The following is a 57,481-nucleotide window of genomic DNA, read 5'->3' on the forward strand; positions in this document are numbered from 1 at the left end:
ACCCGCACAAGGCATTAGGGTATCAGTCGCCGCGTGAGTTCTTGAACCGTCAAACAGAAATCTGATCCTGTCCGGTTTTTATGGGGCAACTCCATGGCGGGCGTTGTAGAGATTGGTAAGTGTGCGCTGTTTCAATATTGCTTCGGAATTGGAATCCTTTGGCAAGATACGGTCGGGATAACCCGGAACAACCACTGGCATGCGAACCACCGGATCGGTCGGGTTGAGCCAATTTTCACGTAATTCATTCAACCGAACCGCAGCGTTCGCGACTTTGATTGCGCGTGGATCGCTAGCGTAGTCGGAGGCGGAAATAATTGGCGTCAGCCCGTTAGGAAATGGGAATGTACCGAAAACGCTACCAGCGTTATAAACCGGACGTTATCCTCCACCAGCTGCATATTCTGACCTCTTGAGAATGCCGATGCACGGTTTACCACTTTGGTTCCGGCTGATACGCCATTTGCGCGATTACTTTCGTAACCTCACCGCGTCGCTGGTATTTGCCAACTAAAGCGCCCTTTTCATTGTCTAAAGGCGAATTGATGCGATAGAGATTCCACATTTTGTCGTTAGTGGGCGTTAGGCGGTAAGTGCGGCCATTGACGCGAGAATACCAATGCGGCGATTTCGCCAGTTGGGTCCATTTGCAGTCAGCGCCGGATAGGAGACGCTGCTCCCGCGCCAATCTATCTTCTTCACGTAAGCGCCCGTACCTTTCATGCTGTTCGACACGCAAGCGTTCTTCCTCGCGCTCTACGTAATCTCGAAGAAGACCTATGATAGCTGGTAGCTCTGTACCTTCAGCCTTTTCCTTTTCATATATGGCCAAGCAGCCTTCCTGAAGCTCATCCTTTGGGTATGAATAATAGTCCTCGTCCTCGAATGCTCTAAGGCGCTGGGAAACGTCCGTCGTCGTAAGCGCTGGTCCAGGCATGCCATTGAGAAAGTCACGCAATTCCTCAACGGGTATCCAGCAATTCATAGCAGACTTGAGCAAAATCTCACGTTGACCATCCCATTTCCTCCAGATGGAATTACCGCGGTCTATTTTCTTGACAATTTCCCGCGCCAACTTGATTACCGAATGAGGGTCACGGATATGGCGCAGAGAAGGGCTTTTCACATAGTCGAATAGGACCTCCTTGACGGCCCAAATGCGTTCATCTTCCCTCATGGTGAATTTCCTAGTTAACAGGGCAAAAGCGGGACCATTTTCGCCTGTCCACCACACGAAGCAAGTATTCGGCCGCAGTTTTTTAAGTCATTCGGCATGTTCCATAGGCAAGAAAAAACCCACCATGGAAGAGCGGCGGGTAAGACAGTGTCACCAGCCCACTGGCAGTACCGCTCGTCGCGTCCGCTCGGGTCCGCCAGCGGGCGACGCCAAAGGCAAGTAGCTTCAGCCATCACTGAAAGAAGCGGCTTCGATTGGTGCGGCTTTCGCGTTGTGGAACGGAAGCTTCGCTTCTGTAAATCAGGGCTTCCACGAACTACCGATTGAGGCGGCTTCGTCGATGCCGTGCGGCAAGTTCGTGAAACGATCCATCCAGAACGAATGTCTCAGGACCGTAGAGGCGGCTTGGTTAAATGAAGTCTCAATCTTTGGCCGGCTGCCAGTTGGGGGTATCGGCAGGCCAATCATGCTGCATCTCGACGCTCAGTGTAAAGCTCAGTCTGGCCGTGCGGCGTATAGTGCCGATCAAACAGCGGATCGCATTCGAGGCCGAAAATCCAGAAATCTGCAGTTTCGTCAAAGTCACGGCCTGCCACCAAATCTTTCGAAGATTTGGCGATCATACATGTTTTGCGGCAATCAATGATACGTGGCCCATTGTCGATCCAAAACAGCTTCACGATGAGCCGCAATCGACGCAATGATCTGAAAGTCGCGCGCGCCTCCATCGAAGAGGTTCATTATGATGCGTGCCAGGCGATCCGCATTTTCGTAGGACACGGGGTCTTCGCCGAGAAGCTCACACGCCTTAAGGTGGGCGTCCTGCATAATGTACCAGTCGTCTTCGCTGTAGGTGAGTTTTTCAAAAAGATGCAGAGACATGACAGACTCCTCCAACATCAATGGCTGGAGCGCGTACGGCTCTCAATCGCTAGTGCGCCGTTGACAGACCAAGCGACCTAGATATTAAGAAACTCAAATGGGCTGACGTCAATAGTTTGCGGAATTGGGACGTAACCCATGGCCAATGATGCGTATTCGAGTTCCTTCATCAGGAAACTGCGTTCCGACAGAAGAACCGTGATCGCGGCCTGGACATCGCCATTGTGCTCGGCAATCAGTCGTTCGACATCATCATCATGTTTCCGCGCCGTTTCATTCATTGGCTCTCTCCTCTCCGGACAAATCTATCCGTCCCCATGTCAGACAGAGGGTGTCCAGTTCAAATTGTCGCTTAAACGGCCGCCGCTACCGTGTTTGTTCTATATTTGCTCTGATAGCGAAAAGAGTCGCTCTGGAATCGTAATGGTGTGGCAGAGCGGCCGGAAGTCGAACAGATTAATCGCGCGATTAATTCGACTCTTGGCTTTGCTCAGCTTGGAGGTGCAAAGTGCTTCTTTGCAATGTTAAAGAGTATCTCATCACCGTGTATGATATCGAGCATCGCTCGTCGACAATCCTCTATCTCGGCCTCTAATCCCGCGGGTGGCACTCTTTCGGGATCGTCGTATTGCTCATGTTCATAGGCAAATAGTTCGCTTTGTAGGAACTGTAATTGCGTATCAAGGTCCAATACCTTCTGAAACCAAGTCTCTACAGCCCTATCACCAAGGTTAAAAGCCAAGCTTGCCGCTTCTTCAAATAGCCTTCTTAAATCTTCAGTCAGCCCTTCTTGAACAAAAGGGTCATAGGTCACCTCGCGCTGAGCCCTTCTTATGATTGCTGATAGTTTCAGCCACCGATCCATGACGCTGAGCCGATATGAAGTCTGTATACTCTTAAGGGTCGCTTCATTTGCCGCTGCCATGTGCAGGGTTTGATCTTCGAATTCTTCGGCCTGACGGATCGCCACACCACGGCTGACTGCCAACTCATCCCGCGTGATCTGCAGTTCATTGCGTTGCAGGAATACAGTAGCCAAAAACCATATGAAGGCTAGCGGCGCGAATGCACCAGCGGCAGTGTCCCCAACCTCATTCATCCTGAGACACGAGATATGAGTATCCCACCAGGTACGCGGCGCAAACAAGCTCCAGAGTGTACTGTCGTCACACCTGTTGCTATGAAATGAAACGACGATAAATAGTCCGAGCCATATGATGCTTAGCACTACGGCACCAGCTACGGCAAAGGACCGAGCCTCAATTTTGGTCTTTTCCGGCATGGTAGTTCTCTAGGTTGGATACAGAGCACACCAATAGCGAGCAAGAATTGACAACTAGTCAAACGTGCGCGTGAAATTTCGACGCCTCGAGTTTTTCTTGGTCCATTGGTTTGGACGCTTGGCGCGAAGTTATGTTCCGGAGGGATTCCGACTTCTAAACTAAGTGTGAAGACAGCTGAAGGATCGCTTGCCTCCCATCTCCCACAACATGCGGCTACATGCTACATGCCACTTAAACACATCACTTGTGTGGGCGTGGACATGAATGGTTGTTCCAGTCCACCAAGCCAAGCGCACCCCGCTGCAATCGCAATTTCAATTATCGTTTTGGACGGCCTATTAGGTCTGGATCACGTTCCGATGTAACTGCCAAACCTACAGGACCTAAAGTGTTGGAGGTTGCAAGCCCAGTCCAGATTCTTCAGATTGTTCTTTGAGTCGCGATGATCACGCATTGTGTTTCAATGAAATAAAAGTTTCATTAAGCACTTCACAAAGGATTCAATATTCAAATATTGAGTGCGAATCCTACAAACGAATTTTGCAAATCTATCCTAACTAATTGAAATTGTAATATAATATTTTACGCGAATTTTTCTAACGATTTTTGGAGGGCTCGTGAACGGGTGTACTTGATCGTTAGCAAAAAGTGTCGTGTGTGGGAGAGGGACGTCGACTGGGGACGCAGGTCAGGAGTGAGTAGCAAGTGCAAAATTCTACGGAAACGGACCTACCGCTGTATTTGTGGGAGAGCGTTGGGCAAGGCGGTATAGGAACAAACCATCACACTAACGGGTTGGCCACGTCGGATCACATGTTCTCAAGTCGCCGACTTCAAAAAGCCCTGCCTCGTCTTGGATTTGCTATTCCGACGCATCACACCATTGTAAATATGCGGCACCCCACGGTGCCAGGATTAACAATCCCGGTCCCGTTTTTAGGCAAGCCAGGCGAGCCACCCAGACCACTCGCAACGTTTGTTGACTACTGTGTTTCGAATTCTGCTGTTTCTTGCACAAACCACCGACGCGTTGCGAAAGCTTTGGGTCTCTTATACGATCACCAGGTACAAACGGCCCACCTATTAGACAAACCAGACTCCGCGTCGATAATTCCCCCGGCCAGATTACGGTTGAATTTGTTTTGCAACCATTTGAAAATGGGAACGATTATTCCGACACCTTCGGGTCTCTACGATGAAACAGGCCTATACTGGAGCCCGTGCCCTTCACTAGATTTATTAAAAAGTCTTGGGTTTTCCTTAGAGAAATTTCTGGATTACTTGAGGATAAACGACCGCATCGGCGATCCCGCCAATCTCTACGATATTATGCCTTCCGATGGGCCCGATTATCTGGAATCGACTTTTGCTGCGATTAAAGTCAGCGGCTTTAGCTTCCTGAAGCATTTGAACAATGACGATCCCGCACAAAAACAAACTAGGATGTTTTCGAGGATCATTGGAAAGGAAGATAGGACCTATACACCCTCTCCCACAAAAAGATTTCCAGTCCAACTGTTGATACCATTTTTGAGTGAAGGTTTTGATACTGGGAATTTAGACTCGATCACTCAAACCACCTTTGATGAGACAGGTCGCATGCTCGCAATATTATTGCTAGGTGGCTCGCGGCGATCGGAACCGCTCCATCTGTGGACCAATGATCTGCATGTGGTAGATGACAGATTAGTTGTCTTTTTAAGACATCCCCAACAGTTTTGTGATGGTGGAGGCACTGAAAACAGGCAGTCAACTCTAATTCGGAAATACAATATGCTTCCGCGTAATATTCGCGCCGACAAGTGTAAGGCGGGCTGGAAGAACTTATTGCTTGACAATGACTTTAGCTGTCAGATGCATTTTCTTCCTTGGCCAGGTGCTAGGGAATTTCTCGTTCGATCTTACTACCATTATATCAAAAATGTACGCAACCCAGTTATGCGGATACGAAAACATCGGGGCTTGCCCGACCATCCTTTCTTTTTGATTAACACCCGAGCGATTCCTAGCCAAGGAACCGAGATCGGCGATCCCTATACCGTAGCAGCCTCGATAGGAAGTTGGCGTAGAGCTTTCGCGCGTACTATCGCGAAAAATCCCAGCGTGACGCTCCATGTCAGCAAATATCACGGCACAACACCGCATGGCCTGAGGCATTTGTACGGCCATACATTGGCCAGCTTAGGCCATAATGAGATAGCCATCCAAAAAATGATGCACCACAAAAGCCCTCTGAGCTCAAGAGTTTACACGCTATCGACTGATTCAGAAATAAATAGAATCTTTCAGGAAGTCGAAGCGCGACTAGCGGATTCTGAATTCGCTCCGAAGTTCCCGGCGTTCCGGTCGGTCAGTTCGTTGTTGGATGATTTCGTAAGAATAGCGATTGGGTGATCCAAGTGACAGTGGAGCTAAACCTCACGCAGTGGGATTACATTCGGAAATCCGATCGGGCGGATTTCATCGCGTCTGCGATAACCGAAGTAACTTCAATACCCCCTAGCGTCCGGCAAAAACTAACGGAATCTACTATTAAATATAATACCCTCATCCGGGAGATAGTGGGTTGGACTAACCAGTTGCTTCAGTCTCGCGAGATGGGGGAGGTTCGGATGAGCCTTATGCATTTCACAGGACGAGAGGATACGATTACGGGTCCTTCTGCAGCCTTGATAGTGCAAAACTCAAAGCTCGGTCGGGACCTAGAAGCGAAATTGAGCGAGTGGGGAGTTCCCGAGAAAATATATGGCCGCATGGTTCCTGACAATCAGCAAGGCTACCAAAGGTATTTAACACTGATTATTTCCGGATTGTGTATGGCTTCGACAGGAGCCGACTCGCTTGACGATCTCGGCAGTGAAACGGTTAGAGCTTTTTTTGGGTTTTACTATGATAGCGCGCGCCAAAAGTTTCGCACAGAGGAAATCTGGGGCAAGAGAGGTAACATCGCTGGAAAGTGTCTTCGGAAATTAGCGACGGCATTTGGAACTTACTTTGGCGATCCGCAGATCATCGCCATGGGTCGAGCGTCGCGCTCAGCAGTGCCCGGGTCGGTTAATTCGGCTGATTTAATCAATAATATTCCCCGTCATCTCACCGCTTGGATGGAGGGTTGGAACGATTGGCGCGGTACTGTTCGGGCAACAACAACGGGTGCGGTAGCGGCTCTTCAGAAGCTCGCGGCCTATCTCAATCACTTGAATGAAACAGGGACAGATGTTTCAAGTCCGGAATTTTTTTTACAACGTCAGCATAAGCCCTCTTTGATAGAGTTTCTCAACGAACGTCGCTCATCGCGAGGGCTTGACGCCATTTCGTTGTCCGTTGTCGCCGATCTTTCAAAAATTCGCCAGTTTTCCAACCATATGGCAGAATTGCTGCAATTGAAGGTACTGGGCAAGCCATACTACGATTTGATTCCGGAACGCCAACGTCTCAAATTGGTCAACGACCTGCGGCGAAGTGGCAAAGGCCAACCTTTGGGAAGCGCTGCGTCAAAAGCCTTACCGATGCGATATTATAGGTTGCTCCAGGAGATTCTCGAGGAGGGTGCTGACGGCTGGCCGGGAAAACACCCATATTGCCAAGCACTTATAGCGGGACAAAGAAGATATGTTCCGGTCCTTCCTACGTTATTTTTACTTCCATACGAAATACCTGAGCGTATAGCGCAGTTCGTCCGATTGGACAGCGGAGAAGGCGATCCAGAACTCTTCAACCCTACGACTGAGAAGTGGGAAGAAAATACAGGTCCCTTAGCAGGGTACTGGTCGACATCCGATCCAGCGGATCCTTACCGTGGCTGCATAAGGCGAACCAATGATCCAAGAGTTGCAGGACTTTGGATCAATACAAACAAAACAGGGAAGCCCTTCCTTGTGCCTTGGCACAACAGGCGAATTCATAAGTTGGTAACAGATCTGCGGATCTGGCAACAGACATGGAATCCCACTAATCGCGCGATTACCGGAAAGGAATACGTCGACGGCGCGAACAAGGCAGATGAAGGAGGACTGGATAGTTATCCTGACATTATCCCTCTAATGCGCATCCCTGACATTGGCATCCCCAAAGCCACCATGCGTAATAGGTTCTGGCTCGATGCATTATTTGAAGTACAAAACCGCTGGAATGAGACTTGCGAACCGGAGGACGTCGACCATTTTGTAGGATTAGACCAGTATGGGCGACCCAAAAAATCCAAATACGGCGCACATGGAATGCGTGTAGCCGGAATAACGCTTCTGATCCAAGCTGGAGTGCCGCTTGAGGTTGTTAGCGAGTTTATCGCAGGTCATAAGTCGTTGTTGATGACTATTTACTACCATCAATTGAGCCCGGCACAAATAACCAGATCGCTTGATGAAGGCGCAATGAAATTAGTCGCTACAATGACAAGCGCGGCCCTTACGGAGTTCAAAACTCTTTCCTTCGAACAGGTTAAGCGCCGGACAGTGTCCACTCATCCAGATGCCCTTAAGAATGCGATGCCCGAAAACGGCGGCGACAGAATACTTTGGACGAATCGAGCGCTTGGGATTTGTCCTTGGGAAGGAACGCGATGCCATGACGGTGGGGTATGTATTCGGCGCGAAGTAAAAAATGGACGTGACAACTCGACATACGGCCCGGTTGAAGGCGGTCCTGACAGTTGTGTGCTGTGTCGGCATTTCCTTACAGGACCGGAATGGGAGGATCCTCTCGTGGGATACGGCTCTCTCCTTTCCCGAAGACTAACCATAACTAGTAGGGAGATAAACGACGCAGTGGACGAGTCACACGAGATACGTGTGAGGCTACTAACGACCCAAAAGGGATCAAGCGACTTTGAAAAACTTAAGTGGGAGCTTAAGGAGTGCACCCAACTGATTAACGATTTTAATGCCAAGCAATCGCTTTTGGCCAAGTGCATGATCGAAACGAAAAATCTACTTACGCAAATTTCCACCATGGTCCGAGAAGGAATGGCCGAGGATGAAGATGGCAGAAAGTCATTGATCTCTCAAGCCGATAACACCGTGGTTGAATGGCTTCATGTTTCAGAGTTTGAACAAGTGGCCTTCGTGCAAAAGTATGGACGGGTCTACAGAGGGTACAGAGACAAAGAATCACTTGATACATGCCGCCGCATGATCGATGAGGTGGCTATCAAGAGCAGATTTCAGCCCATATCAGCGGGGCGTCGAACAGCGGCGGAGACGGTACGTGCATATGAAGCGGCTGCCCAATACCTTCTCGAGAATGTTTCGAGAGAGGATTTGCACGCAATGAGCCATAATGCACTCAGCCTGGATGATCTCGGACTCCAGTCCGACGAGGCAAAGAAATTCTTTATGGCACCATTTGACCCGCAGTTTCTCAAACTTCCCACGTCAATTTCTTCTCTTAGGGAAATCGCATGACAAGGCGCAGAGGTGGTCGCTCGTTATTTCCTTTGTCTGAAGCGGCGCGCTTAGTTGAAGCAGCGCGCGTACGTTCAAAAGATTTAGTTGCCAAAACTGATCCCTCACAAACGTTGAGGAGGGACAACCTAGATAAGATCGCTCATATTTGCGCTACACTAGTTGGCGCGCAGCCCCCGATCGATCCAGTGGCAGAACTAGTGTCGGAGAAGGGCATTCTGCTGCATGGAACGAAATTTCCCAAACGCTCGACGTTGTTGAATGATAAGGAGGGTTACGCAACATTACTTCGGATTTGGCGTGGATCTTTCGACGAAATAATGACGTTATTATCTCGAAATCTGTCGCAGCAATCTTCTGTACAGAAAAAGACTCTGGACCAATCTGACCCATCAGAGGTCTCGGAGATCGAGTTCTACCGCACTGTGATTAGACGCCAGAAAAGCGAGATGGATAAGTTACGTCACATTATAAGCCAAAACATTCCAGCGCCTACATTGAATCTCGATATAACGCATCATCCAGCTGAGTCTGAAAAACGAGATGTCGTTGATCTTCAGCTTCTACGGGATTGGGTCCTTCAAGTGGAGCGAGGAGAGTTCGGTGTAGAGTTTGTTGAGACTGGGCTTCAGATCGGTGATCAGGGTCGTCCGCGAATGATCGTCATGGAATATGATGTGATGGAACTGCTTCGGTCACTCTGATTCCACAGCGAGTCGAGGAGACGATTCCGGCCTTGCCAAGTCTACTACAGTTTCACTCGGGAATACTCGCGTGAGCCCAAAACCTTTGGTGGTTGGCGGGCGAACCAAGAATGGTGTCCACGAGAGGATTCGAACCTCCGACCCCAGGATTCATACCACTTCGACTTTCGCCGCCGCCCATCGGACGTTCGTGGTCTGGACTGTCCCTTCACCGTTGGCCAAAAACCTTTAGGTGCTGCCCATCCAGTCTCTACACCTTCCCCGCAAGGGGCTTGGCTCGGGATTGGCATGCTGAAAGACAGCGAAGCGTTCCCCGACTTTGAGCAGATCCGTTATGAAGTTTCCAAACATAACGCCCAATTTAAAAGGAATCCTGTGCTCTATCCTACTGAGCTACGTGGACACTAACGTTCGTTACTTAACCCAGCGCCGTATTCCAATCAACTGACTTTGTGGCTTAACAAGCTGTTTAAATTTGCGAATATTAAGACAAGGCACCCGGTCGGCCATCTTCGATGGAGCGACTGCAGCGTATCTTCCATTCGGGCGACGACTAGCCCTTTGTAGGCGACAGGAAAGTAAGTAGATTGCTCCCCCCAAATTCCCTTATGGGTTCGCGGCACAATTTTATTTTAAGAAAGGGGTCCGGATGCAGCGATGGCCGCTTGGCCGTGAGGCGGGGAAACCGGGTTCCACCTTGATAGGGATAAAGCACTTTTGACGCCAGTCAACATCCGCGCATGCAAAAACTTGTCGTGGAAGACCAGAGACGCCCTCAACAATTCTGTAAAGAAAGAGGATAGCGTTTCCACAGGATAAATACTCCAGCAGAACAATGCGTAAGCACTAAGTGGGAACTTTGTTGGTACTAAAAATCCTCTATCCTACTGGGCTGCGTGGACGCGACTGGTGACTATCCGCAAGCCCTGCGCTTGTAACAATCCAGCGGTTTTATTGACGTTAAGCCAGACATCAAAAAACTTTCAATATGGTAACGTTACCAGTCCAAAAGCCCTTATATATCATAGCGTTCGTTCGATCGGTAACACCAGTATGCTTTTAAAGACACTCTATCCTACTGAGCTACGGGACCAACTGACCTGACATACTGTTTTTCGCGGCGGTCGCCAAGTCTCAAGATGAGTGGAAATTTCCAGTAGTCCGGTGCCAATCAGGATGACGGGGGGAGAGCACTTTCAGCCAATTGCACCCAGTAACTGATGCCGTGCGGGATTGCGTCGTCGTTGAAATCATAGGACGGATTGTGCAGCGAGGCGCTTTCACCGTTGCCTATGAAAATAAACGCTCCTGGACGTGCTTCCAGCATGTAGGAGAAATCCTCCCCGGCCATCATGGGCGCGACTTCCTCGTTGACCGCATCAATTCCAGCGACGCTACGAGCCGTTTTGGCCGCGAAGTCGGTTTCTCGAGCATGGTTGAACGTTACTGGATAGTTGCGGGCATAATTGACAGTTGCGGTTGCGCCCAAAGCTCCGGCAACGCCTTTAGCGACCTCGATCAGGCGCTTTTCGGCAAAGTCGCGCATTTCTGGGCGCAAGGTGCGAACGGTGCCAGCGAGTTCGGCCCGTTGAGGAATAATGTTATGGGCATCGCCGGCATGAAACTTGGTGACGGACAGAACGACAGAATCAAGTGGGTCTGTACCGCGCGAGACGATGGTTTGCAGGGCATTGACCAATTGAGCGCCGATGACGACGGGGTCAATCGTCCGGTGCGGCTGCGCTGCATGGCCGCCGTGACCTTCGACAATGATGGTGAACTCATCCGTTGCTGCCATTATCGGACCCTTGCGAATGGCAAACTGACCAATGGGAAGTCCGGGAATATTGTGCATGCCATAGACTTCCGATATGGCGAAGCGCTCCATCAAGCCGTCCTTGACCATTTCACGGCCACCGCCACCGCCTTCTTCCGCGGGCTGGAAGATAACCGCGATTGAACCACCAAAGTTACGGGTCTCGGCCAGATATTGCGCGGCACCCAAGAGCATTGCGGTGTGGCCATCATGTCCGCAGGCGTGCATTTTGCCGTCCGCACGGGATGCCCAGGGCTTTCCGGTAATTTCAGTGAGTGGCAGCGCATCCATGTCGGAGCGCAAGCCCACAGTCGGACCTTCGCCATGACGCCCGCGAATGATTCCGACGACACCGGTACGCCCAATGCCGGTTTCCACCTCGTCGCAACCGAATTGGCGCAGCTTTTCTGCAACGAACCGCGCTGTCTCGTGCACGTCGAACATTATTTCTGGGTTCTCATGCAGATGGTGCCTCCACGCGGAAACCTCGTCCTGCATTTCGATCGCGCGATTGAGCAAAGGCATTCGAGGGCAACTCCAAAATCCAGGTCTGACATTTCAGTGAACAGAACAAAGGTGTTTTGCCTTTTGCCTGCCACATAAGATAGATAAGGGCATTGCTGCCCGGTGTGAAGCGCGGCTTAATGCCTTTCCAGGTTGTTTACATAGACAGGTCGGATTTTCAGGAATGCGGAAAACTGTAGCACTCTTTCTTTCGGGTTGCGTGATATCGATGACCGCTGCATCGGCGGCCCTTGCTGGTGCGAACATTACAGTCGATGCCGGCAGTGGCGAAATCCTCTCGCAAGAGGATGCTTTCCAACGCTGGTATCCAGCGTCTTTGACCAAATTGATGACCGTTTACGTGGTATTCCGGATGATTGAGTCAGGCCAGGTTACCCTGGATACGCCAATCAAGATCACGGCGCTTGCCGCCAAACAGCCTCCGAGCAAGATGGGCTACAAAGTTGGTTCCGAACTGACATTGGACAATGCGCTCAAGATCATGATGGTCAAGTCCGCCAATGATATCGCCATGGCGGTGGGTGAGACGTTGGGCGGTTCTTCCGACAAGTTTGCTGTGCTCATGAACGCCGAAGCCAAACGTCTCGGCATGACAGGTTCGCATTTCGTTAATCCAAACGGTCTTCACTCGGATGACCATTATACGACTGCGCGGGATCTCGCGATCCTGACACTGCAGCTCCGCCGAGAGTTTCCGCAGTACGCGCATTATTTCGATATTGAAGCCATCGACTATGGTGGCAAGAAACTTCAGCCCAATCTGAACGCGCTTATCGGCCGGTTTCAGGGTGCGGATGGCATGAAGACCGGATTTGTTTGCCCCTCAGGCTACAATCTGATCGGCTCTGCAACTCGCAACGGCAGGACGATCATCACGGTGGTGCTGGGCGAATTAAAACTGACAACGCGGGCGACGAAAGCAGCCGAACTCCTTGCTAAGGGTTTCGAGACTAAGGGCAGTGGCACGACAATCGATACATTACAGCCCTATGGTGCACCCACACGCGACGTGGCGGTCAATATGCGGCCGAGTGTTTGTTCGAAGGAGGCGTCGGGTTCCGATACCTGGGACGGCAAGGACCTCGAAGCGCATATCATTCAGGGATCACCTTACATGAATAGGATGGAACATGAACCGGCAGTGGAAAAAGTTGCACTGCTGCCGGCGAAAATCAATTCATTGGGGATGGAATTGAGTCGGGTTCCGGTTCCGATGCCGCGGCCAGATCGTTCGTCGCTGACGGATGCAAGCGAGGCCTTGAAGGCAGTGAACTAATGGCAGACGCTCCCATACCGGTCTCGGTACTAACTGGCTTTCTAGGGTCAGGAAAGACGACGTTGCTCAACCGGCTGCTGAAGGATCCGGCTCTCTCCGATACGGCAGTGATTATCAATGAATTCGGTGATGTGGGCATTGATCATCTACTTGTCGAGAAAGCCAGCGACGGCATTATCGAGCTTTCCGATGGTTGCCTCTGCTGCACCGTGCGCGGAGAGCTGATTGATACGCTTTCGGATCTCATCGACCGATTGCAGACGGGCAAATTGCAGCGATTGAAACGGGTCATCATCGAGACGACAGGGCTTGCCGATCCCGCACCGGTTCTGCATGCCGTCATGGGACATCCGGTGTTGTTGCAGGCCTTTCGTGTTGATGGCGTGATCGCCACCGTCGACGCGATCAATGGCATGGCAACGCTCGACGCGCACGAGGAAGCGACAAAGCAGGCTGCTGTTGCTGATCGCATCGTTATAACCAAGACAGATTTGCCGGAAGCCCAAAAAGGACTTCCGGCGCTGCGCGCAAGGCTTGTTGCGTTAAATCCAGGGGCCGACCTGATCGACGTAGCCGACTCGCGCACGGGATACGCGGCGTTGTTCGAATGCGGCGTCTATAATCCAGAAACCAAGACCGTCGATGTTCAGCGTTGGCTAAAGGCGGAAGCCTACCGTGATCGCGAGCATGAACACGCCAAGATCGATCATGGGCACCACCATCATCACGGCGAGGATCATCATCACGACGTCAACAGGCACGACGCGAAGATCCGGTCATTCTCGCTGAAACACGATGCCCCGATACCGCTGGCCAGCTTCGACATGTTCCTTGACCTGTTGCGTTCTGCCCACGGTGAAAAATTGCTGCGCGTAAAGGGTATCGTACAGTTGGAGGACGATCCGGAGCGGCCTCTCGTCATACATGGGGTGCAGCAGATTTTTCACCCGCCGGCACGGCTGGCAACGTGGCCGGATGGCGTTCGCGAAACGCGCCTGGTGATGATCGTCAAGGATTTGCCGGAGAGCTATGTCAGCCAGCTGTTCAACGCATTTCTTGATCGGCCACAGATTGATATGCCGGATCGTGCTGCGCTCTTTGACAACCCGCTGGCAATTTCCGGTGTGAAGCTAGGCTAATCAACCGCATTCGATGTGGAATCGGTGGCCACCGTCGATGCTGAGCGTTTCGATCAGCCTATGACCCTCGGTCAGGCAAAAGTTAGGCATGTCGATGACAGCTAGCGGGTCGCTTGTTTCGACCCATATACGGCTGCCAGCGACCATATCCGCAAGCTTCCTGCGGGTTTTGAGCACCGGCAAAGGGCAATTCAAGCCGCGAAGATCGTATATCTCGGCATTCATGATTTGCCTTTCCGGCATGCTTACTTTCCGGGATGCTAATTTCCGATAATCTTCCACCAGGCCTTCTTCGCCGGCGCCGGCTGCTCAACGGCGGCAGCAGGAGCTTCCCGTGCGATAGCGGCGGTGGTTTGCGGGGCAGGTGCGGATTGTTGCGGGGCTGCCGGAGCTGACGAAGCTGTTGGCGGTGCGAGGGTTATGGGTGCTGGCGCAGCCGAGGCCATGCTCTTTCCCATACGCGTTCTTTTAGAGGCGTCGCGCTCCTCCCGTGCCTTGTCCGCTGCGACGGCGGAAGCCAGGCGAACCATGACTTGTGGCTTCGTTGCGGCGTCCTTGTCCTGCGGTGAAAGAGACGGCGGTTCCTGCGTTACGCGCTCACCGCGAGCACGGCGAGCACTCCAGTCAGCAATAATCTTGGCTTCTGCGATGCCCTGGATGGAGCGGCTGGGCGGGGTAATCTTGCCTTTGCCGACCATTGTAGAGAAAGCTGTCTCGTAGCTGGTTTGATACGACTGATACGCCATTTTTAGCGATTCTGGCTGATCGGAAGGCGGACAGGTTGCGGTCGCTGCAATCGGCGCATTAGGATCGGACGTGTGGTTGAAGACATATTTCTTCTCGCAGACATCCACCTTCGGGGGCACCTTGGTAATTTCGAAGTGGTCGTAACCTTCTTTCAGGTTTTTCCAGAAGGCGTAATTCGGATCATCCTTGTAGCGCGCCATATTGGCTGCGGTCATGCGGAAAGGGTAGGCCTGAAGCTGAATGGATTCCTGACCGCCCTTAAACGCATCCCTGGCAAAAGCATAAATCTGTGCGACCTGTGCATCGGTCATTGAATAGCAACCAGACGACGAGCACGCGCCATGGACCATCAAGTTGGCACCGGTACGGCCAAGGGCGCGGTCCAATGCATTGGGAAAGCCAGTGTTGAATGAGAGGTAATAGCTCGATTTCGGGTTCATCTGCGCCGGGCGAACTGCGTAGAATCCCTCGGGTGCCTGACGATCACCCTCGATGAACTTGGGGCCAAGCTTTCCGGACCATTTGCAAATCTGGTAGTTCGTGACCATGTCGTAACGGCCATTGTCCTTGCGTTTCCACACTTCAAGGACGTTCTCTTCCTTGAATATGCGGAACATGACGGGCGATGTAAGGCTCATGCCCTTCGCCTTCATGCTCTGGACGAGCTTCTCCGGCAGCTGCGTCCCGGCACCATTAGGAGACAGGTCATCGATCGACGAGTTTTGGCAACCCGCTACAAGCAGAGTTAGCATGAATGCCGCAAGGATATGTGCCAATGTCTTCATTATTGCAGCTGTTACCAGTTCACTAATTGTCTCGCGAGGGCCCCTGAAACGTGCGGACCTCTGGTCCGCCACATCATAAATGCATCTGGTATAGTTGATAAAGCCTTACTTCACTTGCGCAAAATTGCTCTGTTGCACAAACCTCACCTGCAACGAAGACAGGGCGGATTTATGGCGAAGCGCTGTGCTCCCAAATGCCGTCATGGTGCCCTGGCCCGAGTCGAACAAAAAAGGCGGCGCACCCGCACCGCCTTTTTTTGAATTTACGACGAACGAATTAGCCGTTCAACGCATCCTTCAGGGCCTTTGCAGGCTGGAAAGCAACTTTCTTGGACGCTGCGATTTTGATCGTTGCGCCCGTAGCAGGGTTACGGCCTTCGCGAGCGGCGCGCGACTGGACCTTGAACTTGCCAAAGCCAGGCAGCGAAACTTCATCGCCGGCTACGACGGAATCAGTGATACCCTTAAGAACGCTATCAACAATCGCCTTGGACTGAACTTTTGTAAGACCCTGATCAGCGACGAGCTTTTCAATGAGATCGGACGTATTCATTTTGGCGGTTTCCTCAGTATATTCGTTGATCGGAGGCGTCTGTATGGCACGCGATTCCCGCTCTGTCATCAGTAAGAACGCCCAAAAAGCGGGTTTATACCCAGTGTTTACAGGGTTTTTTTCAAAACCGGCTATGAAATTCAAGATTACGCTCTGAAGAGGCTTGCAAACCGCACCAAGTGATTCGCAGGGTGCGGGCTTCAATTAGGGCCGTTCAGCATGGAAAGGATCCATCATTTGCCAGATTGGCGGGTCGCCGATATGGCGCACAAGGTGGTCTACAAACGCTCGAACCTTGGCCGAGACATGCCGTGTAGGCGGATACACCGCGTATATTTTGTAGGGAACTGGCGTCACATCGGGCAGCGCCGGAATGAGAGTACCCGCTCGCAGGGCGTCGGCGGCAATGAACATTGGAAGTAGGACCAGCCCCAGACCGGCAATTGCCATGTCGCGCATGGCCTCGCCATTATTGGCGACGATGCGGCCATGCATGGCCACCGAGATTGGGTCGTTCAACGAAGCCGGGTTTTCGAATTGCCACAGCTGGCTGGTATTGACGTTTGAGTAGTCGATGCAGGCGAAAGAGCTCAGGTCTTTGAGTCGCGTTGGCAACCCATTGGCTGCGGCGAAAGCCGGGCTGCAGCAAATAATCCTGGCGTCGGTGCAAAGCTTGCGTACAATAAGGCTTGAATCCTTGAGGATGCCGATACGGATGCCGACATCATAACCGCCACGCACCAGATCAACCATGCGGTCCTCAAGTTCCACCGCGACCTCCAGATCAGGGTATTGCCTGGCGAAGTCGGCAATCATTCGTCCAAGATAAAGAGTGCCGAATGACATCGGAGCGGCAATCCTCAAATTGCCCCTAATGGCGCTATGCCGCTCACCAACGGTATCGGCGGCTTCAACGATCTCCCGAACCAAGGGCCTGATACGCTCGACAAAGTCGCGGGCGTGGTCGGATGCGAGCAACTTACGGGGCGAACGTTGAAACAGTTCTATACCTAGTGCACCTTCAAGATCGGAAATGCGCTTGCTTACTACCGATTTTGAAAGGTTGAGACGTGCAGCGGTCGCCGTGATGCTCCCGGTTTCCATTACGTCGAGAAAAGTGAGAAGATCATCGAAGCGCCATTTCATTGTTTGGTTGTAGTGGACTTTAAGCCGATTTAAAACGCCTGTGTCCCTCATTAGTTCGTTTCTGCCGAACACAGGTTGCAGAGATCCGCTCTTTATCGGCCGCTACACAACGCAGATATTCACGCCAACGGCGATTATGCCCGAACGAACCAATTCAGGAGGCTTCGATGACCTTACAACTGACAGGTATTCATCATTTGACTGCCGTAACGGCGAATGCGCCGGAAAATCTGCGGTTCTATACGCAAACGCTTGGCCTGCGACTGGTCAAGAAAACCGTCAATCAAGACGACACCAGCGCCTATCACCTCTTCTATGCAGATGGAGAGGCAACGCCCGGCACCGATCTCACCTTCTTCGACTGGCCGGTTGGACCCGAAAGCCGCGGTACGCACAGCATTTCGCGTACGGGTTTGCGTGTGGCCAGTAAAGCAAGTCTGGTATGGTGGAAAGCTCGCTTTACCGAACTCGGCGTAAAGTCCGGTGATATTGCTGAAATCGGTGGCTACGACTCGCTCGATTTTGAAGATGGCGAAGGACAACGGTTCCGGCTCATCAATGATGGCGGTGCTGGAGCATCGCACCCGTGGGACAGAAGCCCTGTTCCGGCTGAGCATCAGATCCGCGGGCTCGGTCCAATCACCCTCAGCGTGCCCGATATTACCAACACGGAAGCGATCCTTCTTCATGTGATGAATATGCGCAAGGTCAACACTTACCCCTCTCCAGACGGTGCCGGGCATGTTCATGTGTTTGCAATGGGCGAGGGCGGTCCTGCTGCTGAATTGCATGTGGCCGTGCAACCGGACCTCCCGGCTGCAAGGCAGGGTGCCGGTGCTGTGCATCATGTCGCATTTCGCGCGCCGGACGTGCAGCAATTGCATGAATGGACCGAACGTCTGAGCGAATTCCGGATGCCGTCGAGCGGCGAGGTAGAGCGCTATTACTTCCGTTCGCTGTATTTCCGCGAACCCAACGGCATTTTGTTCGAAATCGCTACAGATGGTCCGGGCTTCACGGTCGATGAGCCTTTGGAGACTCTCGGTGAGGGCCTATCGTTGCCGCCGTTCCTTGAAGGCAAGCGCGCTTCAATCGAAGCCGGCCTCAAGCCTCTGTCGTAACGAAATTGAACAGGCCGAAGAAACTTCGGCCTGTTCTTCTATGCGGCCAGCCATTGCTGAACCGCGTCAATGTCGTGCGGTCCGATTTCATGATCAGCGGACACTGCTCTCACGGTGATATCAGCTCCGGCGCCCCGCAGTTCCGCTTCAAGCGCGGGCGCATGCGCTCCAAACAGATTGTGGTCGCCGGTGATTGCAAGAACTTTCGCCTCATGAAGATCAGCCTTGGGCGTCTCTTCCAGCACTTTTGTTGCGCGCAACAAAACTGCATTGCGGACAATGCCCGGATGCAGTTGCATCATTGCCGCGATAATGTTCGCGCCATTGGAATACCCGAGAAAAGTAGTCCGTTGGAGATCCAGATCGTAGACTTCAACCGCGCCCTCTATAAACGCGGCAAGTGCTTCGGCCTCCGAACGAATGTCCTTTTGATCAAAGCTCAGTGGTCCAAAGCGCCGGAACCAGCGGGCCGAACCCTCTTCCGTGCTGCGTCCGCGCAAACCAATCAAGGTGGCGTGCGGGGCAACCTTCGAGGCAAACGGCATAAGACTGGCCTCGTTGCCGCCCGTCCCGTGCAGGAGAATCAGTGTTTGCCCAGTGGTGGTCTCCGGGATATAGACCCGGTGAATGAACGGAAGCTCGCGATAGATGAAGCGCGCCTCTTTCGGCAAGCCAAATTGCGGCAGCATTACTTTCAGGTTTTCAGCCTCCTCAGCGAAATGCGGCGGGATGAACAGTCGGGTGCCAAGCTTCTCAGGCGTTTCGTCAATCAGCATGCCGGGGCCGTCGGTAGCCACTTCGAGCAGGGTGCCGCCAGGTTCGCGCACGTAGATCGAATGGAAATATTTCCGGTCATGCATTGCCGTTGCGGTCATTCCGCGTGCTATTAAGCGATCGTACGTTGCCGTTACAGTGGGAATGTCCGCAGCGCGAAAAGCAATATGGTCTATGGTGCCGGTTCCGGGTGCCGAGCCCCAGAACCCAGTTGCGTCGCGAACGTCGATACAATCGCCGGACGTTGAAGCCATTCTTGTAATCGTTTCGGTTTGCTCGCCTGAAATGTAAGAAAAATAATCTGCAAGGAATGTGCACGTTTCCTGCGGCTTTTCGGTCAGTATTGTCGCGCCGCGGATGCGTTTGATCGTATCAGATGCAGGAATGTCGCCACCGACCCAAAGATCGCCGGCCTTTACGGCATGAGTTCCCACGAGCTTCACGATCACGCCATCGGGATCATGCAAACGCAGCACCGGTTCGCCGAATTCCTGTGCCGGTCCTGAGGTCGCAATGTTGAATTGCAGGGCACGTGTCAGCCAGAAGCCGATACTGTCAGGAGCAATAGCGAGCGAGATTTCGCTTGGCTGCCCGTAACCAACGCGGCCTGGCGAACCATCTTCCCACACGAGAAAGGTAATCAGAGAGCCAGGATTGCCTGATGCGTCCCCATAAAGGAGATGGAGCTGGGTCGCATCTTCGTAACCGCCCGTGCGCTTGACGAGGCGCAGACCGAGGAAGCCGGCATAAAAATCGACGTTTGCCTGAACCTTCCGCGTGATCAGGGTGATGTGGTGAATGCCGCCTGTCATGAGTATCTCCCGGCCTGTCAATATTCGACTGTTACGGGGTAGCGAGCAGGGACGCAACGCTCGGAGGAGTATTTCCAAAAAACAACACCCACCGCGGGAGGAGCGGTGGGTGTTACTTGTAAAGACCGGCTGGGAGGAGACCGATCTCTAGACCATCCGTGACTTGGGAGGAACGTCCCGGAGGTTAATCGAATTCTGTTACTGAGCCGAAGCGGCCTTCCTGGCGACGAAGGAGATATCGCCGCGGGAGATACCAAGGTCATTCAGTTCACGTGCGGACAGGCGGTTCAGTTCCGTGACAGTGTCACGATAGCGGCGCCAGTTATTGTAAGAGCGGATCAGGTTCATTTCACTCACCTTGTAAGTTCTTGTTTGTTTGATCATTTTTCGATCATGCTGCTCATATAGTAGACAGCCTGCCAAACTTGCAGTGACAAGTTTGCATAGCTGCTTTGCAACGGAATGATGGATCAACTCAGTGCGAACGTCAGGCTGCTGAGGATAAAATTGACGTTCTTCTGCTGATCAGGCTCGGACTTTTGCCTTGGACGTTCTCGCAGGCGAGCGACGCTGAGCGGAATGGTTTGCAGTTTTTTCCGCCAACACCTTGTCAGCTTTTTTGGCGGCGGCTTCACATTGCCTGCGGAATTTCTCGACTTCTTCTTCAGTCAGATGCTCAATGCCGATAAAAGCGTTCTTGGCCTCGCTGACCCGTACCAATTCGTCGAGTTTTGCCTGAATCGCAACGCCATCGCGGTTTTGCGTATTCTGGATAAGGAAGACCATGAGAAATGTAATGATGGTCGTGCCCGTATTGATGATCAATTGCCAGGTGTCGGAAAAGCCAAAAATCGGGCCGCTCACTCCCCAAACCACAATGACCAAACAACAGAGTATGAAGGTGAAGGGTTTGCCAGCTGCCAGAGCAACGTCGTTGGCGATCCGCGTAAACAATTTGCCAAACATGGTGTCGTCCTCCTGACAAGCAGCGAGGAGATAACTTGGTGCGGCGCGAAATGTTCCACGAGGCGGCTATTGGATCGAGAAGGCTTGGGGTCTTAGACGGGGTCTCGCTTGACGATGAATCATTAGTATCCAGGGCGACCAACTAAGGGTAGCCCGCCACTGGCGCGAACAAGAAGGCCATGGGTACGCCGTTGCACTGATCATTTTTCAGGCGCTAACCGGTGCGTTCACCGAAGTTTCCCGGGTACGATCAGAGCTGACATCACCACCATCGAGGTCGACGGGAAAAGGCTGCTGTCGTGCAAAGCAGCCATCATTTGTTTGGCTCCCTTCGACCATGGATTGTAGACGACTAAGCTCCAATCGAAACCAGGAGGGGCATAGTGTGCATGAATTATAATTCATGCACTGAATTATATTGACAAAGTTTTTCTTTTAAGCTTGATTGCTCCGACAGCATTTCGAGGAGGATTGCTGGACTTCACAACGAATAGTGGCGGCTTGCGAGGCACCACGAAACCAATGGGAGGGGCTTCGGCCTCGAGGAGGACACTTGCGCACTTTTTTAAGCACAACTGCCATGGCAGTCCTGGTCATGGCGTATTCCGCAGCCCCTGCCAAAGCTGCCGAAGAATCGCCGTTTCGCTGCGAGCCAGGCGAAAAATACGTCATGAACGTCATGGTTTCTGGCGTTGAATACTGGTTCCCTGTCTATGAAATGTTCAAGCAGGCGGGAAAGCAGCTCGGTTGCGAAACTGCCTATACCGGAACACCGGAATATGACGTCAACAAGCAGATCGCCAGCTTCGACCAGGCACTTGCGCAGAATCCTGCCGGCATTCTCGTTCACCCGATGAACTCGGATCCATTCATAGAGCCGATCAACCGGGCGATCGGTCAAGGCACGGCAGTTGTTACATTCGCGGCCGATTCGCCGCTTTCCAAGCGAATTTCCTTCATCACGTCCGACAATATACGCGAGGGCACCTATGCTGCCGACGCCATCGCCACGAAGCTCGGAGGCAAGGGCGAATATGCCGTCCTCGAGAATCCCGGGCAGGATAACCACGATAAGCGCGTCACGGCTTTTATCGACCGTATGAAGGCTAAGTGGCCCGACATGAAGCTCGTCGGCAGAACAGCCTCAAACCAGGATCCGACGAAGGCCTATCAGGGCTTGATGAGTATCGTTCAGGCCAATCCTAATCTCGCGGCCGTCTTCATGCCGGAGGCGAACTCGGCCATCGGCGCCGCCCAGGCCAACAAGGAAAGCGGTGGCAAGATTCTCGTCATGTGTGCGGACGTCAACGCCAACATCCTTGACATGATCAAGGCCGGTGAAGTCTTCGGCTCGATCAACCCCAATCAGGGCATGCAGGGCTACATGGGGTTCATGCTGCTCTGGCTGGCCAAGCATCCGGAACTGATCGATCCCATGAACGATGCCAAGCGAGCGGGATTCAACCCGATGAGCATTCCCTTCGTGGACAACGGGCTTTCCATTGTCACCGCCGAGAATGCGGACGATTTCTTCTGGGACAAATACCTCAAGCGTCGTGGCACCAAAGGCATTGAGGAATAAGCCATTGCAGCCGGCTATCCGGACGGAAAGTCCGGGTAGCCACCTTGCGAAGCCAGTTGGAAGAGTGCGTCATGCGAAATCCGGTTCTGAATATCCGCAACGTCACAAAACATTTCGGTGCAGTGAAGGCGCTGACGAACGTGAGCTTCTCCCTTAGCCGTGGTGAGATTCATGCGCTTTGCGGTGAGAACGGCGCCGGCAAGTCAACGCTGATGAACATCATTGCAGGTGTTCTGCAACCGGATGAGGGAGAGATTGTGTTGGAAGGCAAGACGGTGAAGATCGGATCGCCTGCCGCTGCACAATCTTTAGGCCTGGGATTAGTCCACCAGGAAATCGCGCTTTGCCCGGACGCCAGCGTTGCGGAAAACATCTTCATGGCAACCACCAGCCGGCAGCGCTCGCTGCTGATGAACTACCGCAAGCTGGAACGCGAGGCACAAGACGTAATGAACCGGCTCGCGCCAATCGACGTTCGCCGCAAGGTGGGTGATCTGCCAATCTCCAGCCAACAGCTCGTGGAGATCGCCAAGGCCCTGACGCTCGACTGCCGTGTCCTCATTTTCGATGAGCCGACCGCCGCACTGACTGAAGCGGAAACGCGCATACTTTTTGAGATCATCCGCGGTTTGAAGGCCAACGGGATATCGATCATTTATATCAGCCACCGCATGGCCGAGATATTCGACCTTTGCGACCGCGTGACTGTTCTGCGTGACGGCCACCATGTGTCGACAGAGCCCGTTGCCGATCTTAAACCTGACGACGTTGTCCGCCTTATGGTCGGGCGCGAGATTACGCAACTCTATCCACCCAAGCAACCGGCCGGGGAGCGATCGCATGAGGTGGTTCTTTCGGTTCGCGCCCTTGGCGACGATCACCGTTTTGATTGTGTAAACATCGAGCTTATGAAGGGCGAAATCCTTGGCATCGGTGGTCTCATTGGCTCCGGCCGCACGGAAATCGCGGAAGGGATCTGCGGCTTGCGAGCCATTACGAGCGGCGAAATCCTGCTCCATGGCAAGCCGCAGGCGATAAGAAACTATGCGGACGCGGTGAACGCAGGTCTCGTTTATCTGTCGGAAGATCGCAAGGGCTCCGGCGTATTCCTGGACCTTTCGATCGCCCAGAATATCTCGGTTCTCAACCTCGACGCGCTTACCGGGCGCCTTGGGTTGATCGACGCCGGGGCAGAAGCAAAGCTGGCCAGCGACTTCGCCAGGAAACTGAATATTCGCATGGGCAGTGTCGATGCACCCGTGTCCTCGCTCAGCGGCGGTAACCAGCAGAAGGTTGCGATTGCCAAACAGCTCGCGGTCCAGCCCAAGGTGATAGTGATGGACGAACCGACGCGTGGCATAGACGTTGGGGCGAAGTCCGAAATCCACTCGCTGCTGCGCGAACTCGCCAGCTCCGGAATTGGCATCATCGTCATTTCTTCCGAACTCCCCGAACTGCTAGGGCTGTGTGATCGGGTGATCGTCATCCGCGAAGGCACGGTGGCTGGTGAACTGGATGCGGAAGCGATGAGCGAAGAAGCGGTTATCCGGCTCGCGTCCGGCGTCAATGCGCAAAATTCACAAAACCGGCTGGCATCAGAACATGCCGCCTGAGAAAAGTATGGGAGGCGAGAAAATGCTGGCTGAGACGATGGGGACAAAGGCCGTGCGGGCCCCGTCCTGGAAAAGACTGGGCTCGATGCGGGAGGCAGGGCTGGTCGCAATCATTCTAGCACTTTGCATAGCCATGAGCTTTGCATCGCCGCATTTTCTGACACTCGGAAACTTCCGCGCGATGCTGATGAGCTTTTCCGTGGAAGGCATCGTTGTCGTCGGGATGACGATCCTGCTTATTGTAGGCGGCATCGATCTTGCCGTGGGCTCCGTCGTTTGTTTCGCAATGGTCCTGTCGGGCTCGCTGTTCCTCGCGGGGCTCGATCCATGGAGCGCTTCGCTCATCGGCATTCTCGCAAGCGCGCTGATTGGCGCCGTCATGGGCTTTTTCGTCACCGTAGTCGGGCTCAATCACTTTATCACGTCGCTCGCAGGCATGGTCATCGTGCGCGGCCTGTGCCTTATCATCACCAAGGGAACGCCGCTCTCCCTCTTTACCCTGCCTCCCGCGTTCAAGGCAGTCGGGCAGGGCAGTTTCCACGGTCTCCCCTATGTCATCATCATCTTCGTCGCGGTTGTCGTGCTGTTCGACTTCCTGCTCAGGCGTGCAACGGCGCTGCGCAAGGTTTTCTATACGGGCAGTAACGAGAAAGCCGCGCTCTATTCCGGCATTAGGACAAACTATGTGAAATTCTGGGTGACCGTGCTCTGCTCGACGCTCGCGGGTTTTGCCGGCGTCATCTACATGTCGCGTTTTGGCGCTGCTACGCCGACGTTCGGTGTCGGGATGGAGCTCAACATTATCGCCGCTGCGGTCATTGGTGGCGCATCGCTCAATGGCGGGTCGGGGACGATACTTGGTGCCATTCTCGGGATAGCATTGCTGTCGGTGGTGACCAGTTCTCTGGTCCTGCTCAATGTATCGGTCTACTGGCAGGACATGATAAAGGGGTGCATTCTGCTTGGTGCCGTCTCAATCGATCATTTTCTGCACAAGCGGAAGGCTTCCTGACATGACGATCGTCAGACTAAACACAAAACCGTCCTCGGCGCCCCGCGAAGAAATCGTTATTGCGCGGCAAATGCATCAGGCCTTGGTGCTGCATTTCCTGGAGGGTCTCACGCAGGCCCAGATCGCCGACCAGCTCGGAGTTTCGCAACCGACTGTGAACCGCCTGATCAAGCGTGGCCGGCAGCTTGGTCTTGTGGAGATCAAGATCAAATCCCCGGTCGAGCCCTTGATTGATCTGGAGGAACGGTTGCTGGCGCTCGGCGGGATCAACCGGGCTGTTGTCGTGCCAACGGTTTCCGACAATCCACAGACCGCGCTTCAGGCCGTGGGCGAGGCTGCGGCGCGCCTGCTTCTAGATGAGATCGCCGATGGTGACACGATCTGCATCACCGGCGGCAAGGGCGTCAGTGCCGTGGTTGCGGGACTGCACGCACAACGTTCATTCAACGTCGAAGTTGTTCCAGCGACGGGATGCGTTCAGGGCAAGCATTACACCGACGTGAACCATGTTTCGACATCCATGGCGGACAAACTCGGCGGACGCGCCTATCAAATTCACGCGCCGCTCTTTGCCGACAGCGCTGCAGAACGTGCGATGCTGATCAACATGCGCTCGGTAGCCGATGTATTCAAACGGGCACGGGAGGCGAAGGTGGCACTTGTCGGCATCGGGTCGATCCTGACCGACGATTCAAGCTATTATGATCTGCATCCATCCTCCAGTACCGACAGGCAATCTATAGAGCAGTCAGGCGCAAGTTGCGAACTCCTGGCGCATCTGCTCGACGACCGGGGCCAGGTTTGCGGCTACAGCCTGAATGATTCCCTTGTCTCCCTGACCTTGCGGGAGTTCGCCTCGATCCCAAGCAAGATCGGTGTTGCGAGCGGACCCAACAAGGCACGGCCGATCCTCAGCATCATGCGTGGCAACCACCTGGATACGCTGGTCACGGATGAAGCGACCGGACAGCGGATTCTGGATATTGCAGCGGCCGAAGGAGCCTTGGCATGAGTGGTGATCAATTGGTGCGTTCGATAGGCAGGTCAGGCGTGCAAGCCTCTGCGGTCGGGCTTGGGACGTGGGCCATCGGTGGCTGGATGTGGGGCGGGACGGACGAAAAGCAGTCAATCGCGGCAATTCACGCATCCCTCGACGCGGGGGTCACGCTGATCGATACGGCACCCGCTTACGGGCTGGGACGGTCCGAGGAGATCGTGGGTAAAGCCCTTCAAGGGCGGCGGGACAAAGCAGTCATTGCCACAAAATGCGGTCTCGTCTGGCACACGGGAAAAGGCAGGCACTTCTTTGACCAGGATGGAAAGCCCGTCCACCGCTACCTTGGACGCGATGCTATTTTCCACGAGGTCGAAGCAAGCCTGACCCGGCTGGGCACGGATTACATCGATCTCTACATCACCCATTGGCAGGACCCCACGACCCCGATCGAGGAAACCGTCCGGGCGCTGGAGGATCTACGCAGTTCAGGCAAGATTCGGGCAATTGGAGCAAGCAATCTCAGCCCGGCTGAACTCGACGCCTACATTGCAACCGGCTCGCTTGATGCTATCCAGGAAAGGTTCAGCATGATTGACCGGGAGATCGGGAAGGACCTCCTGCCTATGGCCCGGCAGAACGACGTTTCGACCTTGAGCTATTCGTCCCTGGCGCTGGGACTGCTCTCGGGAACGATCGATCCGGATCGCACATTTTCCGGCGATGATCAGCGCAAAGACAATCCGCGTTTTTCGGTCAACAACAGGCTGAAGGCGCAAGCGTTCGCTGAAGCAATTCAGCCGGTAGCCAGTAGGCATGATGCCAGCATTGCACAGACGGTCATCGCTTGGACGCTGGCGCAGGAAGGCGTGACGTTTGCGTTGTGCGGTGCGCGCAATCCGGAGCAGGCGCTGGAGAATGCAAAAGCCGGAGCGATCCGGCTCGGCAAAGAAGACCTTTCGGCCATCGCCGCGGCCATCGCAGTGAAACTTGCAGATATGGACAGGTAACGGGCTGCATCATGAATCGTGAAGAGATATTCGACGGGCTTCGCCGGAGTCCGAAGGTGGACGTGTGTGTCATGGGCGGCGGCATCAACGGTATCAGTGTATTCCGTGAGCTTGCCCTTCAGGGTCTCAACGTACTGCTGGTGGAGAAGAGTGATTATTGTTCCGGTGCCAGTTCAGCCTTGTCTCGGATGGTGCATGGCGGCCTGCGTTATCTTGAAAACGGCGAGTTCAATCTGGTGAGGGAATCGCTTGTCGAGCGCGATCGGCTATTGAGAAATGCGCCGCATCTTATCGCGCCTCTGCCAACCATGGTTCCTGTTTTCGATGTCTTCTCCGGTCTTGCAAATGGCGTAGTTCGCTTCCTTGGCCTCGGCCGCAAACCCAGCCGCCGTGGCGCCATCGCCATCAAGGCAGGGCTGAGCATCTATGATTTTCTGACGCGCAAGCGTGCCCTTATGCCTCGGCATCGATTTCGCGGACGGCGGGGAACACTTGCTAAATGGCCCAAACTCAATCCGGTGATAAAGAGTTCGGCAACCTACTACGATGCATGGGTCAGGCAGCCGGAACGTATCGGAATCGAATTGCTGCAGGACGGGCTGTCCGCGGGACCGGGCGCACGTGCCCTCAACTATGCTGAGCTCCGAAGCAACGGGACCGGGGGTTTTATTGTGCAGGACCTTGTTGGCGGCACGACGACGGCTATCGAACCGGCACTCATCATCAATGCGACGGGCGGCTGGATCGATATCGCCAATGCCCGCCTGTTCTCACCGGAAACTCGGCCGGCGCCGCTGATGGGCGGAACCAAGGGCTCGCACCTGATTATCGACAATGCCGAACTCTCCAAGGCTCTCGATGGCCATATGATCTACTACGAGAATGAGGATGGCCGTGTCTGCATTCTGTTTCCCTATCTCGGCAAGGTTCTGGTTGGTTCCACCGATATTCGGATCGATGACCCGGCAAATGTTGTCTGCACCCCGGATGAACGGGACTATATCCTGCAATCGCTCGCCTTCGTGTTGCCTGATATTCAAATCCGGCCGGAGGAAATCGTCTATCAGTTCTCCGGTGTCAGGCCGCTTCCCGCCAGCAAGGACAAGTTCACTGGGCGTATCCCGCGCGATCATTTTTGCACCTTCATCGAGTCTGATGGCATTCCTGCGGTGCTATGCATGATTGGCGGCAAATGGACGACGTTTCGCTCCTTTGGAGAACTCGCTGCGGACATGGCACTAGGTCGTCTGCAGAGAATCCGCCATCTGACGACGGCAGACCGTCCCATTGGCGGCGGGCACGCTTTCCCGGCGGATACCGGAGACTGGATAGCGCGTATGTCTTCCGCAACGGGCCTTGCGCCAGCACGCATAAGCGAGCTTTTCGAACGATATGGAACAGCCGCCGCCCCGATTGCCGGCTTCATAGCCAGTGGAGCGGACGAACCCGTGCCGGTCGCCGGTTACTCCACCCGCGAGATGCTGTTCCTCATACGCCATGAATGCGTCGAACATCTCGATGATCTCCTGCTGAGACGAACAACGCTCGCTATCAGCGGACAGTTGTCGCTCGATATGACGAATGTGGCCCTTGAGCTCATCTCAGATGAAAAGCACTGGTCATCGGCACTCAAGGCTGCCGAACGATCTCGGTTCCTCGATCTTCTCGCCGTCCGCCATGGCGTCGGCCTTGAAACACTTACAGCACGCAATGAACAAGGAGTACGATATGCGAAACAACCGCAAGGTCCGGATGAACCGACTGTTCGGCAACGGGCGCTGCCTCGACGTGGCGATCGATCACGGCGTGTGCAATGAACCATCTTTCCTGGGTGGTCTTGAGGATATGGAAGGTGTGGTCGGGACGCTGGTTGCCGCGGCTCCGGATGCGATCCAGATGAACTATGGCCAGGCCGATCTTCTCCAGAACGTGGCAGGCAAGGCAAAGCCGGCTCTCGTCATGCGCATCGACATGGGCAACCCCTATAACCCCGTCCGCCATCGCGACATGTGGGCTGTTCTGCAAAATCAGGCCGAGCCGCTGGTCGGTGCTATCGAACTCGACGCTGCCTGCGTGGTGGTGAACCTGTTTATGCTGCCGGATGAGTCTGACCTGTTCCGTCAGTGCATCGAGAACATCTCGCGTGTGCGTGCCGATTGCGAAAAATATGGCATGCCGTTGATGATTGAACCCCTCGTAATGCAGCCGGTTACCGAACGCGGAGGCTATATGGTAGATGGCGACGCGGCCAAGATCGTCACGCTGACCCGGCTTGCCCGCGAGATGGGCGCCGATATCGTCAAGGCAGATCCTACCACAAATGCGGAGGATTTTCACCGGGTTGTCGAGGCAGCGCGTTGCCCGGTACTGGTGCGGGGCGGCGGAAAGGAAGATTTGCGCGCCGTCTTCGATAAATCGGCAGCCTTGATGCGGCAGGGCGCGATGGGAATGGTTTACGGCCGCAACATCTACCAGCACTCCAACCCGGGTGCCGTGGTGCGTGGACTCATGGCAATCATCCATGACGATGCCAGTGGCGAGGACGCCTACGCGCGCTATCAGCAAGGCTGAGAATGAATAAGGACCTGAGGAGGGGTTCGGAATGGGAAAATATCTTCTGGGGCTGGATGCCGGCAATACAATCATCAAGGCGGTGATCTTCGACCGGCAGGGCAACGAGATTGCCTCCGTTGCCGAGGAGGGACATAGCAGCATGCCGTGTCCAGGACATGTCGAGCGTGGGCTTGGTGAACTCTGGACAAATGCAAAGCTGGTAATTCGGACATGTATCGAGCAGGCGGGCATCGAGCCGGGGGAAATCGCAGCCATCGGGTGCGCGGGCCATGGCAACGGGCTGTACGCGCTTGACCGGCAGGGGAAGCCGCTGCTCGCCATCCAGTCGCTCGATACAAGGGCAGCCGGTCTTGTCGAGGAATGGCAGGCCGAGGGCGTCGGCGATCGTACATATCCCATCGGCCTGCAACGCCCCTGGCCCTCCCAGACACCAACATTGCTCGCCTGGATCAAACGCCATCGGCCGGAAACATTCGGTAGGATCGGTACGGTCTTCCTCTGCAAGGACTTTATCGTAAATCAGCTCACCGGCCAGCGCGTCAGCGAAGTTTCCGACATGGCGGGTTGCGGGCTGCTGAATGTCACTGAGCGCCGCTATGATCGTGACCTGATGGCCGCCTTTGGGCTCGGTGACTGCATGGATATGCTGCCGCCACTGATCGAAAGTGCTGACATAGCCGGAAGGGTGACGGAAGCGGCGGCGGCGGAAACAGGTCTCTCCGTGGGCACACCGGTCATAGGCGGGTTCTTCGACGTGGTCGCTTCGGCTATCGGCTCGGGCGTCACACGCACGGGGGCGGCGTCGATCATTGCCGGGACCTGGAGCATCAATCAGGTGATCATCGACCAGCCCCGATTGGAGGGGCCGGTCTTCATGTCATCGACCTTTGATCGCGATCGTTACATGGCGATCGAGTCCAGCGCTACATCTGCCGCCAATCTCGAATGGTTCGTGCGCGAATTCTTTTCAGGTACGCAGCCGGATGGACGCTCGCCGTTCGACGTGTGCTGCGAACTTGCCTCCTCGGTGCAGCCAGCGATCAATGATCCTATCTATCATCCGTTTCTCTATGGTGCGCAGCAGGACGGCAATGCGCGAGCTGCATTCTATGGAATTGCCGGCTGGCACACCAAGGGCCATTTAATCCATGCTCTGCTGGAAGGTGTCGCGTTCGGCCATCGCCAGCATATCGAAACCCTGCGGACCGCAGGCGCCGGGTTCGACGAAGCGGTGATGTCAGGAGGTGGTGCGCGCAGCCTGCTCTGGCCGCAGATTTTCGCGGATGTGCTGGGAGTACCCGTCACGGTTGCCCGCTCGAGCCAAACGGGCGCCCTAGGCGCGGCGATCGCCGCAGGAACTGCCGTCGGCATGTTTGCCGATTTCGAGGCTGGCGCCGCGGCAATGGTTTCAACTGACCGCCACTACAGGCCGGACGCAGCGCGCTCGGCCCATTATGACTACCGCTACCGGCTCTACCTGGATATCGCCGATGCAATGGCGCCGATCTGGCGGCGCATGGCAGGAAGCGGAGCGTCCGCAACGGAGGTGGCAGCGTGAACGCGCATGCCCATGAAGCCGCGCTCGACGAGGGCGTCTATGACTTCATCATCATAGGGGCGGGATCGGCGGGCTGCGTCCTTGCCAACCGGCTGTCGGCGAACCCAAAAAATCGCGTACTCCTGCTCGAGGCTGGAGGCAGCGATCGCTACCACTGGATTCATGTGCCGATCGGTTATCTCTTCTGCATGGGTAACCCCCGCACCGACTGGATGATGAAGACGGCGGTGGAATCGGGCCTCAACGGCCGCTCCTTGCCCTATCCCCGCGGCAAGGTCCTTGGCGGATGTTCTTCGATCAACGGAATGATCTACATGCGTGGGCAAGCCGCCGATTACGACAATTGGCGGCAGGCAGGTAATACCGGCTGGGGCTGGGATGATGTCCTGCCGTATTTTCTGAAATCCGAAGACAATTATCGCGGGCGCACTTCCATGCATGGTGCGGGCGGGGAGTGGCGCGTGGAGCGGCAGCGACTTTCGTGGCCCATCCTCGATGCCTTTCGGGATGCCGCGGAAGAACTAGGCATTCCCAAGACCGATGATTTTAATGCGGGTGACAATGAGGGCTCGGGCTATTTCGAGGTGAATCAACGCGGCGGGTTCCGCTGGAATACGACCAAGGCGTTTCTGCGCCCGGCTCTCAAGCGTCGCAACCTTCGCGTTGTCACGGGAGCCGAGGTTGAACGCCTAGAGTTTGATGGCAAGCGCGCGGCACGTGTCCGCTATGGCCTTCGGGGCAAAGCCCGTGTTGCAGCTGCCGCGGGAGAAATCATCCTTTCGGCAGGAGCAATCAACTCGCCCAAAATCCTCGAACTTTCGGGGATTGGCGACCCCGCAATCCTCTCTCGCGCAGAAATCGAGCCCCTTCACCAACTTCGCGGCGTCGGTGGCAACCTTCAGGACCACCTGCAAATTCGCACGGTGTTCCGCGTCGAAGGTGCGAAGACGCTGAACCAGCTCTACCACAATCTTATTTCGCGCGCCAGGATGGGATTGGAGTATCTTTTCCGCCAATCCGGACCACTTTCGATGGCACCGAGCCAGCTCGGCATTTTTGCGAAGAGCGATCCGGCATTGATGACACCCGATCTTGAGTATCACGTCCAGCCGCTCAGCACCGATCGCCTTGGCGAGCCCTTGCACCACTACCCGGCCGTCACTGTTTCGGTCTGCAATCTCCGTCCGGAAAGCCGGGGGACCGTGCATATTTTCGGGCCGGAGGCGAGTGTTGCGCCGGAAATCCGGCCGAATTACCTCTCGACGGTCGGCGACAGACTGCTTGCCGCCAGGTCCATCCGTCACGCCCGCAATCTCATGGCGGCAAAGGCCGTTATGAAGTACCGGCCGGAAGAGATGCTTCCCGGCCGCAGATATCAGAGCGATGAGGAACTGATCCAGCGTGCAGGCGACATCGCAACAACGATCTTTCATCCGGTCGGAACCTGCAGAATGGGCAGCGACGATCTAGCTGTGGTTGATAATAGCCTTAAGGTCCGCGGGTTGGAAAAACTACGTGTAGTGGATGCTTCAATAATGCCGGCCATAGTCTCAGGGAATACAAATTCCCCCGTCATCATGATCGCGGAAAAAGCTGCCGATCTCATTCTTCAGGGCAACTGACAACATTACCTAGTCGCAATAAAAGACTTCGGCTGGTGGACGGACACGGTGGTTTCTCCAATATCGAGTGCGAGTTCGATCTTCCGCTCGGGAAATGGCCGATCCGCGCCGACAACGTGAAACTCAAGCGTGCCTATGAAGCGGCCGCCGTTGAAGACGGTACCCGGATTCCCGTCGATCGTCTCTGGCCAAGAGGCGTTTCGAAGAAAGATGCGGCGCTGTCTTGGGATGAAAGAGATCGCACCCAGCACCGAGCTCCGCAAATGGTACGGTCACGATCCTGACCGCTGGAACGAGATTCTTGCGTAAGATACTGAGAAACAGTCGGACAGCGCCTCTTCTCGGCTGAAGATTTTAGCACTTCATAGTTTGTCGCCCAAGCGGTTCATTGCGCCGGGCCATTTCACGCAACACGGCATCGGCCGTTTTTGCAACGACGCGAGTTCTTAAATCCCTGAACCGTCCAGCTGCTCGGCGTCTTCGCCTTCCCAGGGTGAGGGCATAGAAGTGCGATTGAGATCGGCCGAGGGCATCGGCATCCAGCACTTCAATTCTGGCTCGGCATATTCGACGACCCGACCGGGTGAGGAATCAGAGGCGCGCCAGCCTTCGGCGGCGAATTGGTCGCCATTCGACCAATAGGCGAGGTCAACTTCTGCCCGCCCTTGTTCGGACGAACGAATCGTTACGAGGATTCGACTACCGTCTTTCGGCGCGCTCGCCATGTGGCGCCAGCGGTCTGGCTCATCCATCGTTTTTTCCTCTTGACTTGCTGCGGGTTGCAAGTGTCGCCTCGCCATTGAAAACGGTCAACTCAAACTTTTTCACAGGGCGATGCCAGATCCTGAGCGAGCTGGCATCAATACTTGCTTGTCCGACATCGTTAAAAGACAATGAGTTTGGTTTCCACTGCGTGTACTTGAGCTCAACCGTCTTCGAGCCGCCTGATCACCACATATATCTCACGAATGTCTTTCGATGAGTTCGCTCAAAAGCCGGCCGGTTACGGTCTCGTGGCGGCCGAGGTCGCGGACGCTGCTCATATGATTAGCCTTTACGATTGTTTCCCTGGAAACGTTCAATCCTTGTCGCTGTAAAGAGGCCGTGAAGGCATCCGCCTGCTGATGAAACGGTGGTGTTTCATCGCTGCCCACGGCAACAACCAAGTTTGTGTGTACGTCATGAGAATGCGACAAAGGCGAGAAGGCGGCGACTTCCTGGTCGGTAAGGCCGATTTCCGCCTGAAGAAAAGATTGCTGCAGTGGTTGCAGATCATAGATACCGCCAAGCAGCAGGGCCGCCGCAATGCCAGAACTCTCGGCCTGCTTTTGGAACAGAAAGCTTGCGAGGTGTGCGCCAGCGGAATGGCCGCTTATAGTCAACCGCGATGCATCGCCCCCATATCGCGAGATATGGTCGCGCACCCACTGCCTGGCTCGCCGAACCTGATCGACCAGCACGTCTAACCTTACATGCGGCATCAATGCGTAGTCTAGGATGACGGCAACGGCACCCGCACGGGTGATGGTATCGGCGACGTAGGAATAGTCTCGCTTCGAAAACATCCGCCAGTAGCCACCGTGGATGAACATATGTACCGGCCGAGCTTTCCGAGGTCCTTCCGGAAAGAAGATGTCCAGGGTTTCGCTCGCGTCCCTTCCGTAGGGGACATCTGCCAGCATCGGCAATGTATGGCGGGTGGCATAGCTTGCGGCGACGATCTCAGCGACGATCGTGTCGAAGTCCTCCACATGAACGCGGATGCGAAACGGGTCGCTTTCCAATGATCATTCCACCGCTCTAAAAACTCGCTGCAATATATTTGGCTTCCATGAATTCAGCAATGCCGTGGTGCTGACCGCCCTCGCGGCCAAGCCCGCTCTGCTTGACGCCGCCGAACGGCGCGGCCGGGTCGGATACTAGCCCCCGGTTCAAGGCGATCATGCCGGCTTCAAGGCGGGAGGAGACACGTAACCCCCGGGCAATGTCGCGGGTGTAAACGTATGCGGCAAGTCCGTATTCGGTATCGTTAGCCTGGATTATTGCCTCTTCATCCGTTTCAAAACGGTAGAGAGGTGCAACAGGCCCAAAAATCTCCTCGTGTGCCATATCGGCATCGGCCGGAACGTCCGCGAGCACCGTTGGCGGGTAGAAGAAACCAGTCCGCGTGGCCATCTCCCCGCCGCAGAGAACGCGCGCCCCTCTGCCCTTTGCGTCATTGACCAGTCGGTCGATCTTCTCGACGGCCTTTTGCGTAATCATCGGGCCGCATTCGGTCAGCAAATCGATACCTGCGCCGACATTGAGCGCTTTCATCCGCTCTGTGAGCGCCTCTGCGAATGCGTCGTAGATGCCAGACTGGATATATAGACGGTTGGCTGCAGTACAAGCTTCGCCGGCATTACGCATCTTTGCGACCATCGCGCCGTCGATCGCAGCGTCCAGGTCGGCGTCGTCGAACACAATGAACGGCGCGTTGCCACCGAGTTCCATCGAGCAGGACACAACGTGCTTGGCTGCTTCTGCAAGGAGGAGACGTCCGACACCAGTCGACCCTGTAAATGAGAGCTTCCTTACACGCGGATCCGCAAGAACCGCAGCACCAAATGGGGACGGCTCGCTAGTCGTCAGGACGTTGATGACACCTGGCGGAACGCCGGCTTCCTCGTAAATGGAAGCGAGCGCGTAGGCCGTCAGGGGCGTCTCGCTGGCGGGCTTCAGGATCACAGTGCAACCCGCCGCCAATGCAGGCGCGATCTTGCGTGTTGCCATCGCTGCGGGAAAATTCCACGGCGTGATCAACAGGCATATGCCTATTGGTTGATAATCCACGATGATCCGATTCGCACCGGATGGCGCGATACCGAACTCGCCAGTAATGCGCACGGCCTCCTCGGCATTCCAGCGAAAGAATTCGGCCGCGTAGGAAACTTCACTGCGCGCATCACGTAGAGCCTTGCCATTCTCCATGGAAATCAGGGTCGCCAGTTCCTCGGCGCGCTCTGTCATCAGTTCAAAACAGCGACGCAGGATCTCGGATCGTTTTCGGGGCGAAGTCGCGCTCCACGCAGGGGCTGCAGCCGACGCCGCATCGACGCTTGCGCGAGCATCCTCGACGGTGGCGTCGGGAACCGTTGCAAGGACGGTTCCGGTGGAAGGATCGATAACGTCGATCTCACGTCCATTCTGCGCAGGTCGCCAAGCTCCATCGATATAAAGGCCGCGCGCGGCAGCATGAATGTTTGGCAGTTGGCGATCGGGCTGAGGCATCTGTTGTGCAAGGGTCATTTCAATCCTCAGGGTTTAGACTGCGGAAGCGGCTAAGTCGCCGTCGTAGGCTGCTTGAATGAGACGCTTCATCGCATCGAGATCAAACGATCTCGGGTTGTTTTTGATCAATCTGTCGATGCCAAGCGCCTGCTCTGCGGTCCAATCAAGCTTGTCGGCGGACAGCCCGAGTTCCGCGAGCGTTCCAGTAATGCCAATGGCGGCAAAGAGCCTGCGGATCTCTTCAATTGCGGCCTTGGCCATTCTTTCGGTAGCCTCCTCCCATGGCCCGAGGCCAAGGGCAGAACCGATCTGTGCCATTTCGGCCGCTGAGACGGATCGGTTGTAGTTCATCACATAGGGCATCATAGTCGCGACACCGAGCCCATGGGCGGTATGGGTCAAGGCGCCCGCCGGGTATTGAATGGCGTGGGCAGCTGCAGTCCCTGCGGTGCCAAATGCACAGCCTGCCGCTAATGCTCCCATCATCACATCGGCCCTGGCATTTTCGTCGGAGCCGTCCCTGTAAGCCGCTTCCAGACTGCGGCCGAGGAGGGTGATGGCGAGCAAAGCGAAATGATCCGTCAGTGCGCTCTTGCCGATGAAGACGTGGTTTTGCGCCAAGTTGGGATCGGCACCGCGTCGTTTAGCAGTGAAGGCCTCGATCGCATGTGTGAGGGCATCGGCTCCAGCGATGGCGGTTAGTCCTGGCGGACACGACATTGTAAGCTCCGGATCGCAGATAGCAGCTGCGGCAATCAGATAGGGACTGGATATGCCGACCTTGAGTGTCCTGTCGGGGTCAGATATCACCGCAACCGGTGTGACTTCGGACCCGGTTCCCGCCGTCGTCGGAACGGCGATGATAGGCAGCGTCGAGCCCGGAACCTTGAACTCCCCGTAATAGTCCTGAAGGCTGCCGCCGTGGCTTAAAAGAAGCGCGGCACATTTTGCCATGTCCAGGCAACTCCCGCCGCCGATGCCGATCACCATATCTGGCGCGAAAGATTGCGCTTCCTCCACGCAAACGGCAACAGAATCGCGTGGAACGTCCGGGAGGACCCGGTCGTGCACCATGATTTCAATTGACGCATTCCTTAGGGCTGCCAGGATCTCGCTGAATACCGGGGTTCCTGCGAACCGCTCATCCGTGCATATCAGCGCCCGCCTGCCAAGTCGCGTGGCGACGGCGGGCAAAGCGTGCCGCTGTCCCTTGCCGAACAGGATTTCTTTTGGAAGCCGGATGGCGGCAAACAGGGTCATTGTCAATGTCCTTTGGCAGAGAATTTATCGAAAGATTAGGAGCGCGAAGGTTGTCTCCCACGCGGTCGGAGTTTGAAGTCATCTCGCATTGCTTATGCGAGGGGATTGGACCCGCCGCAGCGGGGCAGGGGTGAGTGCGCGGTCTTTGAAGCTTGGGCGCCTGATCAGATCAGACCAAACCGATCCCTCGGGTCGGACGCGGGTCTGGATTGCGTCAAGCTTCTTCCGTTGTGCGACGGCTTGGCCTCCAGCATTGGACGATTTGAACCACCGGTGAATCTGCCAGCTCCGTAACACGCAGACACGTTGGATCCGATCTCGCTCAAAACAGAACGAGCCGTTGCTTACAAAGGCGTGCCCTCCTGAAACTTTTAGGGGCAATAGCCCCGTATTTTTCATCGCAAAACTCCCGATATAAAATCCTATAGGATATAGTATTGCATATCGCTCAGCATCGTGTTAGCGATTGGTGATGTCAAGAGGCAAAAAATGCAAAACCGAAATTCAATGAATCTCACCGACTCGCCAGATCCGAGCGGGTTTATTCAGCGTGCCAACAGCTTGTCAGGTAGCGTTTACGACGCGATCTTCGCCCAGTTGATGTCGTTGAAAATAGCGCCTGGATCGCGCATTACAGTCGACAATCTGGTTAGAGAGTTGAATGTTTCGCAAACACCGATTCGGGAAGCGCTTGGCCGCCTCGAAGGCGAAGGATTGGTCGTAAAGACTCATTTGATTGGATACAGCGCGGCGCCACAAATCGCCCGGCGGAGGTTTGACGAACTTTACCAACTCCGCCTGCTGCTGGAGCCGGACAGTGCTGCGCGAGCCGCCGCGGCGATGGATAAGGAAAAGCTTGCCGCTCTTCAGACGGCCGCGGGTGTGATGGGGCGTCGCGAAGGTACCGACGAGCGGCTTCGCTACTCCACGTTCGCGAGGCAAGATGCTTTATTCCATGACAAGATTATGGAAATTGCGGGAAACGAGCTAATCCGGGAGACGCTTAGTCACCAGCACACGCACTTCCATATCTTCCGCTTGATGTTTCATTCTCGCGTGACAGAGGAAGCGCTGGACGAACACGAAGCCTTGCTCACCGCATTCGCGGCAGGTGACGCCCCTGGTGCCGAGAGGGCGATGCGGATCCACCTCGAGCGTTCGCGCGACCGGCTGCTACCGGCATTCGAGTAAGGACCTGAAGATGTCCAGTGTCTTAAGCATCGAAAGAGAGGGGGAGAGGGTTGCGGCGCAAAAGGCCAATCCCCTTCGCCACTCTCTCCTGCGCGCCGAAGGTGTCTCCAAACAGTACGGACCGGTCACGGTGTTGTCCGACGTTACGCTCGATATATTGCCGGGTGAGATCCATGCGATCATCGGCGAGAACGGAGCGGGTAAATCGACGTTCATGCGGCTTTTGTCAGGCTATATCGAGCCGACCGCCGGAACACTGGCGCTTGATGGTGAGCATGTTCGGTTTGCAAAGCCTGAGCAGGCTCAAGATGCCGGCATTGCCCTTGTCCACCAAGAAATTTTGCTGGCCGAAGCACTGACTGTCGCGGAAAATCTGTTTCTTGGCCGCGAGTTGATGCGAAATGGCGTCGTCGATGACCGGACGATGCGGCGTCTTGCGACGGAAAAACTTGCCGAACTCGGTTGTCTGGTGTCACCGAACGCTCTTGTGCGAAACATCACGCTGGCGGATCGACAACTTGTCCAGATTGCACGCGCGCTTCTGGACGACTACAGGATCGTCATCTTCGACGAGCCGACCGCTGTCCTCACGGGGGAAGAGGTCGAAAGACTGCTTGCCATTATTCTGCAGCTGAAGGAGCAGGGCGCAGCAGTCCTATACATCAGCCATCGTCTCGATGAGGTGCAGCGGCTGGCCGACAAGGTGACGGTTCTGCGTGACGGCAAAAAGATCGGCACCTATCCCGGTCGCACTCTCGGCCAGATGGATATGGCGCGCCTCATGGTCGGCCGAGATCTCGCTGCCCTCTATCCAGAAAAGCGCGCCAAAGCCGCGGGCGAGGCGATGTTAACGGTGCGCGACCTGTCCGTTCCAGGGTTCGCCAAAAACGTCTCGTTCCAGGCTCACAAATCAGAGATTCTCGGTTTCGCCGGAATGATCGGCGCTGGCCGCACCGAGCTCTTCGAGGGCATCATGGGGCTGCGTCCGGCAACCGGCACCGTCGAACTCGAAGGCAAGCCGATCAATATCCGTTCGCCTCGCGCGGTGCTCGATGCCGGTATTGGTTACCTCACGGAGGACCGCAAGGGGAAAGGTCTTTTGCTTCACGAACGGCTGGCGCCCAATCTGACGCTTTCGGCACTAACCCGCTTTCACCCGGGCATTTTCCTGCGGCGATCGCGTGAGCAGGATGCCTTGAGGGCCGCGGTTGAACAGTATGACATCCGGCTTAAGAGCTTCGGGGTGAAGGCCGGACAGCTTTCCGGCGGCAACCAGCAGAAACTGCTGCTTGCCAAGGTCCTGCTCATCACTCCATCCGTCGTTGTCATCGACGAACCGACGCGGGGTATCGATATCGCCAACAAGGCCCAGATCTACGCCTTCATTCAAAGCCTAGTGACTGAAGGGAAGGCGTGCATCGTCATCTCTTCGGAAATGCAGGAGTTGATCGGTATCTGCGATCGGATCCTGGTGATGCGGGAAGGACGCCTAAGAGGAGAGGTCTCGGGCGACGCTATGACGGAACATAATGTAGCGCTTCTGGCGACAAGCGACGCCGCGGCCGACGGCAACGTGGGAGGAAGAAAATGACAATTATGGCGAGTTCGACGGCGATCCGGCCTGAACGGGAATGGAATATCGGCTGGACAGATGTAGGCCCCTTTGTCGCTCTCATCGTGCTGATGCTGATCGGGTTTCTGATAAATCCCGATTTTCTTTCGGCAACAAACCTCGGCAATGTCATCACCAGAAGCGCTTTCATTGCCATCATCGCCGTTGGGGCGACATTCGTGATCTCATCTGGAGGATTGGATCTTTCGGTCGGATCAATGGCCGCCTTCATTACCGGGATAACCATCCTGTTCATGAACAGGATGGCACCGGAATGGGGTATAATGGCAATCCCGGCCGGAATGATGGTGGCGATTGTCGTCGGCCTTTTTTGTGGACTGATGAACGGCCTCATAGTTACAATCGGCAGGATCGAGCCATTCATTGCCACGCTCGGCACGATGGGCATCTTCAGGGCGCTGATCACCTACATGTCCGACGGGGGCTCAATCCCTATCGATCGCAGCCTTCGCGATGCCTATCGCCCCGTTTACTTTGGCACGTTTGCAGGGATACCGCTGCCGATCATCATCTCGGTGGCAGTCGCTGCAGTTGCCTCCTTCATTCTTTACAAGATGAAATACGGAAGAAAATGCGCGGCTGTTGGGGCTAACGAGGATGTCGCGCGCTACTCAGGCATTTCGATAATCAAGACACGCACTATCGCATACGCCATTCAGGGCACATGCGTCGCTGTCGCCGCAATATGCTATGTGCCTCGCCTCGGCGCTGCAACGCCGACAACGGGGGTACTTTGGGAGCTGCAGGTTATTACCGCGGTTGTTATCGGCGGAACGGCTCTCCGTGGAGGCAAGGGCCATGTTTGGGGGACGGTGGCGGGTGCCGTCATTCTTGAGCTCATTGCCAACCTCATGGTGTTGTCTGACTTCGTCTCGGAATATCTCGTGGCAGGTGTCCAAGGGGTCATCATCATCATCGCCATGCTTATCCAACGGTTTTCGAAATAATCCGCGTCCGGACCGCGCGGGTTCCTAATTGTTGAGTCCGAATTCTGGGAGGAAAGAATGTCTACTACGAAATGGATTGCGGCTGCCGCCGTGGGTGCACTACTGATCGCCGGCCAGGCGCTGGCTGCCGACAAGAAGGTTGTTGCGGTATCGATACCGGCAGCCGACCACGGCTGGACGGCCGGCATCGTCTATCATGCACAGGCTGCCGCCAAGGAAATCAACGCCGCCTTTCCGAATGTTGAAGTCATCGTGAAGACTTCACCGTCAGCGTCGGCTCAGGTGAGCGCCTTGGAGGATCTCTCGGCAGGGCGTAAGCTCGACGCGCTGGTGATTTTGCCATATACCTCTGAGGAACTGACGACGCCCGTCAAGGCTGTCAAGGACGCGGGCACTTTCATCACCGTCGTCGACCGAGGTTTGAATGACTCGTCGATCCAGGACCTGTACCTTGCCGGTGACAACATCGCCGTGGGACGAAACACCGCAAAGTTCCTGATCGACAGACTTGAAGGTAAGGGCAATCTCGTCGTCCTGCGTGGTATCCCTACCGTCATCGATGACGAACGCATCAAGGGTTTCCAGGATGCGATCCAAGGCACCGATCTGAAGGTATTGGATATACAGTATGCAAACTGGAACAGCGATGAAGCCTTCAAATTAATGCAGGACTATCTCGCAAAGTATCCACAGATTGATGCGGTGTGGGCCAATGACGACGACATGCTTCTTGGCGTGCTCGAAGCCGTGAAACAATCGGGGCGCAAGGATATCAAACTGGCGCTCGGGGGTAACGGCATGAAGGACATCGTCAAGAAGGTCATCGACGGCGATGCCATGACACCCGTAGAAACACCTTATCCACCGGCCATGATCAAGACGGCAATCTACATGACTGTCGCCAACATCGTCGGCCAGGCGCCTGTGCGCGGAACTGTAAAACTCGATGCGCCGCTGATCACCCAGGAGAACGCGAAGGAGTATTACTTTCCGGATTCACCGTTCTGAACATTCACTAACGAGGCGGCGCACGCCGCCTCAACCTATCCAAGAGGAGCAAATCATGCCAGGCAAGAAGATACTGATGCTGACCGGTGAGTTCACCGAGGAATATGAAATTTTCGTCTATCAGCAGGCGATGGAAGCCGTCGGACACACGGTGCATGTAATCTGCCCCGACAAGAAAGCTGGCGACCTGATCAAGACATCACTGCACGATTTCGAAGGAGATCAGACCTATACCGAAAAGCTCGGTCACCTCTTCACTATCAACAAGACTTTCTCGGAGGCCGAGGCGCAGCTTGACCAATACCATGCCGTCTACGCTGCAGGCGGGCGCGGCCCTGAATATATCCGGACCGACAAGCGCGTGCAGGCGATCGTCCGGCACTTTCATGATAAGCAGAAACCAATCTTTACGATTTGCCACGGCGTGCAGATTCTTATTGCGGTGGATGGCGTCGTACGCGGCAAAAAAGTAGGCGCGCTGGGCGCTTGCGAGCCGGAGGTAACGCTTGCAGGCGGCACCTACGTCGATCTGTCGCCGACAGAAGCCTATGTTGATGGCACGATGGTGTCCGCCAAGGGTTGGACCGCACTGGCAGCCTTTATCAGGGAATGCCTCAAAGTGCTGGGAACGGAAATCCACCACAGCGAAGACGTTGCGAAAGCTGCGTGACAGCTTGCTGGAGTTCACAAGGAACAGCGGATGGCCATCCAAAATGGGACGCCATCCGGCCCCTTGTTTGACACTGTTTTGAACACTCAGGGTTTTCCATTAGTATTCGACAAGGCTTGTTGCCTCACTCGGTGGCAACGTTTTAAGCACTAATACGCGTTGAGGCCGCTCTCATGCCAGAGCGGAAAGATGTTCTTCCACTAGGTTCCGCAACGCGGGCAGCGGCTGCCTCAAGCTCACTCTTCAGTAGTGTGACTTCAGGCGCTTTAGATGGGCCGAAACTTTCTCCCATTGAGGTTCGAAGAAAGCTAACCTGAGATAGAAAGACCGTCGAAGTGGTCTTTTGTTACGTCACATATGGCTCGGCATAGACTTGTTCGAGCAAGTGGCTGTGCCATCGCTTGGGGATAGAAATGCTCGTTTCGCTTTTTATTGTCTGCTACTTAGCCACACAGAAATTTGGATTGGCCGGGGCGCTGAGTACAGCAGGGTAACCAGTCCGAAGATGTATTGGTTCGGCATGGCCTTCGGCGCGTTCAGCATCCTGCTTCCGACGTTTATCCTGTGGCTGACCGAGTGCGGAGCGCATTGACGCCGCGCCTTTGCGTTGAATCTCAGATTCACGCATTCGTGCTTCCCAGCCCTCAGGCAGTCAAATGTTACCTGAGGCGTACCTCGGAGGCAAAATGCTCCAGCGGTGATTTTCCGCTGATTCAAATCGCTTGATGATTTCAGTGAGTTGATGGCGCGCCCGAAAGGATTCGAACCTCTGACCCCCAGATTCGTAGTCTGGTGCTCTATCCAGCTGAGCTACGGGCGCGTGCCACAGATGCGCGTTAGTCTGCGCAGCGCGGTTGGTAATCGGTTGAGCTATGAATTGCAAGCAGCTTCGCTCAAAAAACCTCAACTATTTTCAGATGGATTGCAGGCTGCGGTTTCTTTGAAGGCTAAAGACTACGGCCGATGGCCAGATATTTATCGCGCCGATCCTGTCTAAGCATGTCACGATCCATATTGCCCATGGATTTGAGAGCGACGTTGATAATGTTGCCCGTTGCCTCGATCGCTGCATCCTTGCCGCGGTGCGCGCCGCCCATCGGTTCGGGAATGATGCCATCTATGATCTTCAATTCGTAAAGATCCTGTGCGGTGATACGCATCGAAGTCGCGGCATCTTTAGCCCGGGTAGAATCGTGCCAGAGAATGGACGCTGCGCCCTCCGGTGAAATCACCGAGTAGATGGAATGTTCGAGCATATAGACGCGGTTGGCGGTGGCAATCGCGATGGCTCCGCCGGACCCGCCTTCTCCGATGATAACAGAGACGATCGGCACTTTCAGATTGAGGCAAGCGGCAGTCGAACGGGCAATGGCCTCCGCTTGTCCGCGCTCTTCCGCCGCGATCCCCGGAAAGGCACCCGCTGTATCGACGAGCGTAATCACCGGCAAGTTGAAACGGTCAGCCAGATCCATGATGCGCACGGCCTTGCGATAGCCTTCGGGCATGGCCATGCCGAAATTGTGTTTGAGGCGTGTCTTGGTGTCGTTGCCCTTTTCCTGTCCGATAACGGCGACGGCTTGACCATTGAAGCGGGCGAGACCGGCCTGGACAGCATCATCGTCCGCATAGTTGCGGTCACCTGCAAGCGGCGTGAAATCGGTGAAGAGCTTGGAGATATAATCCACACAGTGAGGGCGGTCTGGATGACGTGCAATCTGCGCCTTCTGCCAGGGGGTTAGCTTGCGGTAAAGATCGCGCAACGCCTCGGCGGACCTTTTTTCCAACCGGATGATCTCTTCGTTGGTGTCGAGAGCATCGCCTTCCTCGGCAAGCTTTTTCAACTCGAGAATCTTGCCGTCGAGATCAGCAACCGGCTTTTCAAAGTCAAGGTAGTTATACATGGACGAGGGGTCTGCCTGCAAAACGGTGGATTTTTCACGACCTAACTGGCTGTTGCCGAGGCGCATGTCAAGGAAGCAAGACTGAGATCATGCATTGGCGGCGCACGTTATAGAGGGAATTGCGGCAAAGGGATGGTGGTTTATTTAGCCGGACTTTTGCGTTTCGCCGGCTTGGCGCCATTTGAGCGCCTAGCGCGCTTTGGGGTCTTGCTGCGCTTCCACCCAATCCATCTGCCTTCACCTGCATAGTTGTGAAAGCCGCCAGCTGCTGCGATCAGCCCCTGCCGCACTTCGTCGAGATCAAGCCCTGGCAAATTTTGCAGGAGAACTGGTGGCAGGTGATCGATGTTGAGCCAAGTCTGGTCAAAATAGATGTGTTCCGGTCCGCTTTCGCTGATTACAGCAAAGAACCAGCGGCCTTCCATGACATCGCCGAACCACGGATCAGGAAACATGGAGGGTGAGAAGTCAAATCCAAATGCGGTTACTTCATCCCAGCGCCAGCTTTGCCGCCAATTCATTGCGCGGGCCAAATGGCTGGAGCGGCTGAATCCCGCTTCGTCAAAGTGGATCACTTCGCTGTCGGGTTCGACAGACGATGACTCTGATCTGTAAAACAATCTCTTCAACAGCTGCCACATGGCCATTCCGCCAGTTTGCTGGGTCCACTCCATCGGTGAGCCAGCATTTAGTCTGCCAGAGGGTGATGCTCCGTGACAAGCTGATGCAGCCGCTCTTCCATCACATGTGTGTAAATTTGCGTGGTCGAAATATCCGAATGGCCGAGCAATTGTTGCACAGCGCGCAGGTCCGCCCCGTTTTGCAAGAGATGGCTGGCAAAGGCATGACGCAAAACATGGGGCGATATCGCTGATGTTTTGAGGCCCGCTCGCGCAGCAAGCCCTTTCAGTTCCCGTGCGAACACCTGTCGTGCCAGAAAGCCGCTTTCCGATATGGCGGGGAACAGCCAGACACTGGCGGAAAGATTAGGCAATGCGTCACGCATCGCCAGATATTTTGCCATTGCGTCGCGTGCCTTGCCTGATAAAGGAACCACACGGTCCTTCGAGCCCTTGCCGCGAACCATGAGGAAGCGATTGTCGGAGCGCGCGACCGTCACCGGGAGACCAACGAGTTCAGAAACACGCAGGCCCGTTGCATAAAGAATTTCGAGCAACGCATGCAGTCGCAGCGCCTGGAGATGAACGGCACCAGATGATTTTGCGTCAAGGGTTTCTTCCTCAGCACGGGAAAGCAGTTTTTCCACATCCGACTCGCTCAGAATTTTTGGCAGGGCGCGGTCCTTTTTTGGCGTGTCGAGCGTGCTGGTTGGATCGTCGGTGCGAATATTCTCCATATAAAGAAAGCGAAAGAACTGGCGCAGGGCCGAAAGCCGCCGCGCTTGAGACGTGGCTGCGTAGCCCCGTCCGGCGATTGCATCGAGATAAGATCGAATTGTTCCGGGCTCCGCAAAGGTCAACTGGATACCTGTTGCAACGCTGAACTCTGCTGCATCCTCCAGATCCCGGCGATACGAATCCAACGTGTTTTGGGCGGCGCCACGTTCGGCGCTCATCATTTCAAGGAAGGTCTCTATGGCTGCTGCTGCTCGCATCGGCTTATTTCGGGGTATCAGGTTTGGGATTAAGTTTTTCAGAGGGAATACGAATGGTCATTTCCGTCTGCGTCGGATGCACGAAAGTCACCAACCCAACCATGCCGACATAGACGAGCCCCGCGAGAATCGCGAGAATGATTATCAATCGTGTAAGCGTCGGCATTTTCGGTTTGAATCGCCTTTGTCGGATCGGGTGCTTGGTTCCATAATCCTGCAGCTCAAACCCTTATGATTTGATGAAGCTTGAGTCTTCTAACGCCATAGTTTGCTTGACGACAGCACGGTTTTCCTGTCGAAACGCAATTATGAATGTGACTGAAGACATAGTTGGGGCAGCCGAGATCGCGGAGCTCGCCAAATCCATCAGAGAGCGCCTCGGACATAGGTCCATCGTGCTTATCGGACTGATGGGCGCGGGCAAATCCACAGTCGGCAAAAAGCTGGCGGCACTGGTCGAGCTGCCATTCTTCGACGCTGACAACGAGATCGAAAAAGTCTCGACGATGACTATTCCGGAACTTTTCGAAGCTTATGGAGAAGGCGAATTTCGGGACCTCGAGCGGCGCGTTATTGCGCGCATGCTTGAGAATGGACCGATCGTGCTGGCGACTGGTGGCGGTGCTTATATGAATGAACTTACCCGCAAAGCTATCGCTTCGGAGGGTATTTCACTTTGGCTGAAAGCCGAACTTGACGTGCTGATGGCGCGTGTTGCGCGCAAACAGAACCGGCCGCTTTTGAAAAACGATAATCCCCGAGGTGTGATGGAACGGCTTATGACCGAGCGCCACCCGATTTATTCGGTCGCCGATCTGGTGGTGAACTCCCGCGAGGAAAAGAAGGAAATCATTGCCTTCGAAGCAATGCAGGCAATTGCTGGCCATCTTGACGGTATTGCATCCCGCAGCAAAGAGGAATCCGGTTCATGACCGACGCGGTTACCACTACCACTGTACCCGTCAAGCTCGGGGATCGTTCTTACGATATTCTCATTGGGGCCGGATTGATCGAGCGGGCCGGATATGAAATTGCAAAGCGTGCTAAATCGGTGCGTGTCGCTATTATCAGCGACGAGACTGTCGCAGGTCTGCATCTCGATCGGCTCACGCGAAGCCTGACGGCTGTCGGGATAGATTCTACACCCATCTTGGTTGCACCCGGGGAGAAATCCAAAGGTTTTGCAACACTCGAAACCGTAACCAATGCAATCCTTTCCGCGCGTCTTGAGCGCGGCGATATCGTGATTGCTTTTGGTGGCGGTGTCATTGGTGACCTCGCCGGTTTTGCGGCAGGCATTACCCGTCGTGGCATGGGATTCATCCAGATGCCGACATCGTTGCTGGCGCAAGTCGATTCGTCTGTTGGTGGCAAGACAGGTATCAACACGGCGCACGGCAAGAACCTCGTTGGCGTCTTTTATCAGCCACAACTCGTTCTGGCCGATACGGATGTGCTCGACACATTGACGCCGCGTGAGTTCCGTGCCGGCTACGCTGAGGTTGCAAAGTATGGACTGATCGACCGGCCGGATTTTTTTGCCTGGCTGGAAAAGAATTGGCGGGGAATTTTCGATGGCGGGCCTGAACGGACTGAGGCCATTGCCGTATCATGCCAATCCAAAGCCGATGTAGTCGCCAGAGATGAACGCGAAACGGGAGATCGCGCACTGCTCAATCTTGGCCATACGTTTGGCCATGCATTGGAAACCGCGACGAACTACGATTCCGGGCGGTTGGTGCATGGCGAGGGCGTCGCAATCGGGATGGTTCTCGCCCACCAGTTTTCCGCAAAGATGAATCTGGCGAGCCCGGACGATGCGGCTCGTGTCGAAGCGCATCTGCGCCAGGTCGGGCTCCCTGTTTCCATAGACGATATTCCCGGCAACCTCCCCTCCGCGGAAAAGCTGATGGACTATATTGCGCAAGATAAAAAAGTAGCGCGCGGGGCGCTCACATTCATTTTGACTCGCGGTATTGGCCAATCATTTATCGCAAAAGACGTGCCGCCATCTGCTGTGCTAAGCTTTTTGCAGGAGAAACACCCGACATGACGCTGGAAATCTGGATCTTTTGCGGAATCATATTCCTTTTGATCCTGATGTCTGCCTTGTTTTCAGGGTCTGAGACTGCTCTGACTGCCGTATCTCGTGCGCGTATGCATCGCTTGTCCAAGCGCGGCGACGACCGCGCGGCCGTAGTGGAAAATCTGATAGAGAAGCGGGACCGGCTTATTGGTGTCATGCTCATCGGCAACAACCTCATCAATATTCTAGCCTCATCGTTGACGACGAGTATGCTGCTAACATTGTTTGGCCAAGCTGGCGTTGCCTACGCCACGGCGATAATGACAGTGTTGCTAGTCATCTTCGCGGAGGTGTTGCCCAAGTCCTGGGCTATTTCGAGTCCCGACAGAAATTCGCTCGCCCTTGTCCGGTTCGCCCAGATAGTCGTCTTTCTGTTTGGCCCGCTTTCTGATCTCGTCAATTGGATTGTTCGCCAGATTCTTGCAGTGTTCGGCATCAATCTTGCGGCAGGCACGTCAATGTTGTCAGCCCAGGAAGAACTGCGCGGCACTGTCGATCTATTACACAAGGAAGGCTCTGTCGTTAAAGGTGATCGGGACCAGATCGGCGGTCTTCTCGACCTGCGTGAACTTGAAGTCTACGACGTTATGATCCACCGGACCGATATGGATTCGGTCAACGCAGACGATCCCATCGAAACCATCATTACAGAAATCCTGGCGAGCCATCATACCCGCATTCCTGTCTGGAAGGACGCGAATGACAATATCGTCGGCGTTGTTCATGCCAAGGATCTGGTGCGGGCGATCCGCGACGCAAATCGGGACTTTTCCAAGATCAACATCATGAAGGTGGCAACGAAGCCGTGGTTCGTTCCGGACACGACAAGTCTTCAGGATCAGCTTAATGCTTTTCTGAGACGCAAAGCGCATATCGCCATCGTGGTCGATGAATATGGTGACGTGCAAGGATTGATTACTCTCGAAGATATTCTCGAAGAGATCGTTGGCGATATCGCCGATGAGCACGACATCGATGTGCAGGGTTGCCGTCCTCAACCGGATGGTTCAGTGCTGGTTGACGGCTCAGTCCCCATTCGCGATCTTAACCGGGCCTTGGACTGGCACTTGCCCGACGCCGAAGCGACGACCATTGCCGGTCTCGTAATCCACGAAACACAGAGCATTCCAAAAGAAAAGCAGGCCTTCACCTTCCATGGCAAGCGTTTCACAATCCTGAAGCGGGAAAAAAATCGCATCACGCGGCTGCGCATTCGACCAATCGAGGATGACGACAAGCTGGGTTGAGTCGAGCTTTAGGCGCGTGTCGCCTCACCCGGTGCCGCGGGTTCAAGCGCCAGCGCGTGGACGCTGCCATTCAGTTCGTCCTGCAGCACTTCATTGATGGCGCGATGACGCGCAACGCGCGACATGCCGGCGAATGCCTCCGCGACAATCCGCACACGAAAATGCGTTTCGCCTGAACCGTCAAATGTGCCATGATGCTCGCTGTCAGAATGATGGTGGCCGGCGTGCAGATGGCTTTCATTGATGACTGCCAACGAAACAGGATGAAAAGCCTGCATCAGTTTGCTTTCGATCACTGACTGAGTGGACATTTCGTTCTCCTGCGCCCATATGGTAGTTTCACTTGGCAAATCCATTCATGATCACAAATTTACCGCCATTTCAGGCGTTAGGTCTATCCATGGGTAAATGTCAATTCTTGTTCCACTAACCGATCCGTTGATGATTCTGATTCGATGACCTCAAGTTCGAAATATTTTGACAGCATCCGCATCCGCCCGAAAAAGGTGGACGAGGAGAAATCGCGCACACCTGTCTGCCAATGGGATGGTTGCGACAAGCCTGGACCACATCGTGCTCCTGTGGGACGTGAGAAGGAAGGCGAGTTCTTCCATTTCTGCATCGACCATGTGCGCGAGTACAACAAGGGCTATAATTATTTCTCTGGCCTCTCGGATGCCGAGGTAGCCAGATACCAGAAGGAAGCTTTGACGGGCGACCGCCCGACCTGGACCGTTGCAGGACTACCTGGAAGCGGAGCGGGCGCAAGCGCCAGTACGCGCGCTCAAGCGAGCGCCAGCGCCAAGACGTCACCGGATTTTTCGAAGTTGCGTTCGGGTCGTGCGGCATATCAGAACCGATTCCGTGACCCCAACAGCGTTTTCAATGAGGCGCGGGTGCATATCCGCAAGCTCAAGCCATTGGAGTCAAAAGCACTGGATACGCTCGGGCTTGGCGCAAAAGCCACTGGCGAAGACATAAAGTCGCGCTATAAAGAACTTGTGAAGATCCATCATCCCGATGCTAATGGCGGTGACAGGGCTTCCGAGGATCGTTTCCGTGACGTAATCCAGGCCTATCAATTGCTCAAAGCGGCTGGTTTCTGCTAACCCACGATTGAGCCGAATTCGGAACTTCACAGCGAGGTTCCAAACTATCTTTATGCGTCTGCGCGTGCAGTCGCGCTGGAGGCATGATGAATAAGGTTGATCGCGATATTGCGAATTTGCCGGATACAACGGTTTCTGCTGCAAAATTGTTTGGTTTTGAGACCGATATGATGGTTCCTGCCTATAAGGCAGGTGACGCTTATGTGCCGGAAATTGACACGGACTATCTATTCGACAAACAGACCACGCTGGCCATTCTCGCGGGTTTTGCCTTCAACCGCCGTGTTATGGTTTCCGGGTACCATGGTACCGGTAAATCGACCCATATCGAGCAGGTCGCCGCGCGGCTGAACTGGCCATGCGTGCGTGTCAATCTGGACAGCCACGTCAGCCGTATCGACCTTGTTGGCAAGGATGCGATCGTCGTCAAGGAAGGCATGCAGATCACGGAATTCCGCGACGGCATCCTGCCTTGGGCTTATCAGCACAATGTCGCGCTTGTATTCGACGAGTACGATGCGGGACGTCCGGACGTCATGTTCGTCATCCAACGCGTGCTCGAATCGTCGGGTCGTCTGACGCTGCTCGATCAAAGTCGTGTTATCCGCCCGCATCCCGCCTTTCGTCTGTTTGCCACCGCCAATACGGTTGGCCTTGGTGATACGACGGGTCTTTATCATGGCACGCAGCAGATCAATCAGGCGCAGATGGACCGCTGGTCCATTGTGACGACCCTTAACTATCTGCCGCACGACAATGAGGCGGCTATCGTTGCCGCCAAGGCCAAGCATTATCAGAACAAGGAAGGCAAGGAGATCGTCTCCAAGATGGTGCGCGTTGCTGACATGACGCGCGCAGCATTCATCAATGGCGATCTCTCGACTGTCATGAGTCCCCGTACCGTGATCACATGGGCGGAAAATGCCGATATCTTCAAGGATGTGGGCTTTGCTTTCCGTCTGACGTTCCTCAACAAGTGCGACGAACTCGAACGTCCACTCGTTGCCGAATTCTACCAGCGGGCATTTGGCAAGGAACTGCCTGAATCGACCGCCAATGTGGTCATCGGCTGAGCGTCACGATAAAGATGGCAGGTCCCGGAGATAATTCACGTGCGAATCCGAAAGGTCCGGTTGATTCCGAGCCTTTCAAGCGCGCGCTTACGGGATGCATGCGTGCGATTGCCGGCGACCATGAAATGGAAGTTGGATTCGGTAATGACAAGCCGGCCCTGACTGGTCATCGGGCGCGGCTTCCCGATCTGCCCAAGCGTCCAACTGCCAATGATGTTGCCGTCACACGCGGCCTTGGCGATTCGATGGCGCTGCGCAAAGCCTGTCACAATGACCGTATTCACGCGACGCTGGCGCCCGAAGGCAAGCAGGCGAGGGCGATCTTTGACGCGGTCGAACAGGCGCGCGTCGAGGCCATCGGTGCGTTGCGTATGGACGGGGTCGCAGAGAACCTGACTTCGATGCTCTCGGACAAATATGCCCGGGCCAATTTCCCGGCAATAACGGATAAAGCCGAGGCTCCGCTGGAAGAAGCCGTGGCACTTTTGGTTCGTGAAAAGCTTACGGGTCGCAAAGCTCCGGAATCAGCTGGCAATGTGCTTGACCTGTGGCGTGACTGGATTGAGGAGAAGGCTGCGGCAGACCTCGACCATCTCGGCGCCAAGATCAACGATCAAAACGCTTTCGCTCGCGTCGTACGCGAGATGCTCGCTTCCATGGAGATGGCGGAAGAGTTGGCGCAGGAGAGCCAGGAAGACGACAGCCAGGACAATAATGAGGACTCGCCTGAACCCGAAGAAAACAACGAAGGCGGTTCGGATGAGAACGAGGGCAGCGATTCGTCCGAGAATGATGAGTCCGATACATCCAGCGACGACAGCCAGTCCGGCGAGACCGAAGCCGCCGACGCTTCGTCTGACGATATGGACGAGGATTCGGACGCGGATGCCGAGATACCGGGCGAGGCGCGGCGCCCCAACCAGCCGTTCTCCAACCTCGGCAGTGAGAGCGGCTACAAGATTTTCACGCAGGAATTCGACGAAACGACCGATGCGGAAGAGCTTTGCGACGAGGCCGAGCTGGAGCGACTGCGCGCTTTCCTCGACAAGCAACTCGCCAATCTCTCTGCCGTCGTTGGACGCTTGGCAAACAAGTTGCAACGCCGTCTGATGGCGCAACAAAACCGCTCATGGGACTTCGATCTGGAGGAGGGCTACCTCGACAGTGCGCGCCTTGTGCGTATCGTAATCGATCCAACGCAACCACTTTCCTATAAGCAGGAACGCGACACGGATTTCCGCGATACCGTCGTGACGCTGCTTATCGACAATTCCGGTTCCATGCGCGGGCGGCCGATTACAGTTGCCGCGACGTGCGCGGACATTCTGGCAAGGACGCTGGAGCGTTGCGGCGTGAAGGTGGAAATCCTCGGGTTCACCACCAAGGCCTGGAAAGGCGGTCAGGCGCGTGAAGCCTGGCTGGAGCGTGGCAAGCCCGCCAATCCCGGCCGTCTCAACGATCTGCGCCACATCGTCTATAAGCGCGCTGACGCCCCGTGGCGGCGCGCACGGCGCAATCTTGGCCTGATGATGCGCGAAGGCCTTCTGAAGGAGAACATCGACGGTGAAGCCCTGATATGGGCACACCAACGGTTGCTGGGCCGTCCTGAGCAGCGCCGTATCCTGATGATGATCTCGGATGGGGCTCCGGTTGATGATTCTACCCTTTCGGTCAATCCGGGCAACTATCTCGAGCGGCACTTGCGCGCTGTGATCGAGGAGATCGAAACACGTTCGCCGGTTGAGTTGATCGCCATTGGTATCGGCCATGATGTAACCCGGTACTATCGCCGCGCTGTTACTATCGTCGATGCAGAGGAACTTGCCGGCGCCATGACGGAGCAGCTGGCTTCACTGTTTGAAGAGCCGGAACGACAGAGCGCAAAAAAGTCAGTGCGGCGATAACATGAACCGAACTGCGCTGGCTTTTCGGCGCGCATCGCTTTGCCTCGTGTTCCTTGTTGCAATGCCGGTTTCAGCGGAGGAAAACGCGGTCGTTTCCCCTGCTGTCATCGAGTCCCGTGTCATCTCCAATTTTCGCATCGGCTCGTCCGAGAGGCGATTCGGACAGCTTGAATTTGTTGGCGGCCTGGAAATGACCTCTGCAAGTTCCGACTTTGGCGGCCTTTCCGCGTTTCGCTATCTGGATTCAGGAAAGAAATTTCTCGGCATCACCGATACTGGCTTCTGGTATGCGGGTACGATGCAGCGCGATGAAGAGGGCAGACCCGCATCGATCGGCAATTTTCGCTTGGCACCGATTCAGAGCGAGGAAGGTCTTCCTGTTGAGGGCAAGTGGAACTCCGATGCCGAAGGCATGAGCGTTTACGGCGATACAGTCACGGTTTCGTTCGAGCGCATCCACCGGATTGCGGAATATGCGCTGGACCTTGAAAATTTTGCCTCGACGCCAAAGAATGTTCCTCTGCCGATACCGAGGGAAGAGCTGCGCAACAACCGCGGCATAGAGACGATAGCCTATTCGCCGGCCCCCGGCCCATTGCACGGGGCGCGTATTGCAGTAACTGAAAAAAGCATCAACGAGGCTGGCGATATGTTTGCTGCAGTGCTCGAAGGGCCGCAGAAAGGCATTTTCTTTGTCAAACGCCGCGATGATTTCGACGTCAGCGATGGCGATTTCCTGCCCGATGGTGACTTGTTGCTGCTCGAGCGCCGCTTCAGCATGGCCAGCGGCGTGGTACTGAGAATACGTAGGATACCCATGGCAAGCATCAAACTTGGTGCTACGGTCGACGGCGAATTCATCCTGCAGGCGGACATGCGAAACCAGATAGACAATATGGAAGGGCTGGATGTCTGGCAGACGGCAGACGGTTCTACCCGACTATCACTCGTGTCAGATGATAATCATTCCATCCTGCAACGGAATCTTTATCTGGAATTCCGGTTTGCCGAGTAGATAGCGGGGGCGAAGATTGCAAGGATCGCTCCGTAAGGCACCAGCATCACGACAGCCATGAGCATTTTGACCATCAGATCGCCAAAACCCAACGACATCCACAATGGGATTTCCCTGCCAAGGAAGGGCACCAGCATGGCAAGTGACGAATCGGCGTGGCCTGTCGCGGCGTCGATCCAGGCAAAGTTGGCAGCAAAGGCGATCGAGAAGAACAGCAATGTGTCTAACAGCGAACCGAAGATGGCAGAGGCAAAAGGCGCCTTCCACCACGTCAGCTGCCGCAACCTGTTGAATACGGTGATGTCCAGAAGCTGGGCTGTCAGGAATGCCGTGCCGGATGCGATAGCGATGCGCGGCGTTGCCAGCCAGACCGAAAGGACGACGGCAATCGCAAACCCCACATAGACGACCTTCCGGGCAAAGGCCGGGCCGAATGTGCGATTTGCAAGATCGTTGACCAGAAAGGCTATCGGATAGGTAAAGGCGCCATAAGTCAGGATTTCTCCCAATCCAAAATGATCAAAAGGATACTGAACAAGGATATTGGACGCGGCAACGACCGCGCACATAGCTAAAACGGGGAGAATAAAGTCCGAAAAGGTATAGGCGCGTTGCAGCGGCATTTTTTTATCCTGGGTAATGGAACCAGCAATAAGGCCAGCATTTGCTGGCCTCGACGACTAGAAAAATGGAAGCGATGCTAATTAAGCAGCGACCGGAGCTTCGAGAAGCTTCTTGGCAATCTGGCGCTTCAGGAGACGAGCGCGTTGCGACAGCTCCTTCTCGTCAGCCTTGACCAGGAACGCATCCAGACCACCGCGATGCTCGACGCTGCGCAGGGCGTGAGCTGAAACGCGCAGGCGATAGCTCTGGCCGAGGGCTTCGGAAATCAGCGTTACGTGGCAAAGATTCGGCAAGAAGCGGCGGCGCGTTCTGTTGTTCGCGTGGCTCACATTGTTACCATACTGTACCGACTTAGCGGTCAATTCACATGTGCGGGACATCTGGTCTCACCTTCAAATTTTTCATTCGCCTTTGTCCGAATATTTCCTGCTACCATCGCACGTTGCCGTGCAGCGGCTCGCTTATCGGATGGGCGGCCTATTGGGAAGTCGCGTTTCTATAGTGATATGGGCCGCGCGCGTCAAGTGCACTTATGCCATGTTTGGCGCGGCTTTTATATAATACTGGCCAGCTTCTTGATGTATATCACAACTTTGCCCGCTTTGTACGCTCGAACAATCACTGCAGGGATGCTTTGGACAAGAATGACAAGAATGAATGCCCATAGGCAGTATGCCAGCCGAACGCGAATGCTGGTGCCGCTCGCTGCACTAGCGCTGATGGGCGCGCATCCGGCGCACGGCGCCCAGTCGTATCAGACAGATTACCGCGTTTCACTCTTCGGATTGTCGATAGCCAAGGCAAGTTTTTCAACCAGCGTCACAGATGATCGCGCTTACAAAGTTGTCGGGTCTCTTGCCAGCTCGGGGCTGGGTAGCCTGTTCGATGACACCAATGGCAAGCTGGACGTTACCGGTCAGTTCGCCGAGACCGGGCCCGTACCGAATTCCTATGTTGTCAAATACCGGCATGGCAACCGAAACAAGAGCACATCGATCGCCTTTACCAACGGCAATGTAACGAATACCACCAATGATCCGCCGATCAACAAGAAGAAGAACTGGGTGGATCTGAAACCTGCCGACCTCCAGTCCGTTGCCGATCCGATTTCCGGCGTGATGGTGGCAGCAAGCAGCCTCGACCAGGTCTGTAAGCAGACCTTGCATCTCTTCGATGGCCAGACACGCGTGGATTTGAAACTTTCTCCATCGGGTAGGGCGCAGCCCTTTGCCACCGAGGGTTTCAAGGGCGATGCCATTACCTGTTTGGCCAAATTCGTCCCGATCGCCGGTTATCAGTCAGGGCGAAAAGCTATCGAATATCTGAAGAACTCTAGCAAGATCAGTCTCACCTTTGCATCGCTCGGCAAGTCCGCTATCTATTCACCGGTGCAGGCAAAGATCGGCACGCAGATCGGCACGGTGACTGTTTACGCAACCCGTTTCGAAAAGACGCAATAGACGCGGCAGGCCGTCGTCGAATCCGGGGTGCTTTTTGGCTACATTTGTTGGTTTTCTCGCGATCATCATGTGGGCGATGCTCGCGCTTTTTACCGATGTGTCGGGTAAGGTTCCGCCATTTCAGTTAACCGCGATGACGTTCGCTATCGGCGCGTGCCTTGGGTTGATCTCTTGGCTGTGGCGACCGGGCGCTGCGCGACATCTGCGCCAGCCCGCAAAGGTCTGGCTGCTCGGCGTTGTCGGGCTCTTTGGCTATCACTTTCTCTATTTTACGGCACTGCGTAACGCTCCAGCTGTCGACGCCAGCCTCATCGCCTATCTCTGGCCGCTTTTCATCGTTGTCGGGTCCGCCCTTATGCCAGGTGAGCGCCTTCGCTGGTTTCACATTCTAGGCA

52 protein-coding genes, 1 tRNA gene and 2 pseudogenes (1 of these 55 cut by a window edge) are annotated in these 57,481 nt (G+C 55.0%); 30 read left to right on the plus strand and 25 right to left on the minus strand.

Annotated elements, in window-relative coordinates; all coding sequences use genetic code 11:
• Positions 1-433: 433 nt before the first annotated feature.
• The 5 genes from FHS21_RS22285 to FHS21_RS22305 form a co-directional block, all read right to left on the minus strand.
• Positions 434-1,177 (minus strand): hypothetical protein, encoded by a 744-nt coding sequence (locus tag FHS21_RS22285; RefSeq protein ID WP_183664026.1) that lies wholly within the window; start codon positions 1,175-1,177, stop codon positions 434-436.
• Positions 1,178-1,598: 421 nt separating this feature from the next.
• Positions 1,599-1,763, minus strand: a complete 165-nt coding sequence (locus FHS21_RS22290; protein WP_183664028.1) for a hypothetical protein — start codon at positions 1,761-1,763, stop codon at positions 1,599-1,601.
• Between the two features lie 53 nt (positions 1,764-1,816).
• A complete protein-coding gene (locus FHS21_RS22295) occupies positions 1,817-2,059 on the minus strand; it encodes a hypothetical protein (protein WP_183664029.1) in 243 nt (80 codons plus the stop codon).
• A gap of 77 nt (positions 2,060-2,136) precedes the next feature.
• Positions 2,137-2,340, minus strand: a complete 204-nt coding sequence (locus tag FHS21_RS22300) for a hypothetical protein (RefSeq protein ID WP_183664031.1) — start codon at positions 2,338-2,340, stop codon at positions 2,137-2,139.
• A gap of 209 nt (positions 2,341-2,549) precedes the next feature.
• Positions 2,550-3,341, minus strand: a complete 792-nt coding sequence (locus FHS21_RS22305) for a hypothetical protein (RefSeq protein WP_183664034.1) — start codon at positions 3,339-3,341, stop codon at positions 2,550-2,552.
• A 1,159-nt stretch (positions 3,342-4,500) separates the two neighbouring features.
• On the opposite strand from FHS21_RS22305, the gene FHS21_RS22310 reads away from it, so the two are divergent.
• From FHS21_RS22310 to FHS21_RS22320, 3 genes are all read left to right on the plus strand, one after another.
• Positions 4,501-5,736, plus strand: coding sequence for a site-specific integrase (locus FHS21_RS22310; protein ID WP_183664036.1), 1,236 nt, complete (start codon positions 4,501-4,503; stop codon positions 5,734-5,736).
• 218 nt (positions 5,737-5,954) lie between these two features.
• The gene (locus FHS21_RS22315) at positions 5,955-8,744 is read left to right on the plus strand and encodes a VPA1269 family protein (protein WP_183664038.1); all 2,790 of its coding nucleotides are present in this window, start codon (positions 5,955-5,957) and stop codon (positions 8,742-8,744) included.
• Complete coding sequence (locus FHS21_RS22320) at positions 8,741-9,448, plus strand: hypothetical protein (protein WP_183664040.1); 708 nt, start codon at positions 8,741-8,743, stop codon at positions 9,446-9,448. The genes FHS21_RS22315 and FHS21_RS22320 overlap by 4 nt, the downstream gene beginning before the upstream one ends.
• A gap of 1,171 nt (positions 9,449-10,619) precedes the next feature.
• Here the strand turns inward: FHS21_RS22320 and FHS21_RS22325 are convergent.
• Positions 10,620-11,789, minus strand: a complete 1,170-nt coding sequence (locus FHS21_RS22325; protein WP_183664042.1) for a M20 aminoacylase family protein — start codon at positions 11,787-11,789, stop codon at positions 10,620-10,622.
• Between the two features lie 163 nt (positions 11,790-11,952).
• On the opposite strand from FHS21_RS22325, the gene FHS21_RS22330 reads away from it, so the two are divergent.
• Both FHS21_RS22330 and FHS21_RS22335 read left to right on the plus strand, forming a co-directional pair.
• The gene (locus FHS21_RS22330) at positions 11,953-13,065 is read left to right on the plus strand and encodes a D-alanyl-D-alanine carboxypeptidase family protein (RefSeq protein WP_183664044.1); all 1,113 of its coding nucleotides are present in this window, start codon (positions 11,953-11,955) and stop codon (positions 13,063-13,065) included.
• Positions 13,065-14,204 (plus strand): CobW family GTP-binding protein, encoded by a 1,140-nt coding sequence (locus FHS21_RS22335; RefSeq protein ID WP_112523657.1) that lies wholly within the window; start codon positions 13,065-13,067, stop codon positions 14,202-14,204. The genes FHS21_RS22330 and FHS21_RS22335 overlap by 1 nt, the downstream gene beginning before the upstream one ends.
• Here the strand turns inward: FHS21_RS22335 and FHS21_RS22340 are convergent, their stop codons facing one another.
• From FHS21_RS22340 to FHS21_RS22355, 4 genes are all read right to left on the minus strand, one after another.
• Positions 14,205-14,489 carry a sulfurtransferase TusA family protein gene (locus FHS21_RS22340; protein ID WP_183664109.1) on the minus strand — a complete coding sequence of 95 codons (285 nt, stop codon included), beginning with the start codon at positions 14,487-14,489 and terminating at the stop codon, positions 14,205-14,207.
• Entirely contained in the window at positions 14,465-15,736 is a 1,272-nt protein-coding gene (locus FHS21_RS22345; protein WP_112523654.1) for a L,D-transpeptidase family protein, read from the minus strand. Before FHS21_RS22345 ends, FHS21_RS22340 begins: the two co-directional genes overlap by 25 nt.
• Positions 15,737-16,013: 277 nt before the next feature.
• On the minus strand, positions 16,014-16,289 hold the full coding sequence (locus FHS21_RS22350; protein WP_099997835.1) for an HU family DNA-binding protein: 276 nt from the start codon (positions 16,287-16,289) through the stop codon (positions 16,014-16,016).
• Positions 16,290-16,493: 204 nt separating this feature from the next.
• Positions 16,494-17,435, minus strand: coding sequence for a LysR family transcriptional regulator (locus tag FHS21_RS22355; RefSeq protein WP_112523651.1), 942 nt, complete (start codon positions 17,433-17,435; stop codon positions 16,494-16,496).
• Positions 17,436-17,602: 167 nt separating this feature from the next.
• Here FHS21_RS22355 and FHS21_RS22360 point away from each other — a divergent pair, with 167 nt between their 5' ends.
• A complete protein-coding gene (locus FHS21_RS22360; RefSeq protein WP_112523648.1) occupies positions 17,603-18,556 on the plus strand; it encodes a ring-cleaving dioxygenase in 954 nt (317 codons plus the stop codon).
• A 38-nt stretch (positions 18,557-18,594) separates the two neighbouring features.
• Here FHS21_RS22360 and FHS21_RS22365 read toward each other — a convergent pair whose 3' ends face one another.
• The 3 genes from FHS21_RS22365 to FHS21_RS22375 form a co-directional block, all read right to left on the minus strand.
• On the minus strand, positions 18,595-20,142 hold the full coding sequence (locus FHS21_RS22365; RefSeq protein ID WP_112523645.1) for a VOC family protein: 1,548 nt from the start codon (positions 20,140-20,142) through the stop codon (positions 18,595-18,597).
• A 198-nt stretch (positions 20,143-20,340) separates the two neighbouring features.
• On the minus strand, positions 20,341-20,490 hold the full coding sequence (locus FHS21_RS22370) for a DUF1127 domain-containing protein (RefSeq protein WP_112524174.1): 150 nt from the start codon (positions 20,488-20,490) through the stop codon (positions 20,341-20,343).
• Between the two features lie 177 nt (positions 20,491-20,667).
• Entirely contained in the window at positions 20,668-21,108 is a 441-nt protein-coding gene (locus tag FHS21_RS22375) for a low affinity iron permease family protein (RefSeq protein ID WP_112523643.1), read from the minus strand.
• 553 nt (positions 21,109-21,661) lie between these two features.
• Here FHS21_RS22375 and FHS21_RS22380 point away from each other — a divergent pair.
• From FHS21_RS22380 to FHS21_RS22425, 10 genes and pseudogenes are all read left to right on the plus strand, one after another.
• Positions 21,662-22,690 (plus strand): substrate-binding domain-containing protein, encoded by a 1,029-nt coding sequence (locus tag FHS21_RS22380; RefSeq protein WP_183664046.1) that lies wholly within the window; start codon positions 21,662-21,664, stop codon positions 22,688-22,690.
• A gap of 71 nt (positions 22,691-22,761) precedes the next feature.
• On the plus strand, positions 22,762-24,303 hold the full coding sequence (locus tag FHS21_RS22385) for a sugar ABC transporter ATP-binding protein (RefSeq protein ID WP_112523637.1): 1,542 nt from the start codon (positions 22,762-22,764) through the stop codon (positions 24,301-24,303).
• A 22-nt stretch (positions 24,304-24,325) separates the two neighbouring features.
• Complete coding sequence (locus FHS21_RS22390) at positions 24,326-25,315, plus strand: ABC transporter permease (protein ID WP_246411145.1); 990 nt, start codon at positions 24,326-24,328, stop codon at positions 25,313-25,315.
• 1 nt (position 25,316) lies between these two features.
• Positions 25,317-26,327 carry a sugar-binding transcriptional regulator gene (locus tag FHS21_RS22395; RefSeq protein ID WP_183664048.1) on the plus strand — a complete coding sequence of 337 codons (1,011 nt, stop codon included), beginning with the start codon at positions 25,317-25,319 and terminating at the stop codon, positions 26,325-26,327.
• Positions 26,324-27,319 carry an aldo/keto reductase gene (locus FHS21_RS22400; RefSeq protein WP_112551809.1) on the plus strand — a complete coding sequence of 332 codons (996 nt, stop codon included), beginning with the start codon at positions 26,324-26,326 and terminating at the stop codon, positions 27,317-27,319. The genes FHS21_RS22395 and FHS21_RS22400 overlap by 4 nt, the downstream gene beginning before the upstream one ends.
• 11 nt (positions 27,320-27,330) lie before the next feature.
• Positions 27,331-29,075: pseudogene (locus tag FHS21_RS22405) on the plus strand (glycerol-3-phosphate dehydrogenase/oxidase).
• A complete protein-coding gene (locus FHS21_RS22410) occupies positions 29,048-29,890 on the plus strand; it encodes a class I fructose-bisphosphate aldolase (protein WP_112523623.1) in 843 nt (280 codons plus the stop codon). The pseudogene FHS21_RS22405 and the gene FHS21_RS22410 overlap by 28 nt, the downstream one beginning before the upstream one ends.
• Positions 29,891-29,921: 31 nt before the next feature.
• Complete coding sequence (locus tag FHS21_RS22415) at positions 29,922-31,451, plus strand: FGGY-family carbohydrate kinase (protein ID WP_183664052.1); 1,530 nt, start codon at positions 29,922-29,924, stop codon at positions 31,449-31,451.
• Positions 31,448-33,073 carry a GMC family oxidoreductase gene (locus FHS21_RS22420; protein WP_183664053.1) on the plus strand — a complete coding sequence of 542 codons (1,626 nt, stop codon included), beginning with the start codon at positions 31,448-31,450 and terminating at the stop codon, positions 33,071-33,073. Before FHS21_RS22415 ends, FHS21_RS22420 begins: the two co-directional genes overlap by 4 nt.
• Before the next feature lie 101 nt (positions 33,074-33,174).
• Positions 33,175-33,370, plus strand: a pseudogene (locus FHS21_RS22425) (DUF488 domain-containing protein); the annotation flags it as partial.
• Between the two features lie 149 nt (positions 33,371-33,519).
• Here the strand turns inward: FHS21_RS22425 and FHS21_RS22430 are convergent.
• The 4 genes from FHS21_RS22430 to FHS21_RS22445 all read right to left on the minus strand — a co-directional run bounded on the left by FHS21_RS22430 (position 33,520) and on the right by FHS21_RS22445 (position 37,603).
• Positions 33,520-33,825 (minus strand): hypothetical protein, encoded by a 306-nt coding sequence (locus tag FHS21_RS22430; protein ID WP_112523614.1) that lies wholly within the window; start codon positions 33,823-33,825, stop codon positions 33,520-33,522.
• 210 nt (positions 33,826-34,035) lie between these two features.
• A complete protein-coding gene (locus FHS21_RS22435) occupies positions 34,036-34,857 on the minus strand; it encodes an alpha/beta hydrolase (RefSeq protein WP_183664055.1) in 822 nt (273 codons plus the stop codon).
• Positions 34,858-34,873: 16 nt separating this feature from the next.
• On the minus strand, positions 34,874-36,361 hold the full coding sequence (locus FHS21_RS22440) for an NAD-dependent succinate-semialdehyde dehydrogenase (RefSeq protein ID WP_183664057.1): 1,488 nt from the start codon (positions 36,359-36,361) through the stop codon (positions 34,874-34,876).
• A gap of 15 nt (positions 36,362-36,376) precedes the next feature.
• On the minus strand, positions 36,377-37,603 hold the full coding sequence (locus tag FHS21_RS22445) for an iron-containing alcohol dehydrogenase (RefSeq protein ID WP_112523608.1): 1,227 nt from the start codon (positions 37,601-37,603) through the stop codon (positions 36,377-36,379).
• Positions 37,604-38,110: 507 nt separating this feature from the next.
• Here FHS21_RS22445 and FHS21_RS22450 point away from each other — a divergent pair.
• Genes FHS21_RS22450 through FHS21_RS22470 form a run of 5 tightly spaced genes read left to right on the plus strand, consistent with a single transcriptional unit; the run spans position 38,111 to position 43,052 of the window.
• Positions 38,111-38,794: a GntR family transcriptional regulator gene (locus tag FHS21_RS22450; protein WP_376772188.1), complete on the plus strand. Its 684-nt coding sequence runs from the start codon at positions 38,111-38,113 to the stop codon at positions 38,792-38,794.
• 10 nt (positions 38,795-38,804) lie between these two features.
• Complete coding sequence (locus FHS21_RS22455; RefSeq protein WP_183664059.1) at positions 38,805-40,385, plus strand: sugar ABC transporter ATP-binding protein; 1,581 nt, start codon at positions 38,805-38,807, stop codon at positions 40,383-40,385.
• Complete coding sequence (locus FHS21_RS22460) at positions 40,382-41,374, plus strand: ABC transporter permease (protein WP_112523599.1); 993 nt, start codon at positions 40,382-40,384, stop codon at positions 41,372-41,374. The genes FHS21_RS22455 and FHS21_RS22460 overlap by 4 nt, the downstream gene beginning before the upstream one ends.
• A gap of 57 nt (positions 41,375-41,431) precedes the next feature.
• Entirely contained in the window at positions 41,432-42,382 is a 951-nt protein-coding gene (locus tag FHS21_RS22465) for a substrate-binding domain-containing protein (RefSeq protein ID WP_183664061.1), read from the plus strand.
• A 55-nt stretch (positions 42,383-42,437) separates the two neighbouring features.
• On the plus strand, positions 42,438-43,052 hold the full coding sequence (locus FHS21_RS22470) for a DJ-1/PfpI family protein (protein WP_112523593.1): 615 nt from the start codon (positions 42,438-42,440) through the stop codon (positions 43,050-43,052).
• A 743-nt stretch (positions 43,053-43,795) separates the two neighbouring features.
• Here the strand turns inward: FHS21_RS22470 and FHS21_RS22475 are convergent.
• The 5 genes from FHS21_RS22475 to FHS21_RS22495 all read right to left on the minus strand — a co-directional run bounded on the left by FHS21_RS22475 (position 43,796) and on the right by FHS21_RS22495 (position 46,734).
• A tRNA-Arg gene (locus FHS21_RS22475) sits at positions 43,796-43,872 on the minus strand.
• 127 nt (positions 43,873-43,999) lie between these two features.
• Positions 44,000-44,953: an acetyl-CoA carboxylase carboxyltransferase subunit alpha gene (locus FHS21_RS22480; protein ID WP_112523587.1), complete on the minus strand. Its 954-nt coding sequence runs from the start codon at positions 44,951-44,953 to the stop codon at positions 44,000-44,002.
• A 140-nt stretch (positions 44,954-45,093) separates the two neighbouring features.
• On the minus strand, positions 45,094-45,594 hold the full coding sequence (locus FHS21_RS22485) for a hypothetical protein (RefSeq protein WP_112524168.1): 501 nt from the start codon (positions 45,592-45,594) through the stop codon (positions 45,094-45,096).
• Between the two features lie 47 nt (positions 45,595-45,641).
• On the minus strand, positions 45,642-46,568 hold the full coding sequence (xerD, locus tag FHS21_RS22490) for a site-specific tyrosine recombinase XerD (protein ID WP_112523583.1): 927 nt from the start codon (positions 46,566-46,568) through the stop codon (positions 45,642-45,644).
• A 4-nt stretch (positions 46,569-46,572) separates the two neighbouring features.
• Positions 46,573-46,734 (minus strand): histidine kinase, encoded by a 162-nt coding sequence (locus FHS21_RS22495; protein ID WP_112523580.1) that lies wholly within the window; start codon positions 46,732-46,734, stop codon positions 46,573-46,575.
• Positions 46,735-46,876: 142 nt separating this feature from the next.
• Between FHS21_RS22495 and FHS21_RS22500 the strand changes: the two genes are divergently transcribed.
• Genes FHS21_RS22500 through FHS21_RS22510 form a run of 3 tightly spaced genes read left to right on the plus strand, consistent with a single transcriptional unit; the run spans position 46,877 to position 49,901 of the window.
• The gene (locus tag FHS21_RS22500; RefSeq protein WP_112523577.1) at positions 46,877-47,500 is read left to right on the plus strand and encodes a shikimate kinase; all 624 of its coding nucleotides are present in this window, start codon (positions 46,877-46,879) and stop codon (positions 47,498-47,500) included.
• Complete coding sequence (aroB, locus tag FHS21_RS22505) at positions 47,497-48,621, plus strand: 3-dehydroquinate synthase (protein ID WP_183664063.1); 1,125 nt, start codon at positions 47,497-47,499, stop codon at positions 48,619-48,621. Before FHS21_RS22500 ends, aroB begins: the two co-directional genes overlap by 4 nt.
• Complete coding sequence (locus FHS21_RS22510) at positions 48,618-49,901, plus strand: HlyC/CorC family transporter (RefSeq protein WP_112551810.1); 1,284 nt, start codon at positions 48,618-48,620, stop codon at positions 49,899-49,901. Before aroB ends, FHS21_RS22510 begins: the two co-directional genes overlap by 4 nt.
• Positions 49,902-49,909: 8 nt before the next feature.
• Here FHS21_RS22510 and FHS21_RS22515 read toward each other — a convergent pair whose 3' ends face one another.
• The gene (locus FHS21_RS22515; protein WP_112523568.1) at positions 49,910-50,212 is read right to left on the minus strand and encodes a BolA family protein; all 303 of its coding nucleotides are present in this window, start codon (positions 50,210-50,212) and stop codon (positions 49,910-49,912) included.
• A 144-nt stretch (positions 50,213-50,356) separates the two neighbouring features.
• Here FHS21_RS22515 and FHS21_RS22520 point away from each other — a divergent pair, with 144 nt between their 5' ends.
• From FHS21_RS22520 to FHS21_RS22535, 4 genes are all read left to right on the plus strand, one after another.
• Entirely contained in the window at positions 50,357-51,010 is a 654-nt protein-coding gene (locus FHS21_RS22520) for a J domain-containing protein (RefSeq protein WP_112523565.1), read from the plus strand.
• An 86-nt stretch (positions 51,011-51,096) separates the two neighbouring features.
• Positions 51,097-52,083: a cobaltochelatase subunit CobS gene (gene cobS / locus FHS21_RS22525; RefSeq protein ID WP_112523562.1), complete on the plus strand. Its 987-nt coding sequence runs from the start codon at positions 51,097-51,099 to the stop codon at positions 52,081-52,083.
• A gap of 14 nt (positions 52,084-52,097) precedes the next feature.
• Positions 52,098-53,987: a cobaltochelatase subunit CobT gene (gene cobT, locus FHS21_RS22530; RefSeq protein ID WP_112523560.1), complete on the plus strand. Its 1,890-nt coding sequence runs from the start codon at positions 52,098-52,100 to the stop codon at positions 53,985-53,987.
• Position 53,988: 1 nt separating this feature from the next.
• Positions 53,989-55,002: an esterase-like activity of phytase family protein gene (locus tag FHS21_RS22535; RefSeq protein WP_183664065.1), complete on the plus strand. Its 1,014-nt coding sequence runs from the start codon at positions 53,989-53,991 to the stop codon at positions 55,000-55,002.
• Here the strand turns inward: FHS21_RS22535 and FHS21_RS22540 are convergent.
• Both FHS21_RS22540 and rpmB read right to left on the minus strand, forming a co-directional pair.
• On the minus strand, positions 54,975-55,625 hold the full coding sequence (locus tag FHS21_RS22540) for a queuosine precursor transporter (protein WP_112523554.1): 651 nt from the start codon (positions 55,623-55,625) through the stop codon (positions 54,975-54,977). The genes FHS21_RS22535 and FHS21_RS22540 overlap by 28 nt on opposite strands.
• An 81-nt stretch (positions 55,626-55,706) precedes the next feature.
• Positions 55,707-56,006, minus strand: a complete 300-nt coding sequence (gene rpmB / locus FHS21_RS22545; RefSeq protein WP_112523551.1) for a 50S ribosomal protein L28 — start codon at positions 56,004-56,006, stop codon at positions 55,707-55,709.
• 273 nt (positions 56,007-56,279) lie between these two features.
• Between rpmB and FHS21_RS22550 the strand changes: the two genes are divergently transcribed.
• Complete coding sequence (locus FHS21_RS22550) at positions 56,280-57,086, plus strand: DUF3108 domain-containing protein (RefSeq protein WP_183664067.1); 807 nt, start codon at positions 56,280-56,282, stop codon at positions 57,084-57,086.
• 34 nt (positions 57,087-57,120) lie between these two features.
• Positions 57,121-57,481, plus strand: partial view of an aromatic amino acid exporter YddG gene (yddG, locus tag FHS21_RS22555; RefSeq protein WP_183664069.1) — the beginning only. The gene runs 533 nt beyond the window's last position; only the first 361 of its 894 coding nucleotides appear in the window; the start codon lies at positions 57,121-57,123; its stop codon lies off the right edge, out of view.

Source organism: Phyllobacterium trifolii (assembly GCF_014192095.1).
GTDB lineage: Bacteria > Pseudomonadota > Alphaproteobacteria > Rhizobiales > Rhizobiaceae > Phyllobacterium > Phyllobacterium trifolii.

Excerpts from the sequence above, each read along its gene's own strand:
- FHS21_RS22285 (WP_183664026.1), bottom strand. The coding sequence starts at position 1,177 with ATGAGGGAAGATGAACGCATTTGGGCCGTCAAGGAGGTCCTATTCGAC.
- FHS21_RS22295 (WP_183664029.1), bottom strand. The coding sequence starts at position 2,059 with ATGTCTCTGCATCTTTTTGAAAAACTCACCTACAGCGAAGACGACTGG.
- FHS21_RS22300 (WP_183664031.1), bottom strand. The coding sequence starts at position 2,340 with ATGAATGAAACGGCGCGGAAACATGATGATGATGTCGAACGACTGATT.
- FHS21_RS22305 (WP_183664034.1), bottom strand. The coding sequence starts at position 3,341 with ATGCCGGAAAAGACCAAAATTGAGGCTCGGTCCTTTGCCGTAGCTGGT.
- FHS21_RS22310 (WP_183664036.1), top strand. The coding sequence starts at position 4,501 with ATGGGAACGATTATTCCGACACCTTCGGGTCTCTACGATGAAACAGGC.
- FHS21_RS22315 (WP_183664038.1), top strand. The coding sequence starts at position 5,955 with ATGAGCCTTATGCATTTCACAGGACGAGAGGATACGATTACGGGTCCT.
- FHS21_RS22320 (WP_183664040.1), top strand. The coding sequence starts at position 8,741 with ATGACAAGGCGCAGAGGTGGTCGCTCGTTATTTCCTTTGTCTGAAGCG.
- FHS21_RS22325 (WP_183664042.1), bottom strand. The coding sequence starts at position 11,789 with ATGCCTTTGCTCAATCGCGCGATCGAAATGCAGGACGAGGTTTCCGCG.
- FHS21_RS22330 (WP_183664044.1), top strand. The coding sequence starts at position 11,953 with ATGCGGAAAACTGTAGCACTCTTTCTTTCGGGTTGCGTGATATCGATG.
- FHS21_RS22335 (WP_112523657.1), top strand. The coding sequence starts at position 13,065 with ATGGCAGACGCTCCCATACCGGTCTCGGTACTAACTGGCTTTCTAGGG.
- FHS21_RS22345 (WP_112523654.1), bottom strand. The coding sequence starts at position 15,736 with ATGAAGACATTGGCACATATCCTTGCGGCATTCATGCTAACTCTGCTT.
- FHS21_RS22350 (WP_099997835.1), bottom strand. The coding sequence starts at position 16,289 with ATGAATACGTCCGATCTCATTGAAAAGCTCGTCGCTGATCAGGGTCTT.
- FHS21_RS22355 (WP_112523651.1), bottom strand. The coding sequence starts at position 17,435 with ATGAAATGGCGCTTCGATGATCTTCTCACTTTTCTCGACGTAATGGAA.
- FHS21_RS22360 (WP_112523648.1), top strand. The coding sequence starts at position 17,603 with ATGACCTTACAACTGACAGGTATTCATCATTTGACTGCCGTAACGGCG.
- FHS21_RS22365 (WP_112523645.1), bottom strand. The coding sequence starts at position 20,142 with ATGACAGGCGGCATTCACCACATCACCCTGATCACGCGGAAGGTTCAG.
- FHS21_RS22370 (WP_112524174.1), bottom strand. The coding sequence starts at position 20,490 with ATGAACCTGATCCGCTCTTACAATAACTGGCGCCGCTATCGTGACACT.
- FHS21_RS22375 (WP_112523643.1), bottom strand. The coding sequence starts at position 21,108 with ATGTTTGGCAAATTGTTTACGCGGATCGCCAACGACGTTGCTCTGGCA.
- FHS21_RS22385 (WP_112523637.1), top strand. The coding sequence starts at position 22,762 with ATGCGAAATCCGGTTCTGAATATCCGCAACGTCACAAAACATTTCGGT.
- FHS21_RS22390 (WP_246411145.1), top strand. The coding sequence starts at position 24,326 with ATGCTGGCTGAGACGATGGGGACAAAGGCCGTGCGGGCCCCGTCCTGG.
- FHS21_RS22395 (WP_183664048.1), top strand. The coding sequence starts at position 25,317 with ATGACGATCGTCAGACTAAACACAAAACCGTCCTCGGCGCCCCGCGAA.
- FHS21_RS22400 (WP_112551809.1), top strand. The coding sequence starts at position 26,324 with ATGAGTGGTGATCAATTGGTGCGTTCGATAGGCAGGTCAGGCGTGCAA.
- FHS21_RS22410 (WP_112523623.1), top strand. The coding sequence starts at position 29,048 with ATGCGAAACAACCGCAAGGTCCGGATGAACCGACTGTTCGGCAACGGG.
- FHS21_RS22415 (WP_183664052.1), top strand. The coding sequence starts at position 29,922 with ATGGGAAAATATCTTCTGGGGCTGGATGCCGGCAATACAATCATCAAG.
- FHS21_RS22430 (WP_112523614.1), bottom strand. The coding sequence starts at position 33,825 with ATGGATGAGCCAGACCGCTGGCGCCACATGGCGAGCGCGCCGAAAGAC.
- FHS21_RS22440 (WP_183664057.1), bottom strand. The coding sequence starts at position 36,361 with ATGACCCTTGCACAACAGATGCCTCAGCCCGATCGCCAACTGCCAAAC.
- FHS21_RS22445 (WP_112523608.1), bottom strand. The coding sequence starts at position 37,603 with ATGACCCTGTTTGCCGCCATCCGGCTTCCAAAAGAAATCCTGTTCGGC.
- FHS21_RS22450 (WP_376772188.1), top strand. The coding sequence starts at position 38,111 with ATGAATCTCACCGACTCGCCAGATCCGAGCGGGTTTATTCAGCGTGCC.
- FHS21_RS22455 (WP_183664059.1), top strand. The coding sequence starts at position 38,805 with ATGTCCAGTGTCTTAAGCATCGAAAGAGAGGGGGAGAGGGTTGCGGCG.
- FHS21_RS22460 (WP_112523599.1), top strand. The coding sequence starts at position 40,382 with ATGACAATTATGGCGAGTTCGACGGCGATCCGGCCTGAACGGGAATGG.
- FHS21_RS22465 (WP_183664061.1), top strand. The coding sequence starts at position 41,432 with ATGTCTACTACGAAATGGATTGCGGCTGCCGCCGTGGGTGCACTACTG.
- FHS21_RS22470 (WP_112523593.1), top strand. The coding sequence starts at position 42,438 with ATGCCAGGCAAGAAGATACTGATGCTGACCGGTGAGTTCACCGAGGAA.
- FHS21_RS22480 (WP_112523587.1), bottom strand. The coding sequence starts at position 44,953 with ATGTATAACTACCTTGACTTTGAAAAGCCGGTTGCTGATCTCGACGGC.
- FHS21_RS22485 (WP_112524168.1), bottom strand. The coding sequence starts at position 45,594 with ATGTGGCAGCTGTTGAAGAGATTGTTTTACAGATCAGAGTCATCGTCT.
- xerD (WP_112523583.1), bottom strand. The coding sequence starts at position 46,568 with ATGCGAGCAGCAGCAGCCATAGAGACCTTCCTTGAAATGATGAGCGCC.
- FHS21_RS22495 (WP_112523580.1), bottom strand. The coding sequence starts at position 46,734 with ATGCCGACGCTTACACGATTGATAATCATTCTCGCGATTCTCGCGGGG.
- FHS21_RS22500 (WP_112523577.1), top strand. The coding sequence starts at position 46,877 with ATGAATGTGACTGAAGACATAGTTGGGGCAGCCGAGATCGCGGAGCTC.
- aroB (WP_183664063.1), top strand. The coding sequence starts at position 47,497 with ATGACCGACGCGGTTACCACTACCACTGTACCCGTCAAGCTCGGGGAT.
- FHS21_RS22510 (WP_112551810.1), top strand. The coding sequence starts at position 48,618 with ATGACGCTGGAAATCTGGATCTTTTGCGGAATCATATTCCTTTTGATC.
- FHS21_RS22515 (WP_112523568.1), bottom strand. The coding sequence starts at position 50,212 with ATGTCCACTCAGTCAGTGATCGAAAGCAAACTGATGCAGGCTTTTCAT.
- FHS21_RS22520 (WP_112523565.1), top strand. The coding sequence starts at position 50,357 with ATGACCTCAAGTTCGAAATATTTTGACAGCATCCGCATCCGCCCGAAA.
- cobS (WP_112523562.1), top strand. The coding sequence starts at position 51,097 with ATGAATAAGGTTGATCGCGATATTGCGAATTTGCCGGATACAACGGTT.
- cobT (WP_112523560.1), top strand. The coding sequence starts at position 52,098 with ATGGCAGGTCCCGGAGATAATTCACGTGCGAATCCGAAAGGTCCGGTT.
- FHS21_RS22535 (WP_183664065.1), top strand. The coding sequence starts at position 53,989 with ATGAACCGAACTGCGCTGGCTTTTCGGCGCGCATCGCTTTGCCTCGTG.
- FHS21_RS22540 (WP_112523554.1), bottom strand. The coding sequence starts at position 55,625 with ATGCCGCTGCAACGCGCCTATACCTTTTCGGACTTTATTCTCCCCGTT.
- rpmB (WP_112523551.1), bottom strand. The coding sequence starts at position 56,006 with ATGTCCCGCACATGTGAATTGACCGCTAAGTCGGTACAGTATGGTAAC.
- FHS21_RS22550 (WP_183664067.1), top strand. The coding sequence starts at position 56,280 with ATGAATGCCCATAGGCAGTATGCCAGCCGAACGCGAATGCTGGTGCCG.